The sequence below is a fragment of the Sphaerisporangium melleum genome, assembly GCF_014646695.1.
GTDB lineage: Bacteria > Actinomycetota > Actinomycetes > Streptosporangiales > Streptosporangiaceae > Sphaerisporangium > Sphaerisporangium melleum.
The window spans coordinates 1-49892 of the sequence record NZ_BMNT01000052.1; the positions used below are offsets into that span (position 1 = coordinate 1).

The following is a 49892-nucleotide window of genomic DNA, read 5'->3' on the forward strand; positions in this document are numbered from 1 at the left end:
TGGTGGCGAACATGTCGGTCATCTTGAGCATCATCTTCAGCAGCAGACTCCGCCGGAAGAGCTGGTCGCGCATCCAGATCCCGGCGCGCGAAGCCGGGGCCAGGAAACCGCCGGCGTTGCCGCCGCTGCGCGCGACCTTCGCGTACGGGCTCATCAGTTCCTCGTACCGGCCGAAGGCGGCGTGGTGGTCGCCACCGGCCATCGCCAGCTCACCGGCCAGCACGTACGCGCCGACCACCGCGATGCCGGTGCCGAACCCGCCCAGCGTGTTGCCGGAGACCGCGTCCCCGAGCAGCGCGACGCGACCCTGCGCATACCGACAGGTCCGCACCCGGCTGATCGTGTCGAGGTGCAGGTCCCGTGCCTCCCGCACCCGCGCGAGGATCTCCGGTGTACGCCATCCCATCCCGGCATAGGCGTCGATCACCAGGCGCTTCATCTCCTCGGCGTCGTACCGGTCGTAGGTGAGCTCCGGCGAGGCGAAGACGAAGAACGCGGGCGCCTTGGGGCCGCCGAGCGAGACCATCCGCCCCGGCTCGTTGTACATCAAGCCCGTCCCGTCCCCATCGCCGTCCGGCCCGCCCGGCGGAAGCTCGGCCAGGGCGTAGTAGTACCCGAGGAACTTCACGAAGTCGCGCTCTGGGCCGAAGGCCAGCCGCCGGACGTTGGAGTGGATGCCGTCCGCGCCCACGACCAGGTCGAACGTACGGGGAGCGCCGCGCTCGAACGTCACATGGACGCCGTCCGCCGTGTCGGTCAGCGAGGTGATCGAGTCGCCGAACATGTACGCGCAGCCCGCGGCCACACTCTCGTCGTACAGGATCTCCGACAGGTCGCCCCGCCGGATCTCCACGTCGCCGCCGGTGAACTCACCCGGCAGCACGGTGATCTGCCGGCCGTCCGCGTCGACGATCCGCACGTCGGCGCCGCCGGTCTGCCTGCGCCGCACCTCCGCGAGGATGCCCATCCGCCGCAGCACCGACAGCTGGTCCTCACCCTTGAAGTCGATGGCCTGCCCGCCCGGGCGCGGACCCGGAGCCTTCTCCACGACGGTCACGCCGAACCCGTAGCGACGCAGCCACCACGCCAACGCCGGCCCGCCGACACCCGCACCCGAGATCAGAACGTTCGTGTTCTCCATGCCCCCGACCCTCCCGCCCCCCGCCGACACGGCACCGACACCCCACCGACACTCCCCCACCCCCGTGTCGGCCGACGCCCGCAGCGGGCGGCCGCGCCCCCTTGCGGCCAACCGGCTGGGCATGCGGCCGTGCCCGCGGAGTCCTGGCGGCGGCCGTCATGCAACACCGTCACAGGCTGTCCCAGCTCTGCCAGCAGCCGCTTAGCCAGCTCCTCCGTGAGGCGGCGGCCATGCCGCCTCGGCGCTTGGGGGTCATGCGGTCACCCTGGGGTCAAGGGCAGAGAACTCGGCGGCGGCCTGGGCGTAGGCGGTGCCGGTGGCCACGATGGGCGCGCCGTGGCTCTGGGCGTACAGCTCAAGGCGAGGGAGGCGGGTGGCCAGGACGCTGTGCCCCTGCTCGGTCAGGACCACGGCGACTTCGTTGGTGCTGGCGGCGTTGGTCACGCACCGATTCAGCAATACGCACGCGGCCAGCGGTTCGGCCCGCAAAGGTGTTAACCACCTCGACCACGGCCAGGACGGGCGCCATGCGGTCTACCTTGACGGTGGTCGGCTATCACGACCTCCGATCCAGGTGACCGCTGGCGCAACGGCCGCAGCATGACGACGTGGAGCGCGCGGTCAAGGGGCGGCAGACTTGCCAATTGACAGGACACGGCTGTCATCCACGTGTTCCCGCCGCGTACACGAAAATGCGGCCCCTGACGGGGCCGCCCAGTTGACCGTGATCAACTTCGTGTGGCTCCATGGTAGCCACCATGGAACGCACTTTCCCACCGTTTCAGCCGCAGCCGACGCTCCAGGGATCAACATGAGTGATCCGGAAACAGGGAAGAGCCCTGCGGAGTGAGCGAGGGCTCTCCCAATGTGATAGCCGGTCCGAGGGATCAGACGTCCAGTACGCCGGTCTTGAGGCCGATTAGGAACGTTGACCACTGGGCCGGCGTGAGGACCAGGGCCGGGGCGTCCGGGTTCTTGCTGTCTCTGATCGCGACCAGACTCGGCAGGTTGGATGCGACCTCCACACAGTTGCCGTTGTCCGTGCTGTAGGTGCTCTTGCGCCACTGTGCGTCCCGAAGCTCACCCACTTTGGCTCACCACTTCCTGTATGAGGCGGAGTGACTGTTTGAACGGTAAAGCCTCAGCACGCACCATGTCATACCTGGCGGCGAGCTGAGCGATGGTCTGGCGATCGTTTACGGTCCGCCCGCTCGGCTGGGCGTCCGAGTAGGCGGCGTACGCGGCTCCGTTCCGTTCGGCGATGATGAACCCGCCTGCCAGCCCGCAGTGTTCGTCGGCATCGCAGGGCACGATCTGTATGGTCACGTTGGGCCGGTGGGCGACCTCCAGCAGAAACCGCAGTTGCTCCCGCATGACTTCCGCGCCGCCGATGCGACGTCGAATCACTGCCTCGTCCATGAGGAAGGTGGTCGTCGGAGGCTTGTCCCTGGGAGCCCATCCTCATCCCCGGCCTTCTCCAGTCTGAGGCGTACGCACGCTCAACTACGAAGTACTTCGGCGTCTTCCTCTTCTTCTAGCCACGGTCTCAGGTGCTAGGGCCTGGGTGGCTTGGGGGTGGGGGAGGGCGGCGGCTGCGGCGAAGTGGGTGGCGAAGGCGTGGGGGCCGATCAGGTCGGTGGCGCCGGCGGCGACCCGGGCCACGTCGGCGTCGCCGGCGACCGCCGTGCCGCGTAGCGCCACGCCGATGCCGAGGAGGAAGGCCGCCCGCTCCCCCGCGCCGGTCAGCAGGGCCGCTCCCGCGCAGCCCTCGGCGACGTCGGCGAGGTCGGCCGCCGCCGCTCCCGTCGTGCGGGCCAGGCGCAGCGCCTCGCCGTGGTACCGCTCGGCCTCGGCGCGGTCGCCTTCGGCCTCGGCCAGCCGGCCGAGCGCGGTGTGCACCGCCGTCCTGATGCCGTCGGCGCCGAAGCCGCCGCCCGCGGCCGAGAGGGCCGCGTCGTAGCGTCGCCGGGCCTCGTCGTGGTCCCCGGACCGGCGGGCCAGCTCGCCCAAGCCGAGTTCCACGGACGGGGACCGGCCTGCCGGGCCGGTGACCCGGGCCAGGTCGGCGGCACGGTCCAGGTCGGCGCGAGCCGCGGCGAGGTCGCCCTCACGCATCAGGCCGGCGGCCCTGCGCCACAGTACGTCCACCATCTCGTCCAGGGCGCCGAGCTGCTCGTGCAGGTCGAGTGCCCGCGCCCACAACCGCCTCGCCCGTTCCCACTCGCCGCGCCGGCCGGCGATCAGCCCGAGCCATTCCATCGCCTGGGCCATGCCCCACCGCTCCCCGAGGTCACCGAAAGCGGCCAGCGCCGACGCCAGCCCGCGCTCGGCGCCGGCGGTCTCTCCGTCGATCAGGAGCAGCAGCGACTCGCCGAGCCGGGAGGTGGCCCTGCTCCACGGGTCGGCGCCGAGCATCCGCGCCCGCCGGTCGACGTCCCCGGCGCCGGGCGGCCCGGCGGCCATCCCCCACAGGGCGTTGAGGAAGGGGTAGCGCACCGCTCCGCTCAGCGATCGCATGATCTCCTCGGCGCGCGCCCACCGCTCCGGGGTGGCGTGCGGCACGGTCTGCAGCACGCACAGGACGTACTCCTCCGCAAGCCCGGCGGGCGGCTCGGCGCCGAACCGGTCGAGCAGGCGGAGCGCGAAGGACGTCGCCTGGCCGCGCCGCCCGCTCAGCCACCAGTACGCCGACAGCGCCGCGACCAGCCGCAGCCCGTTCTCGGGTTCGTCTTCGGCGGCGTGACGCAGCGCGGCGCCGAGGTTGGCGTGTTCGGCCGACAGTCGTGCCAGCCAGTCGAGCTGCTCGGCCCGGCGCAGCCCGGGGTCGGCGCGTCGCGCCAGGTCGAGGTAGCAGGCGGCGTGCGCGGACCGCACCCGGCTCTGCTCGCCCGACTCTTCCAGCCGCTGCGCGCAGAACAGCCGGATGGTGTCCAGCATGCGATAACGCCCGCCTTCTGCCTCGACGAGCGACTTGTCGACCAGGTCGGCGAGCAGCTCGGCGGAGCCGCAGACCCGCTCGACGGCAGAAAGAGTGGCGCCGCCGGCGAACACCGAGAACCGGCGGGCGAGCGCCTGCTCCTCGGGCGTGAGCAGGCTCCAGCTCCAGTCCACCACCGCGTGCAGGGTGCGGTGGCGCGCGGCGGCGGTGCGGTCGCCCTTGGACAGCAGGGCGAAACGCCCGTGCTCGGCCAGCCGGGCGGCGATCTCGCCGGCGTCGAACGCGCGCAGCCGCGCGGCCGCCAGCTCGATGGCCAGCGGCAGGCCCTCCAGCGCGACGCAGATCTCGGCGAACTCCGGCCGCATCGTCACGCCGGGCCGCACGGTGGCGGCCCGTTCCAGGAACAGCCGTACGGCGGGATAACCGAGCGCGGCGGCCTCGTCCGTGCCCGGGGGCGGCACCGCGAGCGGCGGCACCGGGACGAGGGTCTCGCCGGTGATGCCGAGCGGCTCGCGGCTGGTGCACAGCACGGCCAGCGACGGGCAGGCGTCGAGCAGCCGGCGGGTGAGCGCGGCGGCGCCCGCGACCAGGTGCTCGCAGTTGTCCAGGATGAGCAGCAGCTCGCGGTCGGCGAGCGCCACGAGCAGCCGCTCTTCCGGGTCGCCGCCGCCGGTCAGAGACGAGTGCAGCCCCGTCTCGCGCAGGCCGAGGGCCGCGAGCACCGCCAGGGCGATCCGGCCGTCGTCGGCGGCGGCCGACAGGTCCACGAAACAGGTCTCCCGCCCCTGGCGGCGGGCGGCCTCGACGGCGAGCCGGGTCTTGCCGGTGCCGCCGGGGCCGGTCAGGGTGACCAGGCGGCGGTCGCGGAGCGCGTCGATGCGGGCCAGCTCGTCCTCGCGTCCGACGAAGCCGGTGAGCGGCGCGGGCAGCCGGGACGGCGCGCGCCGCCGCACCTCGCCTGCGTCGCCGCCGCCGTCACCCTCGCGCAGGAGGGTCAGGTGGAGCGCGGAGAGCTGCGGCGAGGGGTCTGCGCCCAGCTCGTCCGCGAGCAGCCGCCGCGCGTCCGCGAAGACGGCGAGCGCCGCGGCTCGCTGCCCTTCGGCGTGCAGGGCCCGCATGAGCTGGCCGGTCAGGCGCTCGCGCAGCGGGTGGGCGGCCACCAGCCGCCGCAGTTCGGCGGAGGAGGTGCCCGCGGGCAGGGCCAGCTCGGCCTCGGCGAGGTCTTCGCGGGCCGACAGCCGCAGTTCCTCCAGCCGGGACGCCTGCGGCGGGGCGAACGGCGCGTCCGCCACGTCGGCCAGGGCCGGGCCGCGCCACAGCGCGAGCGCCTCGCGCAGCACGGCGGCGGCCTGGTCGTACCGGCCGGCCGCGACCCACTCGCGGCCCTCGCGGGCCAGCAGTTCGAAGCGGTGCGCGTCGACGTCCGAGGGGTCGGCGGCGAGCCGGTAGCCCGCGTCGTGGAACTCGATGGTGCCGGGAGGGAGCACTCTGCGCAGCCGGGACACATGGGCCTGGACGGCGCCCGCCGCGTCGGCGGGCGGCCGGTCGCCGTACTGGCCGTCGATCAGCCGCGCCACGCTGACCGGCCGACCGGCGTCGAGCAGGAGCAGGGCGAGCAGCGCACGCGGCCGGGGACCGGCCACGGGGATCGGCTCCCCCGCCTCCGTACGCACCTCGACCGGCCCGAGGATGCCGAACCGCACCAATCGATCGTATTACCCCGGATCACCCGTCCTCCGCGCCGAACCCGTCCCTTCCGAGCGGACCGGCGGCCCGTTCGGCCATCCCCAGTCGCCCCCGGACACGCCCGCCCGGCGGGACTCCCCCAGTGCCGCCCTGCGCAGGACCGGTCGGCCACGCCACCCGACCGCCCGTACCCGCGCCGTACCGGTCCCGGAGGCACACGGAACCCGGTTCGCCCGGCCCTCGTACCGGCCCCAGCCCACAGCAGGTGCGACCGGCTTGCTCGGGTTCCGATGCCGCCGCACCCCGGTTGACCAGGTGCCGCACGACTTCTGGTCCTGGGTGGTGCTGAAAATTTCATATCGGTCTCGTTCGCTGCGTGGCCAGTTCCGGACATCTCCTGACATGTCCGCCGAGATCCTGGGCTCGCCCGTCCATCTGGGGGCGCGCGAGCCCGGTGGTCGCCCTGAAATTCGCTGTACACCGCGGTGAGCACGCGCTGAATCTGTTAAGCGAGCGGCCCTCACGTACGCGGGCGAGTGTGTGCCGACGGCCGCCCTTCATCCCTTCCAGCTCAAGGAGCGACTCATGGAACTCGGCAGGAATCGAGCAGCGCGCGGCATCGGGGCGGTGGCGGCGGCGACGACGCTGCTCGCGGGCGGGTTGATACTCGGTACCATGACCGCCGCGCGGGCCGCGCCCGCGTGCGAGGTGACCTACACCGTCAACCAGTGGGGCACCGGAGCGGGCGGCTTCCTCGCCATGCTCGACATCCGCAACAGCGAGCCGGTCACCCCCGGCTGGACGCTGAACTTCACCTTCCCGGGATCGCAGAAGGTCACGTCGGGCTTCCTGGCCCAGTGGAGCCAGTCCGGCGCCGACGTCACGGCGAAGAGCAACGCCTGGGGGCCGTCCGGCACCTCGTTCACCATCGGGTTCAACGGCGCCTGGACCGGAAGCAACCCGCCGCCGACGGCCTTCACCCTGAACGGCGTGTCCTGCAAGGTCACTCTGGTGCCGAGCCCGTCGCCGAGCCCGAGCCCCACACCGACGCCCCCGGCACCGCTGCGCATCCTGATCTCGCCGGCCTCGATCACCGTGCGCGAGGGGCGGTCGGCGAGCGTCCAGGTCACCCTCAGCCGGCAGCCTCCGGGCAACGTCACCGTCGGCACCGCGCGGGTGTACGGCGACGCCGACCTCAGCCAGTCCGGGTCGATCACCTTCACCCCGGCCAACTGGAACGTCCCGCAGTTGATCACGGTGACCGCGGCCGAGGACGCCGACACGGAGAACGGCACGGCCACCTTCGACTCGCGCAGCAGCCAGATCAGCGGCAGCAGTGCCGTGCTGTGGCAGGCCACCGAGTCCGACAACGACCTGCCGACTCCGACACCCGCTCCCCCCGCGAAGTGACCGGCCGCGCACTACTCGGCGGCCCGTGACCCGAGTACCGCCGGCGCCCGCGCCCTGACGGGGGTCGGCCGGCCACGGAACCACGGCCATGAGCGTCCGCGGGCACCCTCGGCCAGGCTTTCGCCATGGCGCGGGAGTCCCGCGGGCGCCCTGCCGTGCCGAGCCCGCACGCCCCGGCCGGCTTTCGCCGAGCCGAGGCGTGCCACGGGCACGGTACGCACGCCGCCTGGCCGATGCCCTGCACGCGACGGGCCCACGAGCAGGGCAAGACAGGACGGGCGGCGGGTCAGGCGCGCGGGCCGTCGTACTGCTTGGGCAGCTTGAAGCCGCGTGTGGCGAGCACTCCGCGCAGCCGGTCGGGGTAGTCGGTGATGAGGCCGTCCACCCCGTCGTCGATGAGCTTGTTCATGGTGGGCTCGTCGTCGACGGTCCAGGGGATGATCTTGATACCGAGCGCGTGCGCCTGGTCCACCATGGCCTTGGTGACGTAGGGCCGGTACCCGGGGTCGGTGATCTTCCCGTTCTGCGGGAAGCCGTGGACGGGCGAGAACGCCGAGGCGCCGAACGACTTGATCGCCTTCAGCGGGTCGCCGCCGAAGTCGTCGATGTCGATGCCGCCCAGCCACGGCGAGGCGCCGGGCTGCCCGGTCTGCAGGAAGTCGTAGTTGGTGAGCGCCACCAGCGGCAGGTGCGGCTCCACCTGGCGCATGCGCATGAGCGAGCCCCAGTCGAAGCTCTGGATGGTGACCCGGTTCTTCATGTGCGCGCGGCGGATCTCGTCGGCGGCGACCTGGACGAACTGCTCGCGCGGCGCGGTCTGCTCCGGTGCGCCGGCCTCCACCTTGGTCTCCACGTTCAGCATCACGTCGTTGGCGCGGAAGCGCTTGACCAGGTCGAAGACCTGGCTCAGCAGCGGCATACGCGCGCCGGGCGAGGGACGCTGGCCGGGGAACTCCGGCAGCGGGGTCGAGCCGCAGTCGAGTGACCAGACCTGGGCGAGGGTGAGGTCCTTGATGTACTTGCCGACGTAGGGGTACTCGGGATCGCCGGGGGTGACCGGCCCGGTGTCACGGCACTTGCGGCCGTCCACCTTGCGGTCGTGGGTGACGACGGCCTTGCCGTCCTCGGTGATCTGGAGGTCCAGCTCCAGCGTGCTGACGCCGACGCGCAGGCCGTTGGCGAAGGAGTCCAGCGTGCTCTCCACCACCAGCCCCAGCCCGCCGCGGTGTGCCTGCAGGTCGAAGCTCTTGGGGTGGTGGCCGGAGACCCCGGGGTCGGCCAGCGCCGTACCCGGTGCGGCCACGGCCGCGAGGCCGGCGAGGACGGCGGCAGCGGCGGCCGAGCGAATACCGATCATGGTTGTGTGACTCGTTCCACGCGAGAAGGCGTGCCGGGTCCGATGGGAGCGGCACGGCGGCGGTCAAAACAGCGGCCCGGGGTGCCGCCGCGGAGCGTTCCGCGGGCGGCCTCCTCGGTGCCACTGGTCCAACCTGCCGATCAAGCATGGCCGGTGGGCGAACACCCGACGAAGGATGGAGGATCTTCTGGTTCCGTCGGGTTTCGCCAGTTCTGTCGGGCTTGCCCGGATTCGCCGGAGCGTCAGGCCGCCGGGTTGGCGAGATTCGCCTTGACGTTGCGGGTGACCTCGTCGACGACGATCTCGGTGGTGCCCGCGAGCACGCCGTCCAGCCCGGCCGTGGCGACGGACTCGGCGGTGACCTTCTCCACGTCGAGGTGGGCGGCCATGTCGGTGTCGATGTAGCCGACGTGCAGGCTCGACACCTGGACGCCCTGCGAGGCGAGTTCCCCGCGCAGCGCGTTGGTCATGGCCCACTCGGCGGCCTTGGCGGCGCTGTAGGCGCCGGTCCGCGGAAGGTGCACCCACGAGAGCACCGAGCAGATGTTCAGGATGGCGCCGCCTCCGTTGCTCTCGATGACCGGCGCGAAGGCGCGGACGGCGGAGAGCGTGCCGAAGAAGTGCGTCTCCATCTCCAGGCGGATGTTGGCGAGGTCGCCCGTGAGCAGGCTGCTGCCGGTGGAGATGCCCGCGTTGTTGATCAGGAAGGTCGCGTCGGCGGCGACCTTCGCCGCCTGCTCGACCGAGGCGGGGTCGGTGATGTCCAGCCGCAGCGGCACCGCGCCCGGCACGTCGACCTTCTCGGGGTCACGGGCCGCGGCGTACACCTTGGCGCCGCGCTCGATCAACTGCGTCACGAACGCGCGGCCCAGCCCGCGGTTGCCGCCGGTCACCACGGCCACGGCGTTGTCGAGCCTCATATCGATCATCTCCTTGAACGGTCTGCCGACGTCTTCTGGCTTGGCAACTCCAAGTTAGCAGCTCGCTTGGAAAAAACAAGTAAGAGTAGGATGTGCTCATGAGAAGGACGACTCGCCAAGCGTTGCTCGATGCCGAGTGCGCGATCCAGCGCAGCCTCGACGTCTTCGAGGACCCATGGATGGTCCTGATCCTGCGCGAAGCACTCCTGGGCGCCACCCGCTTCGGTGACTTCCAGGTTAACCTCGGCATCTCCACCGACCTGCTGACCGACCGGCTGGCCTCGCTGGTCGAGGCGGGCGTGCTCGAACGCCGCCCCTACAGCGAGCCGGGCAAGCGATCCCGCTACGGCTACCACCCCACCCAGGCGGGCCGCGATCTGTCCATCGTCCTCGCGGCCCTGCGCCAGTGGGGAGAGGTCCACCGGCCGCGCCAGGGCACTCCGTACGTCGAGTACCGCCACGCCCAGACCGGCGAGCCGCTGTCGGTGTCCTTCGTCGACCCGTCCGGCCGCGCGGTGCCCCGGGAAGAGGTCACCGTCGTGACCCGGCCCCCGAGCTGAATCTTTCACCGCCCTCCTCCTGCACCCGCCCACCCACCACGCCACGTTTCCCGAGGTCCCGGGCCCCGCCTCACCTGCGCGTCCCACCGGTCACACGGTCACGGCCGGACGCGGCGTCCGCCCGCTGTACAGGCCGCGCTAACCCGCCGAATCTGAAACCACTCGCGCACGGGGACGGTCCGCAGGCCGCCCCCGGCAGGACGGTCCCCTCATCGTGGTGGAGTGATCATCGTGAGATTCGGCTGGAACCGATCAGCGCGCGGCATCCTGACAGCGGCGACGACACTCGTGGCCACCCTGCTGGCCGTCGGAATGGGCACCGCGGCCAGGGCCGCCCCGGCGAACCCCGCACCCGTGGTGCCGGTGGACAATCCCTTCGCGGGGGTGAAGGGCTACGTCGACGCCGGCTGGGCCGGGCACGTCGAGACCTCGGCCGCCGCCGTGGGCGGGGCCGACGCCGACCGCATCCGCACGCTGCGGAACGTCCCCACCGCCGTCTGGCTCGACCGCATCGCCGACATCGCGACGTTGACGGACCACCTGGACGCCGCCCTAAAGCAGGGGGCCGGGTACATCACGCTGGTGCTGTACGACCTGCCGGACAAGAACTGCTGGTCGACGGTCTCCGACGCCGAGCTGCACGCGTCCGAGAACGGGCTGCAGCGCTACAAGACCGAGTTCATCGACCCGATCGCCGCCATCGTGGCGCGGCCGGAGTACCAGTCGCTGCGCGTGGCGACCATCATCGAGCCGCGTTCCCTGGCCTACCTGGTCACCGGCCTGAACACCTTCTCGTGCACGATGGCGGCACAGTCGGGCGTCTACATCGCCGGCATCAGGTACGCGCTCGACACGCTCACGACGCTGCCCAACGTCTACACCTACCTGGACGTCGCGCACGCCGGGTGGACCGGCTGGGAGAACACCTTCACGCCGCTCGCCGCCCTGGTGACCGCGACCGTCCAGGGCACGTCGGCCGGGCTGCGCGCCCTGGACGGCATCGCCACCAACGTCGCCGACTACATCCCGACCCTGGAGCCCTTCCTGCCGAACCCGGAGCTGAACGTCGGGGGCGCGCCGGTCAGGTCGGCCCGCTTCTACGAAGGGAACCCGTACTTCGGCGAGCGGGACTACGCCACGGCGATGCGGCAGGCGCTCATCGCCAGGGGCTTCCCGACCTCCCTCGGCGCCGTCATCGACACCTCGCGAAACGGCTGGGGCGGCCCGGACCGGCCGGCCGCGGTGAGCACCTCGGCCGATCTCGACACCTATGTGAACGAGAGCCGTCTCGACCGGCGGCCGCACCGGTTCAGCCCTTGCAACCAGAACGGTGCGGGGCTCGGCGCCCGTCCGGTCGCCGGCCCGCTGCCCGGCGTGGACGCCTACCTGTGGATCAAACCGCCGGGCGAGTCGGACGGGGCGGGCGGGCCGCTGCTGCCTCCGGGCACCGACCGGCTGGTCGATCCGATGTGCGACCCGTCCAGGCCGAACCGCTGGGACCAGAGTGTGCAGACCAACGCGCTGCGCAACGCGCCGGCCGCCGGCGACTGGCACCACGAGCAGTTCCTGATGCTCGTCCGCAACGCCTACCCCCCGCTGTGACCCCGGCCATGGCCCTGGCCCCGGGCGTGCCGGGGCCGCACCGGCCATGACCTCACGGAACGGGCCGGGACGCCGTCACTTCCGGTGCGCCCGGCCCGCCCGCGCGTGAGGGCGCGGGCGGGACCGGGACGTCCTCGCGCTGCCTGCTCCTCACCAGGCGGACGGCGGCGGGGGCGGCACGACGGGGGGACGGTCGTCGCAGGTGATGGTGTTGGGCAGCAGCCAGGGCGCCAGCCAGGGGCCCGCGGTGCCGCCGCCGTCGTTGCCGCCGCGATCGGTCAGCGAGAACTCCGAGCCGGTGGCCGGGAAGCCGAACGCCCCGCAGTTGTTGACCCCGACCGCGCCCACGTTGCGCGCGTCCACGTTCTCGAAGGACGCCGACCCCTTCACCCGGGCGCTGACCACCGAGGTGCCCGTGCCGTCCACCCGGATGTCCTTGAACCGCACGTCGCCGATGGAGTACAGGTCCCGCACCGACCACTCGCTGACCAGCATGATCGCGTTGTAGGTGTTGTCCAGGAAATGGTCCCCTGCCACCTCGATGTCGGCGTCGATGCTGCGCTCCAGGGCGTAGAACCAGATCGCGCCGAGGCCGATGTTCCAGTTCAGCTCGTAGGTGCCCGCGCGGACCGTGGTGTTGTCCGTGATCCGCAGGTACCCGGTGAACGGCTCGGCGCCGAAGCGGGACCCGACCTGGATGGCGCTGCCCTCCCTGATCGGGTCGGCCACCAGGTTGCCGGAGAGGGTGGTGTCGGTGCCGCCGTAGACGGCGATGCCGTTGGCCAGCACCGGCGTCTGCACGGTGTTGCGGGCGAAGGTGTTGCGCGCGTTCGCGACCTTGTCCGACCACATGGCCAGGCCGTCGTCCCCGGTGTTGCGCACGAAGGTGTTCGTGACGACCGAGTCGGTGACCCCGGTGTGGAAGTTCAGCGCGTCCGCGATCTGGTCCACGATGATGGTGTTCCGGACGCGCAGGTTCCGCATCGGCCCGTCGAACCACATGCCGACCTTGGTGTGCCGGATGTGCAGGCCCTCGATCGTGGAGTCGCTCATCGCCCCGCCGACGCCGTTCACCTGGTCGTCGTCGATGCGCCCGCGCACGTCGCCCTCGATGGCGAACCCGGACAGGTGGACGTTCCTGCTGCCACCGGCGGCGGCGTCCTTGCCGTAGAAGCCCACTCCGGTGTGCGTCGAGCCATCGGGGGCGGGGGTCTCCAGCGCCACCTCGCGGCCCTTGATGATCGTGTACCAGTTGCCGGCGCCCTCGATCGTCACGTCGTCCACGACGATGTGCCGGTTGACCTGGTAGGTACCCGGCGGGATGTACACCGTGAGGTTCTTGCGCTTGGCGTAGGCGATGGCCCGGTCGAACGCGGGAGCCGAGTCGCGGCGGCCGGACGGGTCGGCGCCGAACGCCAGCACGTTCGCCGCGACGAGACGTACGTGCGGCGCGCCGACCAGCTCGGAGTCGAGCAGGTCGATGACCGTCCACGCGGCGGCGCCGCGGGCCGGGGCGGTGAGCCGCACCTTGTCGCCCGCACGGTAGGTGCTGCCGAGCAGGAGGCGCTGCTCGTCGTAGAAGTGGCTCGGGCGGAACGGCTTGGCGATCACCGGGGCCGGCGTCGTCGCCGCCGGGACGCAGGAGCACTCGGTGATCCACCAGTCCGGGTGCAGCAGACCGGCGCCGGGGTCGTTGCTGAACGGGTACTGGTTGTACAGCCATGAGTACTGCGAGGTGAGCGTCATGGTCTTCTTGGCGCGGCCGTTGACCGTCACCTCCAGCGGCGCGGTGATGCCGCCGCCGCCCGGCGCGTCGGGGATGCTGTAGCGCACGGTGATCGCGTTCGCCGCGCGCGGCAGGGTGAACTCCACGTACTTCCCGGGCGTGAGCCGGACCGCTCTGCGGCCGGACGCCTCGGCGGGCAGTGTGTACGCCGTGCGGTCGGGGCCGATGACCGTGCCGTCGGTCACGGCGTTCTCGGCCTCCTGCTCGGTGAACGCGACGTCGGCGCCCCGGCCCGCGACCAGCGCCGGGTCGAGCCCGGCCCGGGTCACCACCGGCCCGCCGCCGCCCTTACCGCCGGCTGCCGCGCCGACCGCCGAACCGGTACCGGTGGCGCGGGCCGCGCCGTCGGCGGCGGCCGGGCCGCCGCCGAGCAGGGCACCGAGCACGGCTCCTGCCAGGGCGAGCGCGCCCACCGCCCTTCGCCGCCGTCGTCCCGGCCTCCTCGTCACGGCCTCGGTGCCGCTTCGTGTCATCGCACGCTCGTTTCTCTCGGGGGGTGAGCCCTCAACGCGCCCGAGCGAGCGCTGTGAGGTGAGGTGACCATAGATCCCCACCTCCGAGTCCACAAGAGTCTGCGAATAACTTTCATGACCATGCCGACTTGATGCAAAGATGCTCGTACTTCTTGCGAGCACTTCCGCAGGCACCGACACCGCACCGGTACCGGCGAGATCCCATGGACCCGCTCCGGGGGGGGCACGGCGGTCACGCGTCGCGGTCGCTCCGGGTGTCCTCGGCGGCGATGAGGCCGACCGCCTCGGTCAGGCCGTCGATGCCGGCCACACCCCTGTCGTGCAGGGGGCGCGGGTCCAGGCCCGCGGCGCGCATGGCGTCCGCGAAGTGCTCGATGTCCTTGCGCATCAGCCCCTGCAGGTGCTCGGCGATCTCGGGGGTGAGATCGCCGCCCAGCGCCCGCAGGATGGCACTGCCGCCGCTGCTCGCCCCGATGACGTCCTGGACCGCGCGGACGCCGATCCCGAGCCGGGCGGCCAGGCGCACCAGGTCCACGGCGTTCAGCAGGTTCGACATGGTCATGGCGTTGTTGAGCAGCTTGGCGGTCTGCCCGCCGCCGGCCGGACCCATGTACGCGACCTTGGCGGAGAAGGTGTCGAAGACCGGGGCGCACAGGTCGAACGCCGTCCGGTCGCCACCGCAGATGGTGGTGAGCCTGCGCGCCCTGGCGCCCGGACCGCCCCCGCTGACCGGGGCGTCCAGGTAGCGGACGCCCATCCGGGCCAGGTGCTCGGCGATCCGGCGGTTCTCGCCCGGGTCACCGGTGCCGTGATTCACGATGATCAACCCGGGCCGCAGCGCCTCGGGCACGCCGGGCGTACGCAGAATGTCCCAGATGTCGTTGTCGTCGCGCAGGCAGAGCGCGAGCACGTCCACGGCCGCTGCCAGCTCGGCCGGGGTGGCGTGCACGACGTACGGCACGCCGGCGAGGACGTCCAGGCTCTGCGGACGGCGCGCCCACACGTGCAGCGCGTGCTCGCTCTCGCCGATCGCCTGCGCCATCGGCGCACCCTGGTCGCCAAGGCCGATGAAGCCGACCGTCAGCGTGCGATCCCGAGTGGTGGTGGTCATGTCGTCAGCTCGCTTTCGTCGATCGTGAACACCCGCGCGGACGGCGCCTCACGGCAGGAGGCCCAGGGCGGTGTCCCACAGGCGCTCGGCGTTGGCCGGATCGACCGCGTACCAGGCGACCCCGGAGTAGTCGGGCGTGCGGGTGGTGATGACCGCCGCCTCGTTGCAGTCCTCGAAGTACCGGCCGCCGACCTTGTCCAGCAGCGGCGACGCGGCCAGCAGCACCGACGTCGCGGCCCCCTGGCGCGGCGTCTTCTGCCGCTCCTTCGGCGTCTTCAGGCCGCCCGTGTGCTTCTGCAGGTTGGTGGCGATCGCCCCCGGGTTCAGGGCGTTGGCATAGATGCCCTCACCCGCCCAGCGCCGGGTCGCCTCGACCGCGAGCAGCGCGTTGGCGGTCTTGGACTGGCCGTAGGCGACCAGCGGGTCGTACGGGCGGAAGTCGAAGTGCAGGTCGTCGAAGACCACCGGCGAGAACAGGTTCCCGCTGGAGCTGACCGACACGACGCGGGCGCCGCCCGCGGCGGCCAGCGCGTCGTGCAGGCCGACGGTCAGCGCGAAGTGCCCCATGAAGTTGGTGGCGAACTGCATCTCCCAGCCCTCGCGGGTGCGCTCCAGCGCGGGCAGCGCCATGATTCCCGCGTTGTTCACCAGGATGTGCAGCGGCCCCTCCCAGCCGGCGGCGAACCGCTCGACCGAGCCCTGGTCGGATAGGTCCAGCGGGCGGACCGACACCTTGTCGTTGCCGGTGGTGGCCGTGATGTCGGCGGCGGTCTCCGCGGCGGCCTCGGGCCGGCGGACCGCGAGGGTCACCTCGGCGCCGGCCTTCGCCAGCGCGCGTGCGGTCTCGACGCCGATCCCGGAGTTGGCGCCGGTCACCAGCGCGCGCCGCCCGGTGAGGTCCACCCCTTCGATGACGTCGTCGGTGGTGGACCCGAAGCCGAAGGGGGTCCTGATGGGCTCTGCCATGTGCTCTGGCCTTTCCGGTGGAACGTCGTCCGCGGCCGGACCCGGCCGGCGGACCGCGCCGCCGCGCATCGGCCGGCGGCACGTCGTCCATGGTGGCCAGGACCGCGAGGACCAGCCAGATCCCCACTCACACCGGTACTCCCAGGGTCAGGCTCCGCCCGCCGCCGTGGCCGGGTGGGGCGTCACCAGATCCGGCGGCCGTGGGCGTCGGGCACGCCGGACTTGCGGAAGAAGTAGGTGTTGACCTGGTCGCGCCACTCCCGCGCGCAGCGGAGTTGCTCGTCCAGGAGGTCCGCGACCCGCGCGTGCAGGGCCGGGGGCACCGATCCGGCGCCGGCGAGCCCGGCCCACAGTGCCTGAGCCCGCACGACCTCCTCCACTCCGGCGAAATGGGTGTCGTAGATGTGCTGGATCACGGTCGAGCCGCTGTGCAGCACATGGCCGTACGGGACGTGGTGGAAGAAGAGCAGCACCTCGTCGGGGCACCGCTCGATCGACTCGTACACCTGCGACCAGGGTTCGGGGTACTGCCCCGTGTACCCGGTGCCGGTGGCGCGGGTGCGGTCCACGCCGACGCCGTCGCGGTCGGCGAAGTGGTAAGTGCCCCACGGGGTGTACTCGTACCCGTCCACGTCCGGGCCGTAGTGGTGCCCAGGACGGACCATGAAGCCGACGCCGAGCGGCGCGGTGTACCGCTCGTAGGTGCGCCAGGAGTCGTCCATGATCGCGTGCAGTACGCTCCGCGGCCGATCGGGGCCGCCGGTCATGTCCGGCGGGAATGCCGGGAAGGTGAGGCCGATCCACTCGTCGAGGATCGCGGCCGGGTCCGCGTCCGGCGCCCAGGCGAGGCGGCCGAACGCGTACAGGTTGGCCTGCGCGAGCGGGTGGCCGGTCCAGAAGTCGTCGTCGCCCACGTTGGAGACCCCGACCAGGCCGCCGCCCCCGTACGTCTGCGCCGTGCCATCCAGCTCCGCCACGCCGTTCGACACCGCGCCGTTGGACACCGCGCCGTTGGACACCGCGCCGTTCGCGGCCGCCGCGCCGTGTGCCGCCCGCCCGTGGTGCGCCGCCGCGCCGCCCGCGATCTGGGCCACGGACGGTCCGGCGGGCCCCGAGAGCCGGAAGCCGAGCACCTCGCTCCACATCGGGGCGAGGTAGCACACATGCCGCTGCTGGCCGGTGTACTCCTGGGTCACCTGCAGTTCCACCGCCACCCGGGTGGCGGGCATGGCCGCGATGACCGGCGACACCGGCTCCCGCGGCTGGAAGTCGATCGGGCCGTGCTTCACCTGCAGGATCACGTTGTCGCCGAACAGCCCGTCGAGCGGGGCGAAGTGGTCGTGGGCCGCGCGCGCCCGGTCGGTGGACCGGTCGCGCCAGTCCTGCCGGTGGTCGTACACGAAGGCGCGCCAGTGGACGACCCCGCCGAACGGCGCGAGCGCCTCGGCGAGCATGTTCGCGCCGTCGGCGTGGCTGCGCCCGTACGCGAACGGCCCGGGCCGTCCCTCCGAGTCGGCCTTCACCACATAGCCGCCGAAGTCCGGGATCGTGTCGTACACCCGTTCCGTGGTCTCCGCCCACCAGGTGCGGACGTCCTCGTCGAGCGGGTCGGCGGTGGACGCCCCGCCGAGGGTGACCGGCGCGGCGAAGTCGACCGACAGGTGGACCCGGATGCCGTACGGCCGCAGCTCGCCGGCGATGGCGGCCACGTCGCCGAGCCGGTCGGTGAGCAGGCGGGCCTCGGTGGTGTGCACGTTCACGTTGTTCACCGCGACCGCGTTGATCCCGCACGCGGCCAGCAGCCGTGCGTAGGCCCGCACCCGGCGCAGGTCGTCGCGCAGGGCACCGTCCCGCCAGAAGATCGACCCGCCCGCGTAGCCGCGCTCGACCTGCCCCATCACCGGGTGCACGTCGACGTTGTCCCAGTGGTCCAGCATGCGCAGGCGCAGCGCGGGCCGGTGGTGCTCCACCGCGATCGTGTCCTCGAACGCCGCCTCGCCGAGGCGCACCAGGTGGAACAGGCCGTAGAGCAGGCCGGCCGGCTCGTCGGCGAGCACCACCGTGACGCCGTCGCGGCGGGCGAGCACGAACCCCTCGCCACCGATCTCCGCGCCAAGGCTCCGCACCTCCGCGCGGACCGCCGCCGCGACGGCCGGCAGGGACTCCCCCGCGCCGGCCGCGAGCACGAGGTCGTACGGCCCGCCGTCCGCGCTCGCGAGATCGCCGCCGGGCCGTACGCTCCCGCCGTACCGGGCGCAGGCCTGGGCCAGCTCGTCGCGGACGGTGCCGGCGAGCGGGCCGTCGCCGAGCACGAGCGCGCGGCGCGCGCCGATCGCCCGGAAGGCCTCCGGCGGCAGCCACGCCTGGTGCACGCCGGCCGGTTCGAGAACGGTCACAAGGCTCCTTCGGTCGGGGGACGGTCCTCAGGCCGTGAAGTCCCGGCGGACCTCGGCGATCAGCGGCCGGCTGTTCAGCAGGACCCACGACGCGAACGCCGAGGCCAGCACCGCGAGCGCCGCCTCGGACGCCACCAGGGTGACGCCGGCCGCCACGACCAGCAGGCCGGCGTTGCCCAGCGCGGCGCGCGGAGAGCGGGTGAGGAAGTACGCGGCCAGCCGGGCCACGTCCCGTGCCCGGAAGGTGAACAGGGAGGTGATCACCAGGGCGTTGGCGACCCAGAGGGTCGCCGCGACCCCGATGAGCACCGACAGCACGGCCCACCAGTCCGGGACGCCGGCGACGGCGAAGTTCGCGAGGTTCGCCGCGAGGACGGCCATCCACCCCAGGTACGGCACCCAGAGCTTCACCACCCCGCGCAGGCCGGTCCGGTAGCCGCGCCAGAACGCCGCCGCGGGATGCAGCTCGGTGAGGTCCAGGCTCCGGTGGTGCAGCGCGTACAACGCGGCCGCGAGCGCCGGCCCGACCGGCAGCAGGCAGGCCACGGCGAGCGGGGCGCTGGCGGCGTGCCGGTCGAGCAGGACGAGCCCGGCCAGCCCGGGCAGGGTGGCGGCCAGCAGCAGGAGCTCGACCACCAGCAGGGTGTAGACGAACGCGGAGGCCCGGGAGAGCGGGCCCCGGCCGAACCGCGGCGCGGCGGCCGTGCCGGTCATGCCGGTCGGGTCGGTCATCGGGCGACTCCTGATGGATCGAGGGCGGGCCGCGCTGCGGTCAGCCGTGGGCCTTCTTGTACCGCTCGTAGGCGCCGTTCACCAGGTTGACGTAGGCCGACATGTTCTTCCCGTCCAGCTCGGCGACGTACGCGTCCCACTCGCCGAAGTCGCGCTTGCCGAGGACGAACTTCAGCGAGTTCTGGGCGACGTGGTCCTTCAGCGGGGCCTGCCAGAGCGTCGCCTGCTCGCGCTCCTCGTCGCTGAGCGGGTGCGGCGGCGGCACCTGCACGGGATTGCGGGCGTTCATCACCTTCTGGAATGCGATCTCCTCCTCCGAGAAGGTCGACTGGAGGATCTCGGTGCTGCCGCCGTAGGCGAAGACGCCGTTGGAGAAGCCGAAGTCCTTCTGCAGGTGCTTGGGCGCCTTGGGGTTGAGCCCGACGAAGTCGACGTCATCGGTCAGCTTGAACCTGCCGGACGCGTCCTTGGTGTAGGTCACCCCTTCGACGCCCCACTTGGCGAACAGCTGGCCCTCGTCGGAGTACCAGAGCCAGTCGATGAACTGCATCATGGCCACGAAGTTCTTGCTGTCGCGGGCCTTCTTGGAGATCATGACCCCGTTCTCCAGCCGGGTGTTCCCGTTGCCGTACTTGATCGGGCCGAGCGGCCCGATCGGCACCGGGATCTTGACCAGCTCGGCCTTGGGGTTGGCCTTGGACAGCGGCGGACGGTACTCGTTGACCAGCGTCTGCGCGTTCGAGCTGATCATGAAGGACTTGCCGGACACCAGCTTCTGGATCGCCTGCTCGTCGGATTGGGTGAAGCTCTCCGGGTCGAGCAGCTTCTCCTCGGCCAGCGTGTGGAGGTACTGCAGCATCTGCTTGTACCCCTCCATGGCGCCGGTGAAGGCGAACTTCCCTGCCGTGGCGTCCCACTTCGTGCCATCGCCGTAGCCCCAGCCGCCCGGAGCCCCGTAGGAGGTGCCGATGATGTTGAACAGGTTGGCCCCGGTTTCGAGCTGCCCCCAGCGGTCCGACAGGGGGTAGGAGTCGGGGTACTCCTCCTTCAGCGCCTTCATCACCGTGCGCAGCTCGTCCCAGGTCCCCGGGATCTGCAGCCCGAGCTTGTCCAGGACGTCCTTGCGGACCGCCAGGGAGTAGTCCACCCAGAAGTCCTGGTGCAGGCCGGGGAGCAGGTAGAACCGGCCGTCCTCCTGGCGGAGGGTGTCCAGGTCGGGCTGGAGGTTCCACTTGGCGACCCGGTCCTTGAAGTTCGGCATCAGGTCGATGTAGTCGCTGACCGGGAGGATGGCGCCGGAGGCGACGAACGCGGTCTCCTGGGCGGGATAGGTCTTCGGGATGATCATCGGCGCGTCGCCGGCGCCGATGATCAGGCTGCGCTTCTCCTCGTAGTCGCTGAGCGGCACCACGTTCGGCTGGATCGTGACGCCGGTCCGCTTGGTGAGCTCCGACCAGAACAGCCAGTCGTTCTTGATCGGATAGAACGGGTGGTTGTTGTAGAGCATGGTGAAGGTGAGCGGCGCGGCGGCCTTGAACTGCTTTCCGGGGCCGTAGTCCGGCATCGCCCCGTCCCGGTTCGCCGAGAAGTCGTCGCTCTTCTTCTTGTCGTCGCCACTGCCGCAGGCGGCGAGCGCGGCGAACGCGCCAATGGCGACCAGCGCCTGACGGCGGTTCATCTCGATCATGGAGGTCCTTTCGCAGGCAGAACGGAGGGGTGTGCGAAGATCGCCGGCCGTGGCTTATCCCTTGACCGCGCCGAGCATGACTCCCGAGACGAAGTACCGCTGGACGAAGGGGTAGACCGCCAGGATGGGGAGCACGGTGAGCACCATCGTCACCGACTTGATGTTGGTGGCCACGGTGAGGTCGGCGGCGTCGGCGCCCACGGACGACCCGCTGGTGGCGCCCGCGATGAGGTTGCGCAGGAAGACGGTCACCGGGAACAGGTCGTTCTGGCTCATGTAGAGGAAGGCCGTGAACCACGAGTTCCAGAACGAGACGGCGTAGAACAGCACCATCGTGGCGAGCACCGCCTTGGACAGCGGCAGCACGATCCGCAGCAGGATGCCGTAGGTGCTCAGGCCGTCGATCGCGGCGGCCTCCTCCAGCTCGACCGGCAGCCCCTCGAAGAACGTCTTCATGACCAGCAGGTTGAAGACGCTGATGGCGTTCGGCAGGACGATGGCCCAGATGCTGTCCTTCAGCCCGAGGCTGGTGACCAGCACGTAGTTGGGGATGAGGCCGCCGGAGAAGAACATCGTGAACACGGCGATCCCGATCAGGAGCCTGCGTCCCCTGAGGTGCCTCTTGGACAGCACGTACGCGTAGCAGGTCGTCAGGACCATCGAGATCGCCGTGGCGACGACCGTGTACACCACCGTGTTGCGGTAGTTCGTCCAGAACGTCGCATCGGAGATGACGTACTGGTAGGTGCTGATCGTGAAGCCGCGCGGGAAGATGCTCACCTGCCCCGACCGGATGGCGAACTCGTCGCTGAACGAGCGGGCGACGATGTTCACGAACGGGTACAGGGTCACGATCACCACGCCGGTGAGGATGACGGCGTTGACCCACCGGAACGCCCGGTGGCCCTTGCTCCGGTCCACGGTCACCACAGGCTCGTCCCCACTGAGCGACGGGAGATCAGGTTGGCCGACAGCACCAGCGTCAGCCCGATGACGGCCTCGAACAGGCCGATCGCCGCGGCGTAGCTGAAGTTGTTGGAGACCACGCCCATCCGGTACAGGTACGTGGAGATCACGTCCGCGGTGGGGTAGGTCAGCGGGTTGTAGAGCAGCAGGATCTTCTCGAACCCGACCGCCATGAAGGTGCCGATGTTCAGGATCAGCAGGGTGACCGCGGTGGGCCGGATGCCGGGAAGTGTCACGTGCCAGATCTGCCGCCACCGCCCCGCGCCGTCGATGCGGGCCGCCTCGTACAACTGCTCGTCGATGGTGGTGAGCGCGGCGAGATAGAGGATCGTCCCCCAGCCGACGGTCTGCCACATCTCCGAGGAGACGTAGACGGTCCGGAACCATTCAGGCTGCTGCAGGAATGCCACCGGATCGTCGCCCACGACGCGCAGGATCTGATTGATCGGCCCATCGGCCGACAGCAGCTCCATGACGAGGCCGGCCACGACCACCACCGAGAGGAAGTGCGGCAGGTAGGACACCGACTGGACGAACCGCTTCAGGCGCCGGCTGCGCACCTCGTTGATCAGCAGCGCGAGCACGATCGGCATCGGGAAGCAGAACAGCAGGGTCAGCAGGCCGAGGACCAGGGTGTTGGTGAAGACGTGCCAGAACGTCGGATCGTTCAGGAACATCCGCACGTAGCGCAGGCCCACCCACTCCTCGCCGAGCACGCTGCCGCCCGGCTGGAACTTCCGGAAGGCGATCACGTTCCCGATCATCGGCAGGTACCGGAAGACCAGGAAGAACACCAGCGGCAGGATCGCCAGCGTGTAGAGCTGCCAGTCGCGGCGCACCACCTGACGCAGGGACCGATCGGGCGGGCGCTCGCGCCGGCGCGACTTCGCCTCGCGCGGGCCTTGGGTGCCGGATGACGCGTCGATCGTGCTGGTCGTGCTCATCGTGCCTCCGCTGTCATCCGGCGCGTGCGCGCCGGCGGCCGCTGATGGCCCGGCCCACCCCCACCTCCGGCACCGGTGGGCCCGAAATGTTTCGTCGCTCCTGATTAATATTGCGGAATATATAGGAGCCCGGCAGAGGTACGTCAAGAGGCCGGTCAATGGGCGGCGCGGCCGGTCGTCCCGCCCTTCTCCTCGCCCGCGAACGCAGCTCGGCGGCCATTCGATGATTTCCGGTCGGACACGACGGGAAAAGCCGACGTTCAGCCATTCAATGGATCGTTCCCGAGGCGTCCCGCCATGAAAGTTTCAGCCGCGACGGCCTCCGGCGGCGGCATCGGCGGCATGAACGCCCTGGTGAGAGCGATGGGTGGGCGTCGATGGCATACCAAGATATTGACGTACAGACCGGCGTCGCGTTATAAACGATACGGCGGGCCCGCGGCGGATCCGGCGGCGACCGCATTTCCGCGCGCACTGTTGTTAGCGATAACAATTCAATTGTGCAGGTCATGGGAATCACGCCGTACGGCACCGCCCGAATACGCCGTACGAATACCCGGCCCACCGGCCGCGGCGCGCGCAGATCAGCCGGCGGAAACGGCGTCCCGCGATGCGCGGGCCGCGCTCGGCGACACGCGGAACCAACGGACGGCACACACCCAAGGGCCCCACGCCGAGCCTGCACAGGCCGTGTACGGCTGCAGGAGGGCGCGCAGCCCTATCCCCAGCGGGCGTCCGCTCTCGTACGATGTCCGGGTGGAGGGTTTTCTTCGCTCCGTGTGGCTTGAGCCCAGTCCCCCCAACCCTCCGCACCGGGTCTGGCGAGACTGGGTCCTCGTGGCGGTGCTCGTCTCGCTCGCGCTGGTCGAAGGCATCGTGCGGCCCGATCTCCCGTGGCGGGTCTTCGCGGTGCTCCTCACCATCGCCCTGGTGCCCACCCTGCTGTGGCGCCGCACCCGGCCGCTGCCGATGGTCGCGATCGTCTTCACCGCCACGAACCTCGCCCCGCTGTTCACCGGCGGGGTGTCCGTCGAGACGAACACCTTGGGGTTCGTGCTGATCGTGCTGTACGCGTTGTTCCGCTGGGGCTCGGGCCGCGAGACCGTGACCGGCCTGGCGATCATGCTGGTCGGGCTCGCGATCCCGATCGTCAGCGGCCGCCTCCGGTTCCCCGACGCCATCGGCGCGTTCGCCATCGCATTCGCGGCCAGCGCCCTCGGCGGCGCCTTCCGCTACCGGTCCAGGGCGCGGATGCGCGAGCTCGACCAGGTCAAACTGCTCGAACGCGAACAACTCGCCCGCGAGCTGCATGACAGCGTCGCCCACCACGTCTCGGCGATGGCGATCCGCGCCCAGGCGGGCCTGGCGACCTCGGCGAACCGGCCCGGCGCGGCCACCGAAGCGCTCCAGGTGATCGAGGCCGAGGCGGCGCGTGCCCTGTCCGAGATGAACGCCATGGTCCGCGTGCTGCGCCGCGGCCGTCCCGCGGAGCTGGAGCCGGGCAGGGGCATCGCCGACGTCCGCGAACTCGCCGACCGGCCCCGGGCCGGGCCGTCCGTCGAGGTGGAGATCTCCGGCGACCTGGACGGCATATCGCCTTCGGTCGGGGCCGCGATCTACCGCATCGCCCAGGAGTCGGTCACCAACGCCCGGCGGCACGCGCGCAACGCCACCCGCATCGAGGTCCGCATCGCCGCCGGCGACGCCTCGGTGCGCCTGTGGGTGAGCGACAACGGCGACACCCCCACAGCGCGCCCGGCCGGGACGCCCGGATACGGGCTCGTCGGCATGGCCGAACGCGCCGGCCTGCTCGGCGGCACCTGCGAGGCCGGCCCGACCCCGGGCCAGGGCTGGACCGTGACCGCCGTGCTGCCCCGCTCGGCGGCGGCCTCATGAGCATCCGCGTGCTCGTCGCGGACGACCAGGAGATCGTGCGCACCGGCCTGGCGATGATCCTCGACGCCCAGCCGGGCATCGAGGTCATCGGTCAGGCCGCCGACGGACGGCGGGCGGTCGAGCTGGGGCGGCGCCTGCGGCCCGACGTGTGCCTGTTCGACATCCGCATGCCCGGCCTCGACGGCATCGAGGCCACCCGCTCCCTGGCCGGGCCGTCCGTCGAAGACCCCCTCGCCGTCATCGTCATCACGACCTTCGACCTCGACGAGTACGTCTACGCCGCTCTGCGGGCCGGCGCCCGGGGCTTCCTGCTGAAGAACGCCGGCGCCGACCTGCTCTCCCAGGCCGTCCACGCCGCCGCGAACGGCGACGCGCTCATCGCCCCGAGCGTCACGGCCCGGCTGCTCGGCACCTTCGCCCGCACCGGGCCCGCCGGCCCGCCGGTGCGGCCGTTCGAGGCGCTCACCGACCGCGAGGAGGAGATCCTGGCCACCGTGGCCCGCGGGCGTACCAACAGCGAGATCGCCGAGGAGCTGCACATCTCCCTCAGCACGGTGAAGTCGCACATCGCCAGCCTGATGGCCAAGCTGGGCGCCCGCAACCGCGTCGAGATCGCCATGTGGGCCTACGAGACCAACCGCGTCCGCAACTGAGGCCGCCGCCTGCGCAGGACCCACTCGGCCACCACGATGTTGATCAGCCATCCGGCGCCCATCAGCACGGCCCTGGGGAAGGAGTCCGGCGTGCCGTACAGCACGAACCACGGAAGGTGGGTCAGCAACTGCGTGCCCGCCCCCATCCCGAGCGCGTACCCCCGGACCATCCAGGCCTGGTGCCGGGCGAAGTCCCGCCGCCGGACCGCGGCCAGGCCGAGCAGGATGCACCCGGCCATGGCCGTGCCCACCACGACGCGCATGACCACCAGAACGCCACTGTCGTTCACGGTGGGCGGATAGAACAGCGCCATCCACATCCCGGTGACCGCCGCGAGCAGGCCGCACGGGATCAGCAACCGGCCCGCGGCCCGATGCCACCCGGGCCTGCGGCGGCGGAACCGGGGCGCGAACTGCAACGCGCCCAGAATGCTGTAGATCGTGACGCTGACGATGTGCAGCACCACCGGCAGCGGCGAGGCGAAGTACCGCGCGTTGTCCGCGGTGACCGCCGCGCCGCCGATCAGCTCGTTGAGGCGCATCGCGCCCGCCACCACCGGGACGAGGCTGAGCGCCACCAGCCCGGCCGGCACCCACCATCCCGCCCCGCGTGCGGACCGCCCCGCCGAGGCGGGCGCCCTGCCCTGTCCGTCCACCGCCCGTCCGCCGCGTACCGGCCGCGGGGAGTGCATCGTGCTCTCGTCGCTCATGCCCCGATCGTGACGGGCGCGGCGGGGGTGGCTCATCGCCCTGAAGGCTCGATCCGTACCCGCCGACCGGCCGCGGAACCAGCGTACTTTCGGCCGATGAGCGCGGCGGACGCGGACTCCTACATTGCCCTCATCTGACGAGGAGGAAGCGATGAAGGCGTTCGTCCAGCGTTCGTACGGCTCACCCGAGGTTCTGCGGCTCACCGAGGTCGACGTTCCCGTGCCCGGTGACGACGAGGTGCTCGTCCGGGTGGCCGCCACCTCCGTCAACCCCTACGACTGGCACCACATGCGGGGCGAGCCGTACGCGGCGCGCCTGATGGGCGGCACCATCGGCCCGCGCGCTTCCAAGATCCCGATCCTGGGCGCCGACGTGGCCGGGCAGGTCGAGGCGGTCGGCAAGGACGTCACGTCCTTCCGAACGGGCGACGAGGTGTTCGCGATGGTCAAGGGCGGCGGCTTCGCCGAGTACGTGTGCGTCCGGGAGGCCGAGCTGGCGCCCAAGCCGCGGAACCTGTCGTTCGAGCAGGCGGCCGCGGTGCCGCTGGCGGCCTGCACCGCCCTGATCGCCCTGCGCGACGTGGGACGGGTCAAGGAGGGGCAGCGGGTGCTGGTCAACGGGGCCTCGGGCGGGGTGGGCACGTTCGCCGTGCAGATCGCCCGGGCGTTCGGCGCGGAGGTCACCGGCGTCTGCGGCAGGCGCAACACCGGCCTGGTCCGGTCGATCGGCGCCAAGGAGGTCATCGACTACACCACCGAGGACTTCACGCGGACCGGGCGGCGCCACGACCTCCTGGTGGACATCGCGGGCAGCCGCCCGGGGCGGGCATGCCGGCGAGCGCTGACCCGCGACGGGACGCACGTCGTGGTCGGCGGCCCCGCCGGACGCTGGCTGCAGCCCGTCGGCCACACGCTCTCGGTGCTCGCGATGGGGCCGCTCGTCTCCCAGCGCACGGCCCACGCGGACGTGACCCGCTGCACCGGCAACGGGCGCAACCTGGTGGCGCTGACCTCGTTCATCGAGGACGGGAAGGTCACCCCGGTGATCGACCGGCGCTACCCCTTCGAGGAGATTCCGGCGGCCGTCGAATATGTGGAACAGGGCCACGCCCCCGGCAAGGTCGTCATCACCCTCTGAGCCCTCTCGCCTGCGACCGCCAGGCACCTCCGGCCCGGCTCAAAAGGGCGGCCCGCTATCGACAAGTGATCTCAAGACCCGGCCCGGACGGATGCCGGTCGTGCCGTACACGGCGCGACCGGCATCGGTGTTTTCCGCACTCGAACGCCCCGAAGCCGCACGTCGCGCACGCATGACCCAATGGGCATGCCCGGCGCACATGTTCCGACATTTATCGAATGACCGCCCCTAATGGCCGTCAAACGCTTTTCACAATCCTATTCTTTGCCCTTCCCTTATGCTGCGCGCATGGTAATTCCAGCGACGTCGGGAAGATAGGGCTCGATCACCGATCTCCGGCGCACCAGCACACCCATATCGATATTCCCGGATACGGACGAACCCGCTCGCCCGAGGAGATGTACCGCGAAATCCTCCGGCAATCCGGACAATTCGGGATGTGCATGTCACGGGCGAACGGCCGTGGCACCGCGCTCGAGATCGGACGATCCCCATCCGTCCGCAGCAACGTCAACAGGGAAGTCATGCCAGAATATCGACCGAGCGCCGCGCTGGCCACCGCGATGTGCGCGATGGCCTGCGCCATGGGCGGCACCGCCGCCGCACACGCCGAAAGCGCCGCCCAGCCGAAAAGGCCGCCCATTCATTCGGTGGCCGGCCGTCCGGCGCCGCCCACGATAGACAGGACCGGCGACCAGAGCATCCGATCCGACCAGGTGTGCGGACCGCCGTACGTGACCGGCGACCCCGACCTCGGACCGGTGTTCCTGCCACGTACCGGCTATCTCGGCGCCCTGCTGCATAACTACGTGCCACTGGGCGGCCTCAGCCCTCAGCATTTCCTGATCCGCTACTGGGACTACACCACGAACGACTACCGCTTCCCGCCCAACGCCGGATTCGCCACCTCCGGCAACTATCCCAACGGCAGACTGCTGGTGAAGACGACGTTCCTGCAGATCGGCATGAAAATCGACCGGTTCGGCGGCAACGGGGGCTCCTTCCTGTCGCCGATGGGTGACCTGTTCATCTGGCGCGCGCTGACCCCGCGGAACCTCAACACCAACCCGCAGGATCCCACGCACCTGTGCAACTACCACGCGTTCCAGGTGCTCAAATCGTTCCGCGTCGACGTGGGGCCGGCCGCCCCGGCGTTCCAGCAACCGGGCGGCGGCACCCAATACCACGTGCTCAGCAAGTACATTCCTGAGGCCCCGCAGACGAACCCGGAGGTACCGGTGAGCTGGCTGCTGGAGCACGGATATCTGGCAGAGCTCGCCTCGCCCACCCGCATCTGCGGAATCGCCACGATATCCACCCGTCCCCACCGTGCCGGCCCGCGAGGAACCACCCCGGGTGGAAAACCCTCTCGCGTCCTGACCGCCCGGCACACCGGCCCGGCCGCCGACAGCGCGCATTCCCGGCGGAACGCGAAAGCCTCCCGCAAGGCGAACGTCCCGGCCTTCCGCCTCATGTCCGTCTCGTCACCCGGCCGGACGGAGCGGAATCTCCCCATCTGCCTGCACAACAGTGGAACTCGTCCGAGCTGAACGGCGCCACGCTATGGGGACCGTCCGCCACGAACGGACGGTCACCTAGCCCCTATCGTCGTACGCACCGTGGCGTCCCTCCGCGTTCGAGACGACCGTGCCGGCCCTCGGCCCGCCCGTTCCCGGAGCCGGGTTCCGCCGGTCGTGACGATCGCAGGGCGGATGACGTGATCGGGAAGATCGGAATTGGGTGGTCACAGGTGTGAGAGATGGGACAGATTGGTACTCATGGAACGCCAGTCGATCAGCCATCTCGCCCATCGTGACCACCCCATCGCCGCGCCCGTCTCCGGTGCGCAGGTGACCAGGCTGCTGCGCCGGGCCCGGTTGCCCGAAGGGGCGAGGATCCTGGACATCGGCTGCGGCGAGGCGGCCTGGACGCTGCGGGCGCTCGCGCTCTACGAGGACGCGACCGCCGACGGCGTCGACATCTCCGCCGAGGGCCTCAAGGCGGCCGAGGAGCGCGCGGAGATCCAGGGCGTCTGGGAGCGCATCCGGTTCCACGAGCGGCCCGCCGCGGACTTCCCGGTGGCCGAGCGGTACGACCTGGTGCTCTGCGTCGGGGCGACGCACGCGTTCGGCGGCCTTCGCCCCACCGTCGACCACGTACGGCGCTTCCTGCGGCCGAACGGGCTGGCGCTCATCGGCGAGGGGTTCTGGGAGCGGGAGCCGACGCCCGAGGCGCTCGCCCGGCTGGGGGCCGATCCGGCGGAGTACCTCGACCTGCCGGGCACCGTCGCCGCCGCCGAGGCCGCCGGCTTCGACACGGTCTACGCGTACACCAGCGACCTGGCCGAATGGGACGACTACGAGTGGTCCTGGACCGGGACGCTGCTGCGCTGGGCCAATGAGAACCCCGGCCCGGACGCCGAAGCGGTCCGCGCCACCGCCCTGGAGCACCGCGACATGTGGCTGCACGGCTACCGGGGCGTCCTCGGCTTCGTCACCCTCCTGCTCCAGCGAACCGGCTGACCACCCGGTACGCGACCTCGGCTCGCCGACCACTCATGCGTGATCGTCGCTCAGCCGGCCCTCAGGCTCCCCCGCCGTCCTCACCGGACCTCGCTCAGGAGATGCCGCCGAACCCGAACTCGTTCCCATCCGGATCGCGATAGGTGACCTTGCGCGCGCCGTTGGCGTAGGTCTCCCGTTCCACGGGGTCGAGCCCGCGTTCGGCGATCTGCGCCACCCGCGTCCCGAGGTCGTCGACCATGACCGTGAGCAGCGCGTGGCCGGCCCGCTCCGGCCGCTCCACGATGTAGACGTACCGGTGTTCCGCCACTTCCCACACGGCCTCGGTGTCGTGTGGGAAGAACGCCGGCGGGCGGCCCATGAGCCGCTCGTACCATTTCAGGGCCGTCGCATAGTCCGTGACCGCGATGCCCGCGAACAGATCAAGGGCCATGCCGTGATCGTACGCCGCCGGCCCGGGCCCGCCGGTCCCAGCGCGTCACCGCCCGCCTGGAGGCCGGTCAGTTGGGCTGCCACAGCTCGATCCGGTTGCCCTCAGGGTCGGTGACCCAGCCGAAGCGGCCGACCCCCTCCATGTCCTGGATCTCCTCGGCCACGTCCGCTCCCTTGGCCCGCAGTTGGCCGAGCATCGCGTCCAGGTCACGGACCCGGAAGTTGAGCATCGTCTGCTGGGCGCGGGAGCCGAAGTAGTCGGTCTCGGACTCGAAAGGCGCGAAAACCGTCATCCCGGCTTCCTGTCGCCACAGGCCGTCCTCGTCGGCGCCCACGCCCAGGTGGTCGCGATACCAGGCCCCAAGAGCCGCCGGGTCCGCGGCTCGCAGGAAGTATCCGCCGATGCCAAGTACACGTTCCATGTCGCCATCTTCCAGCACATCGGTCGCTCCTGCCGATATGAACCCATCTGTACCTGCTCGTGATCCGCGTCGGCTGACTAAGATCGTCCTTAGTCCGGTCGCCGCCCTTTGTTCGATCAACCGGACGAGGCCTCCGCGGCGTTCCGCGACTTTGACGGGGTATTCGGCTTGCGCGTCAAGACCGTCAGCTGAGAACGCAAGGGGGATTCATGGCGGTGATCGGGTTCAGGACGAGCGACCTGCCGGTGGCCGATCGGTTCACGGCCTGGTGCGAGATGGCGAACGACGCACTGGTTCCCAACGCCATCCGCAGCGACCACGCGGCGGACTTCCGGGCAGAGGCGCGGCTGCAGAATCTCGGCATGGTCCAGCTCACCGCGCTGAGCTACCCGCCGTTGGAGACGTACCGCCCCGCCAAGCTGATCCGGCGGTCCGATCCCGAGGAACTCCAGCTCATGGTCGCCTGGACGGGCAGCCAGCGGATCGTGCAGAGCGGCCGGGACACGACGGTCGCCCCCGGCGAACTGCTGCTCTACGACACCTCGCGCCCTTGGCAAGGGTGGACGGCCCCGGCGACCACCATGATCCAGGGCGTCATGGTGCAGTTTCCCCGGTCCGTCCTGCCGCTGCCGGAGAAGGGAATCCGTGATCTCATGGTCCGGCCCCTGGCGGGGCGCGAGGGCCTCGGCGCCCTCCTGACCGGTCACCTCAGGCGGATGGCCGCCGACACCGGCGTCTACACGGCGGCGGACGGCCCGCGGCTGGGCTCGATCATCATCGATCTCGTCACCACGTTGTGCGCCCACCACCTGGAACGCGACCGCGCGGTGCCGCCGGAGACACACCGTCGCACTCTCCAGCTGAAAGTGCGCACCTACATCGAGCAGCACCTCGGTGACCCTCACCTGTCACCGGAGAGCATCTCCATCGCCTGCCAGATCTCCGTCCGCCACCTGCATCGGCTCTTCGAAGGCGAGGAGCTGACGTTATCCGCCTGGATCCGGCAGCGCCGCCTCGAGCGCTGCCGGCGCGATCTGGGCGATCCCGCTCTCCTCCATCGCTCCATCCGGGCGCTCGCCGCGCATTGGGGGATCACCGACTCCGCCCGCTTCAGCCGTATGTTCCGCGCCGCCTATGGCGTCTCTCCCAACGAGTACCGCGGACAGGCTCTGCACTTCCGCCGGCCCTCACTCACCTGATGCCGAGCACTCCGGGCACGCATCGCCAATCGGTTGGCACGCACGGTCAATGAGAAACATATTCAGCTGTGCCATCCTCTCGTCAGGGCCTGCACATATTGCTCGAAAGCGGACCAAAGCAGAGAGGAAAGCCTATGAATATCAGGGCGACACTGGCCGGCGCGCTCGCGACCGCGGGCATGGCCGCCGGCTTGCTCTCCATTCCGGCCGCGGCGTCGGCGAATTCCCAGACGGTGCTCTCCAGCCCGTTGCTCCTCAGGTTCCAAGACGGCACCGTCCTCTCCCGGAACGCCGCGGGAACCACGAACTTCACCCCTTCGAGGAACGCGACGACGCTCACGTCCGGCAGCTGGACCGGGTACGTCCAGTACAACGACGGCTCCAAGACCTACTTCTGCGCGGCGCAGACCCGGGATGTCAGCGGCAAGCCGGCCACGACATTGTTCCTATCTGCCCAGAAGGCGTCATGGTGCCTGTAGTCGCACCTCGACAGCGCTGAACCTGCCGCCGCTCTCGCTGTCGTCCGGGCCGCCTGGACGACAGCGATGGTCAGCGTTCGGGGCCGCGGATGCCCTGGAGCACAAGCGTGACGTGCCTGCGCCAGTCATCGGCCCCGGTCATGTTGGCCATGGCGCCACGGGCGATGAGGACGAAGTCACCGGCACGGAAGTCCGCGCGGAGCCGGCCCGCCTCGACGGCCCGCCCCACGATGCGTTCGATGATCGCCGACAGGTCCGTCTTCTCGGCGGCGATGTCCTGCCACCTCGGCTCTTCGGCGCCAAGGACCGCGAAACGGAACGCGGCGTCGCCCTCCGCGGACTCCAGATAGCCGTAGAGCAGCGTCTCGAACGCCACCCAGGGATCCCGGGCCTCGTCGGCGGTGCGGGCGAGGGCGGTCATCGCCTCGAACCTGCGGCCGATGATCGCCGCGAGCAGGGCACGTTTGTCGGCGAAGTGCCGGTAGAGGGTGCCGACTCCCACCCCGGCGCGCTCGGCGATCTCGTCCATCTGCACGGCGTCGCCTCGCTGGGCGAACAGCCGGGCGGCGGCGTCGAGGACGGCCTCGCGGTTGCGCCGGGCGTCGGCACGCAGCGAGCGTTCGGGAGCGGTCATGGTCACCCCACCTTAGTTGACGACGCGCGAACGCCGTCGCTACATTCGGAACCGGAGTTCAGGTTCCGAATAAGGGGGATCAATGATCGTCGTCACCACACCGACAGGACAGATCGGCAGCCGGCTGGTCCGTCGGCTGCTCGACCAGGACGAGAAGGTCCGGGTCATCGTCCGAGACGCCGCACGTCTGGACCACACGGTCCGCCGGCGGGTCGAGAGCATCGAGGGCTCCCACGACGACCCCGTCGTGCTCGACAAGGCACTGACCGGCGCCAAGGCGCTGTTCCTGCTCGTCCCGCCGAACCCCCAGGCGCCGAGCGCCGAGGAGCACTATCTCGACTTCGCCCGGGCGGGCGCCGCTGCCGTCGCCCGCCACGGGGTCGGCCACGTCATCGGGGTCTCCAGCGCCGGGCACGGCTGGCCGGCCCCGGCCGGCGTCCTGTCCGCGGCCTTCGCGATGGACGAGGAACTCGGCAGATCCGGCGCCGCGTACCGGGCGTTGTGCATGCCCTTCTACATGGAGAACCTCCTCGGGCAACTCGATGCCATCCGCGGACACGGCGCGTTCTCCCTGACCTGTGCGGGTGACCTGCCGCTGGCGTTGATCGCGACCCGGGACATCGCCGGCACCGCCGCCAGGCTGCTCACCGACCTGTCCTGGACCGGGCAGGAGAACCTCCCCGTGTTCGGGCCCGACCGGCTGACCCCCGACGGCATGGCCGAAGTGATCGGCCGGGAACTCGGGCGTCCGGTCACCTACCGTCGCATGAGCATGGACGCCTACGCCTCGCTCCTCCGCTCCCGAGGCGCAGGCGACCAGACCGTCAAGGACCTGACCGAGGCGTTCACCGCGCAGGACCACGGCATCTACGACGCCGACTGGGCGACCGCCGAGCCCACACCAACGGACTTCCGCACTTGGTGCAGGGAAGTGCTCAAGCCCGCCGTGGACGCCCGGACGTCCTGACGCCGGCGACGGACCACCCGCGACCTGCTCATCCCGGGTCCGGCACTCACTCCTCGTGAGTAGTGCCGGGCCGGCCGGATGAGTAGCGACTGCTCTACCTGCGCATGCCACCGATTGCCGATGCTGATGAGGCAAGAGTCGGTCCCCGAACGGGAGGAGGCACCGAGATGACGGTGCAGGACATGGCCAAGCAGGTACTGGAGATCTCCGACAGCGAGGGGCGGGAACTGCTGGAGGAGTGGGCGGCCGTGGAGAACGCCACCTTCACGGCCTACGCGAGCAGGTACCTCACCACCACCATGCACCCGTGCAACAAGACGCACTGCTGAGGTAGGTGATGGATCCGCCTGACCGATGACGGGCGTGTGGGCCGGCGGGTTCCCCCGCCGGCCCACACGCGCTTCGCGAATGGAGCCGTTGATGGCGCAAGCCGATGTGCCCCTCCTGTTGAGCAGGCAGACGTTCAAGGCCGCACTGTCCGCACAGTCCTTCGATTTCCAGTCGCTCGTGGGCCGGCCCGCACGATATGACGACGACTGCATGCCGTGCGTCATGATCCTCACGCGTGCCGACGACCGCGAGGCCGACTACATCTCCCTGCGTCTGGCGGCGGCGGGGATACCTCTGCTGAGAATCGACAGCGACCGTTGCGCGGGAACCGAGCTGGTCTGGGACGTCTTCGACGGGGTCGTCCGTCTGGGCGGCGAACGGTTCCGGCCCAAGGTCCACTGGTCGCGGTACTTCTCGGCGAGTTCCATCGACGCTCCGGCGCCGGACGCGATCGCTCACTATGTACAGGAGCAGTGGGGCGCGTGGGCGGAGGGCATGCAGCCGCCCACGGACGTCGTCATGGTCAACCGATCGACCGGACGGTGGCGGCCGAGCCGGACGGCGCAGCTCGCGGCGGCCCGGAGGGCGGGGCTGCGGGTTCCCGCCGGCGTGGTCACCACCTGCCCGGGCCGCGCGCCCGATCTGATCCCCGGATCCGGTGATCTGGTGCTGAAGAGCCTGGGTGAGCATCTGATCGAGGAGACCCCCGGCAACGCGGTCGGGCTGTTCCCCCGGCGCGTGACCCGGGCCGAGCTGACCGGCGACCGGACGGTGGAATCCGCACCGGTGCTGATCCAGGATTTCGTCCCGTCCAGCGCGGAGCTGCGCATTCATTGGGCCGACGGTGCGTTCATCGCCTTTCGGCTGGGCAAGCGGTCCATGGACGTCGAGCGGCTGAACATCTCCGACGTGTCGATCGAGCAGGTCCCGATGCCGCCGGAGCTGACCGGGCCGCTCACCCTGCTCAGCGAGCAGTGGAATCTCCAGCTGGCGGCGTTCGACCTTCTCGAGACACCGGGGGGTCATGTGTTCCTCGAGGTGAATCCCGCGTTCGACTGGTTGTGGCTGGAACACCACCTCGCGGGAAAACCCGTCTCCACGGCCGTGTGCGACTTTCTGATCAACGCCTTCGAGGGGATCTCGTCATGAGGGTGCGCGTCGCCGAGCACGCGGTGCTCTACTGGGACGACGGGAGACTGGTCTGGGACGACTACCTGCATCAGCAGCAGTTCGCCCTGACGGAGGACAGCTCGCGCGTCCTGTGGTGGTTTCGGGAGTGGCGCGAGCTGAGCAGCGTCGAACGGCTCGGCACCCCGCTCGTCCCGATCGCGGAGCGGCTGCTGGAGTCCGGGCTCCTCATCGCCGAGGGCTCAGCCCGGCATGACCGGCAGAACGACTTCAAAAGCCGATGGGGTGTGTGGGGTCCACCCGCTGCTTACTTCCACTTCGCGACCCGCGCGCGGTCCGGCAGCAGGATCCTGACCGCCGGGGAGGACAAGGCCAGAACCCGCGCGAAGGTCGGCGCCTCCCCCGCCCCGCCGCCGTTCAAGCCGACCGCGGGCCGGCCCCTGATCGCGCTCCGCGAGCAGCCCCCCGGCGATGCCGGCTGGCCCCACCCGCGGCTGATCGACGCCCTGTGGAGACGGCGCTCAACGCGGGCCTACCTCGACGAACCCGTTGATCTCGATGACCTGGCGGCCATCCTGACGGTCGCCGGCGGCATCATCGCCTTCCGCGACGACCCGGAATTCGGGCACAACGTCTTCAAGGCCAGCCCCTCGGCGGGGGCACGCGACCCCATCGAGATCTACCTGTACGCGGGCAACGTGGCGGGCGGTCTCGAACCGGCGATGTACCACTTCTCGCCATCGGCCCACGGGGTGACGCGGACGGGGGACGCGCCTTCCCGCGAGAGGCTGGTGTCGGCGCTGGGCGGCCAGTCCTGGCTGGCCACGGCTCCCGTGCTGCTCATCTACACGGCGATGATCGAGCGAAGCCAGTGGCGCTACGAGGCCGCTCGCGCCTACCGGGACATCTCGCTCGGACTCGGCCACGTCAGCCAGACCGTGCTGCTGACCGCGACGGCGATGGGCCTGGGCGGCGTCTTCGCCACGGCCGTCCGCGACGAGGAACTCGAAGCGCTCGTCGGCTGTGACCCCATGTCCGAGATCGTGCTCGGCGTCACCGCGCTCGGCCATCCCCGCGGCACGACACCGTCCATCCCCGACGACACGGCTCCGTGACCGGCGGGCCCCTGGCAAGCCGCAGGAGCAGGACCTCTTCACGTACGCGGAGCCGGCCGTTCTGGGGAGGTTCGCGCATGGACCTGGTCCCGCGGCTGCCGCGATCCGCCGGGGCGACGCTCGTTCCGCACGCCCTGTCCGCGGCGGGCACCGGCATGACCATGATCACCTATCCCCACGATGCGCGCGGGGTCGCCGTAGGAACGGCCGGGCCGGCGGGCGTCGGCGCGCCGGCCGCGTGTGCGCGGCCAGGCTGGTCGGCATCGGCGAGACCATCCCGTTCCCGGCCCTGCGGCCTCTGATCAACGACCTCGCTCCCGAAGCACTACGGGGCCGGTACAACGCCGCGACGTCCCTCGCCTTCACCACCGCCGCGCCGGCCGGGCTGCAGCTCCCGCACGGTCTGGTCGCCCAGCCGACCACCGGATCGATCGCCATCTCCGGCCTGGCCGCGGTCCTCCGGCTGCCGGCGTCGGCGAAGCGGATGGCGCGGACACTCCGCCGGTGAACGCCGTGAGCGCGTCAGTGCCCGCCTGAGTCACGGCGGCGCCACGGCATGTGCGCATGCCACTCCGGCGATTCCGGTAGCGAACGCACGGTCCGTCACGTTCGAGGGCCTCGCCCGCCGTGCCGTGGGCCGCGGTCGTCACAAACGGCTCATCACCGATGTGCGGATTTTCGCACCTTCCTCTCCCCCTGCCGTCGGCTCCCGTCGGACAATCAGGAGGCGTCTCCGACCGGCCCCGCCGACGCGGCCGGCTCCGTACAACGCACCCGATTGTCCAGCGAAAGGAGAAAGCCGCGGTGGCGACGGCTGAGATGGTGCCGAGACGATGGTCCTTAGTGGGACGTGACACGGAACTGAAGGCGTTCGAGGCCGCCCTCGACGAAACCGGTTACCACGGTTTCCTGATCTTCGGAGAGCCCGGCGTCGGCAAAACAAGGCTGGCGGAGGAATGCCTGGCCGTCGCCGCCCAGCGGGGACACGCCGTCGCTCGCGCGGTCGCGACCTGCGCGGCGGCCGAGATCCCCCTCGGTGCGATAGCCCACCTGCTACCGGACGGCGTGGACCTGTCGGATCCCGTCGCGGGTTTCGCAACGGCGGTCCGGCTCATGTCACGGGCCTACAGCGCAACGGCCAACCTCGTCCTGCTCATCGATGACCTGCACCTGCTCGACACCGCCTCCGCCCTGCTGCTGCGCCAGCTCATGGAGACCGGCGCCGTCTTCCTGATGGGCACGGTGCGCTCGGACGCCTCGTCCGAAGAGAGCGTCGCGACGCTCGGGCGGGGCGATGCCGTCCACCACGCCGACCTCGCGCCGTTGACCTGGCGGCAGGTGCACGAGTTGCTCCAGCACGGCCTGGCCGGGCACGTCCACCGCGAGACCGTCGACCGATTACACGCCGCGAGCGGCGGCAATCCGCTCTATCTGCGAGAGCTGGTACGCGGCGCGCTGGCCGAAGGCCGGCTGACGAACGACGGGGAGATCTGGCAGCTGGCCACCACCGAGTTCCTTCCGGTCACCCGCCGCCTCACCGACCTGATCCGCCGCCGGCTCGCGACGGTGGCGCCGTGCAGCCGCCGCCTCCTCGACCTCCTCGCGCTGTGCGGCTCGGTGTCCGTGGCCGACCTGGAAAGCAACCCCGGCACCGACGTCCTGGACGAGCTGGAGCGAGCCGAACTCGTCACCGTCGTACGGGAGGGACGGCGCACGTACGCCCGCCTGGCCCACCCTCTGTACGCGGAGGTGCTGCCCGCCGGCATCCCCGAGGGGCGGCGCCGCGAGATGCTGCGCGAGCTCGCGGACCGGCTGGAACAGACCGGTGCTCGACGCCGGGAGGACGCCATGCGCCTGGCCTCCTACCGGCTCGCCGGCACCGGCACCGCCGACCCTGCCCTCCTCCTGCAGGCCGCCCAGCTCGCCGCGTACGGCGACGACCATGCCCGCGTGCTCGACTTCCTCCAGGCGATCCCCGAGAACGCGCGCACCTTCCCGGCGCTGCTCCTGCTCGGCCGCACGCTGTCGGAACTGGGGCGGCCGCAGGAGGCCGAGGCCATGCTGTGCCGGGCCGACAGGTGGGCCACCACGGAGAGCCGCGCGCTCGCGGTGGCGCTGGCGCGCACCCGCAATCTCATCTGGGCCCGCGGCGTGACCCGCGAGGAGGCCGTCGCCACGAACGACGCGGCGCGCGACCGCGTCACGAGCGCCGCCGGACGGTGGGCGCTGCGCGTGAACGAAGCCAACATGCTCTCCAGCCTGGGCCACCACAGCGAGAGCATCGACCTGCTCGACGGCATGCCTGACGGGGAGCCGCCGGCCGGTGACATCGCGGGCGTGGCGACGTGGACGGCCGCCGCCGCGACGAGGGCCAGTGCGCTCTCCTTTCTCGCCCGCAGCGAGGAAGCGGTGCACTGGGCCGAACGCGCCGTGACCCTGTGCGTGGAGGCGAGGGCGGCGGGCAGAGGCCACGCCCCGCAGGAGGCGGCCGCGCTGTCCGCCCTGGTCCTGGCCCTGACCGAGAGCGGACGCCTGGAGGAGGCACGCGTCACCGCGGAGCGCGCCTACACCGACCCAGGTGCGGCGCCCACCGGGTGGCAGCGTACGCTCCTGGTCTTCCCGCTCGCCCGCAACGCCTTGATGGCCGGCCGTCCCGCCTCGGCGCGCCGGTGGTATGCGGAGATCGTGCGCGACACCCGCCCCCAGGCGGTGATCCTCCGTCCGCTCGCCCTCGCCGGGCTCGCCGCGGCCGCTGCCCTGCAGGGTGACGTACGCGCGGCGAAGGCCGCCCTCGCCGAGCACGCCGGCATGGCGGCGCCGGTGCACGTACCCGAGGAGCGGCTCGGCGAGGCGTGGACGCACGTGGCGCTGGGAGACCAGGAGGCGGCCAGGACGGTGCTCAGGGCGGCTGCCGCCGAGGCCCGCGAGCGAGAGCAGTTCTCCTCCGAGACCATGCTCCTGACGGATCTCGCGCGGCTCGGCGTCGCGGCGGAGGTGGCCGGCCGTCTCGCGGAACTCGCGCGGACCGCGGGGCCCTTCACCGCCGCGCGAGCACGGCTGGCGGCCGCGCTGGCCGCTGGTGACCGGGACGGCCTGACGGCAGTGGCCGCGGACTTCGACCGGATGGGGGCGAACCTGCTCGCGGCGGAGGCGGCGAGCGCGGCAGCCGAGCTGTGGCGCCGTTCCGGCAACCCCCGGCAGGCCACCGCCGCCGCCGCGCGGGCGGCCGCCGGCGCGGCTCTGTGCGAAGGCGCGTGCACGCCCATGCTCCAGGCGGCCGACGCGGCCGTACCGCTCACGGCCAGGGAACGGGAGATCGCGGCCCTGGCCGCCGAGGGGATGTTCAGCAAGGACATCGCGGCCAAGCTGACGATCTCCGTCAGGACCGTGGACAACCACCTGCAGCGCGTCTACGCGAAGCTCGGCGTCACGAACCGCCGCGAACTGACCGGCCGGCTCGGCCACAAGCCAGACTGACCCCGGAGGGGCTCCCGGTGCGCTCACCACCCGATAGCCCGGGAGCATCCCCCGGATGACCAGGAACGACCAGGCGGACATCGTCGACCCCAGAAGATCCACGACACGAGCACCGCCGGATGGTCTCCGTTCAGGAAATGCCTATCCTCCGTCGGCGACGGAGGTAGGGTGTTCTCCGAACGGCGAAGGGGGCTGACCAGGTGGGGTCAAAAGTGCGGCCGCAGAAGGAGGCTGAAGTCCTAGCGGCCGGGATGGCTGTGCTACGAGATCGATTGCCGATCGGATGGGGTATCCAGTCGCTCAGCCGCAGCGCTCGCGCCGCCCGTTTCGACGCGCTCTGGGAAGTGACAGCACCAGACGGGACCTCGGTCGTGCTAGTGGTAGAGGTCAAACGCCTAGTGGAAAGGCGTGATGTCGCCACACTGGTCGAGCAACTCGGCGACCACTCGGAAGCCATTGCAGGTAGTGGTGGGGTCGTGGTGTCCAGGTACCTGTCACCGCCGGTACGTGAGCGACTCTCCGGTGCCGGCCTGTCCTACATAGACGTGACAGGCAACGTACGCGTGAGCGTACCTCGGCCCGGGTTGTATATCGCGGACCGAGGGGCCGACCACGACCCCTGGCGCGGTCCTGGAAGACCGCGCGGAACGTTGAAGGGCGCTCCCGCGGCCAAGGTCGTGCGTGCGCTGCTAGATCACGACAGATCCTGGGCGATTCGCGAGTTGGTCGAAATCGCCGGCGTTTCCACCGGGTCGGCATATCGAGTGATCGAGTTCCTTGAGACCGAAGATCTCGCGACGCGGATCAGTTCGGGCGCAGTCGTCGTACCTGACTGGGTTGCGCTGCTGAGGCGGTGGAGCGAGGACTACGGGTTCGTCCGGAATAGTCGTATAACCCGCTGGATATCCCCGAGAGGGCTGACAAGCCTCGCGCAGAAGGCGGCGGAGAGTGCGGTTCAATACGCCGTAACCGGAACCCTGGCTGCGGCCACATGGGCCCCCTATGCCCCCGCCCGCTCTGCCATGATCTATACATCGGACGCCGAGCGATCAGCGCAGCTCTGGGACCTCCGCCCTGCCGATGCCGGAGCGAATGTGATGTTGGCCGAGCCCGAAGTCGACGTCGTCTTCACGCGCACGCTCGCCGACACCTCCGGTCTCGTCATAGCAGCGCCATCCCAGGTCGCCGTCGATCTGATGACAGGTCCTGGACGCAGTCCCGCAGAAGCCGAAGAACTCATCGAATGGATGACTCGAAATGAATCGTCCTGGCGTAGATAGGGGCGACATCCTCGTCCGCTCCCGCTTCGCGCTCCTTGATGCGCTGAGCGCTTTGGACGCCCATCGCGACGCTGTGATCGTGATCGGTGCGCAGGCCGTCTACCTGCGCACCATGCGCAGCCCTGTAGCACTGGCCGAGACGACCAAGGACAGCGATCTCGCGCTCGATCCGAGGGTGCTGGAAGATGAACCCCTTCTGGAGCGATCCATGAGCCGCGCGGGGTTCTACCGCGACCCCGCCGACGGACAACCTGGCGCATGGCTGAACGCCGAAGGCATCCCTGTCGATCTGATGGTGCCCGAAGCTCTCGCAGGCCCAGGTACGAAGAACACACGAGGAGCTCGAATTCCCCCACACGATCGACGTGCTACCCGACGTGCCAGAGGTCTCGAAGCTGCCGTCATCGACAATTCGGTCATGGACGTCGCGGCACTTGACCCCGACGACGACCGTGCATATCGAGTCAGGGTCGCAGGACCCGCAGCATTGCTGGTGGCAAAGCTCCACAAGATCTCTGAACGTCACATATCCGCTCCACATCGGTTGAACGACAAGGACGCCCATGACATATACCGCATCCTGATCGACGCCGACACCTCCGAACTCGCCGCCGTCTTCAACGTCCTACAGCGCGACTCCATCAGCAGCGAAACCACTAGCGAGGCCATTGAGCACCTGGCCAAGCTGTTCGCACAGGGACCCGATGCTCTCGGGGCGAGGATGGCGGGACGGGCGGAAGAGGGCATCGGCGAACCTGAGACCGTCGCCTTGGCGACCTCTCTCCTCGCCGCCGACCTCGTGCAGGCCCTGCAGCACGATTGAGCAGTCGGAGTGCGTTCATAAGGAGCCCAGCCCACATTCGCGCGGATAGGGCAGCGGTACGTCACAGGTGCCGGCCGAGTAGGTTCCAGTTCTGGCAGAACCAGAGGAGGGTGAGCAGTCCCGCGAGGACGACCACCTGATGGACGCGGGCCAGGACGCCCGCGTGCCGCCAGGCCCGCACGGTGGTGGCGAGCGCGGCGACGGTGAGTGCGAGCACCAGCAACGGCAGCACCAGGAGGAGCTGAACGTTGGCCGGCACGCCGTACAGGATGCTCGTGTCGCCCGCCAGGACCAGCGTGAACAGCACCACGAACACCAGTCCGACCGCGGCGGCGAGCCCGGTCAGGACACGTCCGGCGCGCCAGACCCGCGGAACGGGACGCTTCTTGGCCCGGCGGACCACGGCGGCCACCGGCAGGCCGAGCACGGCGGTCAGGGCGGTGACGGCGAACAGCGAGACGATGACGACGTTGACCGGCGGGGTGTCCCACCAGGGGACGCGTTGGTAGGCGGGGCCGTCCGTGGCCACGTACGCGGCACCACTCCCGCCGGTCACCAGCGCCAGCCGCTGCGTGCCGCCGTCCTGCTGGTACAGCCCGGGCCCCAGCGGGCTCCACGTCCTGCCCCCGAAGGTGAGCTTCCCGTCCTCCACTCGCAGCCGGGTGGAGCCGGTCAGGGCGACCACCCTCTCGATGCTGGTCTCGGCGGACCGGGTGGGCTTGTAGAAGCCCTCGACAGGCCTGACGGAAGCACCGCCGCCCGGCACGCCACGCTTTCCGGGCAGGAAGCGGTCGAAGAAGGCAGGGATGATCTTGGTTAAGGCGTCGGCCCCGCCCAGACCGTTCGTGGAGACGAACAGGCCGAGGGCGGCGTCGGGCACCAGCAGCAACGCGCTCTGGAAGCCCTCCCAGCCGCCGTCGTGCATGATCACGCGATGCCCGTTGAGCGTCAGCTCCTTGAACCCGTGGGCGTACCCGTCGATGCGCGGATCGGCCGCGAACGTCCGCCGGTGCATGAGCCGGGCCGTCGGCTCGTCGAGGATGCGCTGGTCGCCGAAGCGTCCGTCCCGCAGATGGGCGATCATGAAGTGGGCCATGTCGTTCGCGGTGGCGCTGATCGACCCGTCGGGGGCGAGGTTGTCGAAGACGAACGGCTTGCGCCGATACGCCCCGTCCTCGTAGTCGTAGCTGCGCGCCAGGTCCGCGGCCAAGGAGGCGGGCACGGGCTCGGCGGCCGTACTGTGCCGCATCGCGAGCGGGTCGAGGATGTGGTCACGCACGTACTCGTCATACGGCTGCCCGCTCACCCGCGACACGATGTATCCGGCCAGCGCCGCCCCATGGTTCGAGTACGCCGACACCTCGCCGGGCGGGCGCACCCGCGCGGGCATGGTGTCGGCGAGCTGGTCGGCCAAGGGCGGCACGTCGTCCTTGCTCCGCGACCCCACGCCGATCGTGCGGTCCTCGAACCCGGCCGTGTGGTCCATCAGGTCCAGCAGCGTGATCGGCCGGGGGAAGGTCGCGGGGATCCGGAACGCGGTGAGGTAGCGGTTCACGTCCGCCTTCAGGTCCAGCCTGCCCTGCTGAACCTGCTGCATCACCGCGGTCCAGGTGAACAGCTTGGTGATCGAGGCGATCCGCACCATCGAGGTGTCCGGGTCGAAGGGCCTGCGGTTCTCGACGTCCGCCAGTCCGTACCCCTTGCTGAAGAGCGTCCTTCCACCGCCCACCACCGAGACGACCGCGCCCGGCACGTGGTCGGCCGCCATCCCGTCCGCCATCGCGGCGTCGAAGAAGTCCGCCAGAGCACGTTCGTCCGGCATGTCGGTGGCCGCCGCGGCGGGACGCGGCACGAGGATCATCAGCGCCGCGCACACCGCGACGAGCAGCGAACGGAAGACGTACACGGGACGGCTCCTGACCTTGTCGGGGCCATCCACGATGCGGCCGGCGAGGGTGCCGCCACATCGCCATCGCGGCCATAGGCGTCTGCGACGAAAGTCGGGGATCACCCGGCATACGGCATCGACCCTGGTATGAGGTGTCGCGCCACAGCCCTGGCTACGCTGGACCGATGCTGTCGTACCGCGCGGCGCTACGGCGGGTGGCCGCGCTCGGGCCACACGCGACCAGCGCGGCGTCCGTGGCGCTCTGCCTCTTCCTCACCGTCCTGGCGGTCAAGACGCCGTGGGCCCCGCTGCCGCGACCTGTCATCGCCGCCGCCGGGCTGGCAGGCACAGGTGCGGTGTGGTTCCGGAGCCGGTGGCCGGTCGTGGTGGCCGTCGCCGGCGCGGGCGCGTACGTGCTGTCGGGCAATCCGGGGCCGCTGCTGATCAGCCTGTTCTCCGGCGCGGGCACGCGTTTCCTGGCGCTGGCGGCGATCGGCATGGCGGGGTTCCTGGCCCAGCAGTGGGTGGACGGCGGCCGGCCGGGCACGGACGCGCTGATCTCGGCGGCGACCGCCACCGGGATCACGCTGGCGGCCGGGGCGTACGTCGCCACCCGCCGCGAGCTGACCCGATCGCTGCGCGAGCGCGCCGAACGCGCCGAGACCGAGCTGCGTCTGCGCAACGAGCAGGCGCGGTCCGCCGAGCGCGGCCGGATCGCCCGGGAGATGCACGACGTGCTCGCGCACAAGGTGACGCTCATCTCGCTGCACGCCGGCGGCCTGGAGGTGAACGCGAACGCAGGGCCCGAGCGCGTCGAGCGGGAAGCGGCGCTGATCAGGGTCAGTGCGCAGGAGGCGCTCGAAGAACTGCGCAAGATCCTTGGCGTGCTGCGCGCCGAGCCCGACGATGACGACGGCTTTCCCGACCTGCGGCGGCTGGTGGACTCCTGGGTATCGGCCGGCGGGCCCGTCACCCTGCACGGCGATATCGGCACGTGGCCCCCGGAAACGGCCAGGGCCGCGCATCGCCTCGTCCAGGAGGGCCTGACCAATGCGCACAAGCACGCCCGCGGAGCCCCGGTCACGGTCACGGCGACCGGGAGCAGGGAGGACGGCGTCACGATCGCGGTCACCAACGGACGATCGTCCCAGCCGAGTCTGGAGACCGGCGCCGGAGTCGGCCTGGTGGGCCTGGCGGAGCGATTCCGGCTGATCGGCGGAACGGTGCGCGGCGGGCCGGACGATGCGGGAGGCTGGCGTCTTGAGGGCCGGCTGCCGTGGCACGCCGCGGACGCACCCCCGAGGGAATCACATGATCAGGACACTGCTGGTTGACGACGAGTCGCTGATCCGCGCGGGGCTGCGGTTCATCATCGAGTCCGCACCCGACGTGGAGGTCGTAGGCGAGGCCGAGGACGGCGGTCAGGCCGTCGAAGCGGTCCGCCGCCTGGGGCCCGACGTCGTCCTGATGGACGTCAGGATGCCCCGGTACGACGGCCTGGCCGCCACCGGCCCCATCCGCCGGCTCGCCCGGCCACCCGCGGTGATCATCCTCACCACGTTCGACAGCGACGAGCACGTCTTCACCGCCCTGGAGGCGGGAGCCTGCGGGTTCCTGCTCAAGGACACCTCACCGCACGACCTGATCCGGGCGATCCGTCTCGCGCACGGCGGCGACTCGATGCTGTCCCCGCGGGTCACCCGGCGGCTGATCCACCGGCTCACCACCGACCAGCCCATCCGGCGCCGCCGTGACGCGCTCGCCCGGCTGGAGTCCCTGACCGTCCGCGAGCGCGAGGTGCTCACCGAAGTCGGGCTCGGCCACTCCAACACCGAGATCGCAGCCCGCCTGCACATGAGCGAGGCCACCGTCAAAAGCCACATCTCCCACCTGTTCGACAAGCTCGCCGTCACGAACCGCGTACAAGTGGCCATCGCCGCCTACCGCGCCGGCCTGGTCGACTGACCCAGCCCCTGGGCGGCCGGCCTGGCGTCGACGGTGGTCAGGGCGATAGGACAGGACGGGCCCCAGCCGAGCCGCCGGCGGTCCGGTCATGCCCGACCGGCGGAACCGCGCTGATGCCAGTGCGGTGCAAGCGGTGCCGCATGTCGAGGACGCCATGGTCGCGCCAGAGCCAGGTGAGCAGCGCGGGGCGATTCGGCTCACACCCGGTGCCAGCGGGCCTCCGCGAAGCAGTAGACGGCGAACAGTAGCAAGCCGATGGCGATCACCACGAGCAGCCATGGACCGGCCGGGGTGTCGGCAAGCGACTTGAGCGCGCCGTCGATGCCGACCGCCTTGTCAGGGTCGTACGTGAGGGCCGCCTGGCCGATCAGAACGCCGGCGGCGAGAGCGATGACGCCACGGGCGACATAGCCGACCTTGCCGATGTACACCACGAGACCGTGGGCGAGCGGCTCGGCCACGTGCATGTCCCGCATGAACTTCCCGGTCCACCCCTCGTGAACCCAGGACACGCCGAAGCCGATCAAGACGAGCGCTATCAGGGCGACCAGGAACTGCCCACCGGGCAGGTCGAACAACGCCTTGGCGGCATCCTGCGACTGGCTGTCGGTCGAGGACGCGGCCTTGTTCTGGGTGAGCAGGGCCACCATCGAGAACACCAGCGCAGCGTAGACGGCGGCCTTGGCCACGGACTCGACGCGGTAATGAACCTCGGGCCGGCCCCAGATGGCCTCCGAGATGTGCCAGATCGTCAACGCGGCCAGGCCCACGGCCATGACCCACAGCAGGGTGTCACCGAAGGGCGCGTCGCGCACGATATGGATCGCGCTGCTCTTGTCGGCCTCCCCACCTCTGCCGAAGGCGACCTGGAGCGCGATCAGCCCGATGATCGCGTAAAGGACGCCGCGGGCGGCGAATCCGACCTTGGCGAGCTTCCCCAGGACGGGGTGGCGGGCCACTCGCCGGGCCGCACCCTCCAGCCGCCGGCCGGCCTGATTCGCGGTCGTCATCGCGGTTCCTCTCCGATGGCAGGTCAGCCTGGCAGCTGACCCGAACCGGGTCGGTCAAACGTGCGATGTTCGTACCCACTTCCCGCTATATGAACATTTCCAGGTCAATGGCACCGCCTCGCGCTCTCGGCCGATGTCCGACCAGCGTCGAGAGACGGCCTCCTCCCGCTGAGTCGACGCGACGCCGTCCCCTCGGCGCAGCGGCGGTCCCGAGACAGGCGCGAACGCCTGCTACACGGCGAACCACCGGCCGGAGTGGTGGTCCCGGTCGGTTTCCACGACCAGGCGCACGTGATCCACCACTCCAAGCGCCCCGTCCGGGTGCCGCCCGCCAGGTACGCCGCGTCGGGTCTCACACTGACGAATACCGCCACACCGAAGCACTTCTTATAAAGATTCTCATTCACGGTGATATGCGTTCACCATGATCACTGGATCGGGCGCGTCATCCGCCGGATAACCGCCATGACCGTTTCGAGGCGGCCGTTGGGTGAACGGCCGTCCGCAGGAGCGATATCCGAACCCACAAAGATGCGGCCGGTCCTTCGTTGACACCCCTGCGGCAGCCGTCACAATGACGGTGTCGTCGCGAGTGGCGCCCTCTCGACGTGGACCATGTTCCGTGGTTCCGGACCGAGAAGTGGGAGTTCACATGCGCTCAGCATTGTCGCGCGCGTTGATGGCGGCGGTCATCGCCATCGCAGCGGTGCTCGTTCCTGCGGGGCCCGCGTCCGCGGGGGTGTGGCAGCTCACCGACGGGTTCGAGCCATCGACCAATCCGGCGTCCAGATGGACGTTCACCGTGAACGGAGGCTGCGGCGGACCGTCGTTCGGCGGCCCGTCGAGCACGCCGCGTACCGGCAGTGGCTGGGCCAGCATGATGGCCTACACGAAGGGCGACTGGTGCGCGCTCGGGCGGAACATCCACCTCACACCGGTGACCGTCCACCCGGGCGCACGATGCACCGCCGGCGTCTGGACGGAGCTGTGGGGAGAATGGGCCTCGTTCAACCTGGAAGTGATCGACCCCGACACCTGGACCTACATCGCACTTAAGTCGATCACCCAGGACTGGATCCACGGCTGGGAACTCCAGACGGTGAGCTGGACGGCGCAACGCGCCGACGTCGTGCTGCGGTTCGCCGTGGGGCAGCGGGAGCCGTACTGGCACGCCGCCCAGGTCGATCTCGACGACGTCGTGGTGCAGTGCGCCTACTGATCGACAGGACCATCCGCCCCGCCCGGCGCCTCTGAGTGCGGCATCAGCACCGGGGTGCCCGGGCCACAGGATGACGACAGCCGACCCAGGGCGCTTGTCCGGAATCGCGCTGGCGAACGCGGGCACAACCCCGTCGCCGCTCTGCACACGATCCCGCCTCTCACCAGCGCAGCTGTGCACCGTGTGTGAGGCCGCTCCCGGATCGGGCATCGTGACCGTGGTGCGCCATGAAGGCTTCCCTGCTGTGAGGACACATGGAAGACGGCGGGGCTGTCCGCAAGACGAACGGCGACAGCAGGGTGCGTTCCCATAGACCCGGATCGCTTCAGTGTCAGCGATCAGGCTATTGAGCCAGGTCACGACGTGTGCGTGTCGCCTGGGTTCGGTCATCCGCGCCCATGATCCTTCTGTTGATCCCTTCAGCGGGGTTCCGGAGGATGGCGGGCGCGGAGGTCGGTCCTCGTGATCGACATTGCCAAAGGTGGCGCGGGCGGGACGAGTGCGGAAGACTGCCCCGATGGCTGCTGAGTACGCCCAGAGTGACCAGTTCCGTGGTGCCCGCATCCACCTGTGCAATCTTGCCGGTCTGGAGATCCGCGATTGCGAGGTCAGCGGTCTGAAGATCGTCGACTGCTATGGGCGCGACGTCTACCTCGGTGGCGACTTCGAGCGTCTCGTCGTCAACGACGTCGACGTGACCGCCTACGTCGAGGCCGAGCTCGACCGGCGGCACCCTACGCGGGTGCTGGCGCGTGACGCCGCGTCCCCCGACGACTATCGGGCTGCTTGGGATGCCATCGAGACGATGTGGGCGGCGACACTCGACCGCGCCAGGCTGTTGCCCGAGGCCAGGCTGCACGAGCAGGTCAACGGCGAGTGGTCGTTGATCGAGACCCAACGGCATCTGCTGTTCGCCGGCGATGCCTGGCTCGGCAATGCCGTGCTGGAGGAGGAAGCGCCGTACCACCCGCTGGGCTTCCCGCACGGCGGGATGCCGCCCGACGCGACGACGAAGCTCGGTCTCACCCTCGAAGCCGCCCCGACGCTCGACGAAGTGCTCGCGCCGCGGCTCGCTCGCATGGCCACGATGCGGCGTGTCGTCGACGGGCTCACCGAGGCCGCGCTCGATCGGGTATGCGCTCGCAAACCGGCGAACCCATATCCCGACCAGGAGTACGTCGTGCGCCGCTGCCTCAAGGTCGTGCTGAAGGAAGAGGCCGAGCATCACCGTTATGCGGTGCGTGACCTCACCGTGCTCGAGGCCGGTGCCTGAACCGGCGCCGACCCGACCGGACCGGAAATGACCTCAGCCGCGACTTAAGACGCTGGTGTGAAGGCGCGGCTCCGCACCTGGTGCCTGCGCCACGGCGGCGCCCCGTCAGATCTGATCACCCTCGGGGGATATCCCTCCGGTCAGGCCGCGCTCCCGACGGCGACGGCGCGTGCCTCCCCGTCGGGACCGGCCGCCTGGACCACACGCCCGGCGGGGAGGACACCCGTACCACCGATCCGGTAGCGACGAACTGCGTAGGCCGTTCTTCAAGCTGATCCCGGTGGGCGGCCCACCCGCTAGAGAAGTCACTCTGAGCCCTGGCCCCTCAGGTCGGCAGCCTCACACCCGAGGCCGACGAAGTTCTCACGAGATCACGCCTCGCCGGTGGTGAGACCTACAGGGCAGGCAACTCCGGTGCCACCGATGCCGCAGTAGCCGTTGATGGAGGCACTATAGGAGTGGTTGTAGCTTCTCGTCCTCAGATGCGTCACGACCTACGATGCCTCGACTTGAGGTAGTCGTTCACCCACTTCTTGCTGCTACGCCACATGCCATCGTCCCCCTTGACCGCACGGAGTCGTCCCCTGGCAGCGGCCACGCGTAGTGCGTTTTCGGTGACGTCTCGCGTGGTGAGAGCAGGCAGGGGGACAAGCTTGA

The 49892-nt window shown here is 70.4% G+C and carries 42 protein-coding genes and 1 pseudogene; 22 read left to right on the forward strand and 21 right to left on the reverse strand.

The genetic code is table 11. The annotated features are described in order from the left end of the window. The 5 genes and pseudogenes from IEY93_RS33015 to IEY93_RS33035 form a co-directional block, all read right to left on the reverse strand. On the reverse strand, positions 1-1141 hold a 1141-nt coding region (locus IEY93_RS33015; protein WP_189167098.1), incomplete at its 3' end, for an FAD-dependent monooxygenase. Between the two features lie 252 nt (positions 1142-1393). Further along, positions 1394-1585 (reverse strand): hypothetical protein, encoded by a 192-nt coding sequence (locus tag IEY93_RS33020; RefSeq protein ID WP_189167099.1) that lies wholly within the window; start codon positions 1583-1585, stop codon positions 1394-1396. A gap of 443 nt (positions 1586-2028) precedes the next feature. Further along, entirely contained in the window at positions 2029-2229 is a 201-nt protein-coding gene (locus IEY93_RS33025) for a DUF397 domain-containing protein (RefSeq protein WP_189167100.1), read from the reverse strand. Continuing rightward, a pseudogene (locus IEY93_RS33030) lies at positions 2222-2581 on the reverse strand (DUF5753 domain-containing protein); the annotation flags it as partial. The gene IEY93_RS33025 and the pseudogene IEY93_RS33030, both read right to left, overlap by 8 nt. 63 nt (positions 2582-2644) lie before the next feature. Further along, on the reverse strand, positions 2645-5782 hold the full coding sequence (locus IEY93_RS33035) for an AfsR/SARP family transcriptional regulator (protein WP_189167102.1): 3138 nt from the start codon (positions 5780-5782) through the stop codon (positions 2645-2647). A 568-nt stretch (positions 5783-6350) separates the two neighbouring features. Here IEY93_RS33035 and IEY93_RS33040 point away from each other — a divergent pair. After that, positions 6351-7175 (forward strand): cellulose binding domain-containing protein, encoded by an 825-nt coding sequence (locus IEY93_RS33040; protein WP_189167103.1) that lies wholly within the window; start codon positions 6351-6353, stop codon positions 7173-7175. Positions 7176-7461: 286 nt separating this feature from the next. On the opposite strand, the gene IEY93_RS33045 is transcribed toward IEY93_RS33040, so the two are convergent. Continuing rightward, positions 7462-8532, reverse strand: a complete 1071-nt coding sequence (locus IEY93_RS33045; protein ID WP_189167104.1) for a glycerophosphodiester phosphodiesterase family protein — start codon at positions 8530-8532, stop codon at positions 7462-7464. 242 nt (positions 8533-8774) lie between these two features. Further along, positions 8775-9452 carry an SDR family oxidoreductase gene (locus tag IEY93_RS33050; protein WP_189167105.1) on the reverse strand — a complete coding sequence of 226 codons (678 nt, stop codon included), beginning with the start codon at positions 9450-9452 and terminating at the stop codon, positions 8775-8777. Positions 9453-9550: 98 nt separating this feature from the next. Here IEY93_RS33050 and IEY93_RS33055 point away from each other — a divergent pair, with 98 nt between their 5' ends. Further along, entirely contained in the window at positions 9551-10012 is a 462-nt protein-coding gene (locus IEY93_RS33055) for a winged helix-turn-helix transcriptional regulator (RefSeq protein ID WP_189167106.1), read from the forward strand. 222 nt (positions 10013-10234) lie between these two features. Next, positions 10235-11614 (forward strand): glycoside hydrolase family 6 protein, encoded by a 1380-nt coding sequence (locus tag IEY93_RS33060; protein WP_189167107.1) that lies wholly within the window; start codon positions 10235-10237, stop codon positions 11612-11614. Positions 11615-11764: 150 nt separating this feature from the next. Here the strand turns inward: IEY93_RS33060 and IEY93_RS33065 are convergent, their stop codons facing one another. From IEY93_RS33065 to IEY93_RS33100, 8 genes are all read right to left on the reverse strand, one after another. Further along, on the reverse strand, positions 11765-13873 hold the full coding sequence (locus tag IEY93_RS33065) for a glycosyl hydrolase family 28-related protein (RefSeq protein WP_229691676.1): 2109 nt from the start codon (positions 13871-13873) through the stop codon (positions 11765-11767). Positions 13874-14105: 232 nt separating this feature from the next. Continuing rightward, positions 14106-14984 (reverse strand): NAD(P)-dependent oxidoreductase, encoded by an 879-nt coding sequence (locus IEY93_RS33070; protein ID WP_189167108.1) that lies wholly within the window; start codon positions 14982-14984, stop codon positions 14106-14108. A 48-nt stretch (positions 14985-15032) separates the two neighbouring features. Continuing rightward, entirely contained in the window at positions 15033-15950 is a 918-nt protein-coding gene (locus IEY93_RS33075; RefSeq protein ID WP_189167109.1) for an SDR family NAD(P)-dependent oxidoreductase, read from the reverse strand. Between the two features lie 182 nt (positions 15951-16132). Further along, complete coding sequence (locus tag IEY93_RS33080) at positions 16133-18346, reverse strand: alpha-glucuronidase (RefSeq protein ID WP_189167110.1); 2214 nt, start codon at positions 18344-18346, stop codon at positions 16133-16135. 27 nt (positions 18347-18373) lie between these two features. After that, complete coding sequence (locus tag IEY93_RS33085) at positions 18374-19078, reverse strand: DUF624 domain-containing protein (RefSeq protein ID WP_203968214.1); 705 nt, start codon at positions 19076-19078, stop codon at positions 18374-18376. 40 nt (positions 19079-19118) lie between these two features. Continuing rightward, on the reverse strand, positions 19119-20765 hold the full coding sequence (locus IEY93_RS33090; RefSeq protein WP_189167111.1) for an ABC transporter substrate-binding protein: 1647 nt from the start codon (positions 20763-20765) through the stop codon (positions 19119-19121). Between the two features lie 54 nt (positions 20766-20819). Further along, positions 20820-21692: a carbohydrate ABC transporter permease gene (locus IEY93_RS33095; RefSeq protein WP_229691677.1), complete on the reverse strand. Its 873-nt coding sequence runs from the start codon at positions 21690-21692 to the stop codon at positions 20820-20822. Further along, positions 21689-22675 (reverse strand): ABC transporter permease, encoded by a 987-nt coding sequence (locus tag IEY93_RS33100; RefSeq protein WP_189167113.1) that lies wholly within the window; start codon positions 22673-22675, stop codon positions 21689-21691. Before IEY93_RS33100 ends, IEY93_RS33095 begins: the two co-directional genes overlap by 4 nt. A gap of 777 nt (positions 22676-23452) precedes the next feature. On the opposite strand from IEY93_RS33100, the gene IEY93_RS33105 reads away from it, so the two are divergent. After that, positions 23453-24571, forward strand: a complete 1119-nt coding sequence (locus tag IEY93_RS33105) for a sensor histidine kinase (protein WP_444544680.1) — start codon at positions 23453-23455, stop codon at positions 24569-24571. After that, complete coding sequence (locus tag IEY93_RS33110; RefSeq protein ID WP_189167115.1) at positions 24568-25224, forward strand: response regulator; 657 nt, start codon at positions 24568-24570, stop codon at positions 25222-25224. The genes IEY93_RS33105 and IEY93_RS33110 overlap by 4 nt, the downstream gene beginning before the upstream one ends. On the opposite strand, the gene IEY93_RS33115 is transcribed toward IEY93_RS33110, so the two are convergent. Continuing rightward, the gene (locus tag IEY93_RS33115) at positions 25197-25934 is read right to left on the reverse strand and encodes a DUF2306 domain-containing protein (RefSeq protein ID WP_189167116.1); all 738 of its coding nucleotides are present in this window, start codon (positions 25932-25934) and stop codon (positions 25197-25199) included. The genes IEY93_RS33110 and IEY93_RS33115 overlap by 28 nt on opposite strands. Positions 25935-26085: 151 nt before the next feature. Between IEY93_RS33115 and IEY93_RS33120 the strand changes: the two genes are divergently transcribed. The 3 genes from IEY93_RS33120 (at position 26086) to IEY93_RS33130 (ending at position 29594) form a co-directional block, all read left to right on the forward strand. Further along, complete coding sequence (locus IEY93_RS33120) at positions 26086-27072, forward strand: NAD(P)-dependent alcohol dehydrogenase (RefSeq protein ID WP_189167117.1); 987 nt, start codon at positions 26086-26088, stop codon at positions 27070-27072. 398 nt (positions 27073-27470) lie between these two features. Beyond that, a complete protein-coding gene (locus tag IEY93_RS33125; protein ID WP_229691679.1) occupies positions 27471-28622 on the forward strand; it encodes a TNT domain-containing protein in 1152 nt (383 codons plus the stop codon). A 228-nt stretch (positions 28623-28850) separates the two neighbouring features. Then, positions 28851-29594: an SAM-dependent methyltransferase gene (locus IEY93_RS33130; RefSeq protein ID WP_189167119.1), complete on the forward strand. Its 744-nt coding sequence runs from the start codon at positions 28851-28853 to the stop codon at positions 29592-29594. A gap of 94 nt (positions 29595-29688) precedes the next feature. Here the strand turns inward: IEY93_RS33130 and IEY93_RS33135 are convergent, their stop codons facing one another. Then, positions 29689-30027 (reverse strand): VOC family protein, encoded by a 339-nt coding sequence (locus IEY93_RS33135; RefSeq protein WP_189167120.1) that lies wholly within the window; start codon positions 30025-30027, stop codon positions 29689-29691. A gap of 67 nt (positions 30028-30094) precedes the next feature. Beyond that, positions 30095-30448, reverse strand: coding sequence for a VOC family protein (locus IEY93_RS33140; RefSeq protein WP_189167121.1), 354 nt, complete (start codon positions 30446-30448; stop codon positions 30095-30097). Between the two features lie 209 nt (positions 30449-30657). On the opposite strand from IEY93_RS33140, the gene IEY93_RS33145 reads away from it, so the two are divergent. Together IEY93_RS33145 and IEY93_RS33150 are read left to right on the forward strand one after the other, a co-directional pair. Then, the gene (locus IEY93_RS33145; RefSeq protein WP_189167122.1) at positions 30658-31647 is read left to right on the forward strand and encodes an AraC-like ligand-binding domain-containing protein; all 990 of its coding nucleotides are present in this window, start codon (positions 30658-30660) and stop codon (positions 31645-31647) included. A 134-nt stretch (positions 31648-31781) separates the two neighbouring features. After that, positions 31782-32126, forward strand: coding sequence for a hypothetical protein (locus IEY93_RS33150; RefSeq protein WP_189167123.1), 345 nt, complete (start codon positions 31782-31784; stop codon positions 32124-32126). Between the two features lie 70 nt (positions 32127-32196). On the opposite strand, the gene IEY93_RS33155 is transcribed toward IEY93_RS33150, so the two are convergent. Continuing rightward, positions 32197-32760, reverse strand: coding sequence for a TetR/AcrR family transcriptional regulator (locus tag IEY93_RS33155; protein WP_189167124.1), 564 nt, complete (start codon positions 32758-32760; stop codon positions 32197-32199). Positions 32761-32842: 82 nt separating this feature from the next. Here IEY93_RS33155 and IEY93_RS33160 point away from each other — a divergent pair, with 82 nt between their 5' ends. The 8 genes from IEY93_RS33160 to IEY93_RS33195 all read left to right on the forward strand — a co-directional run bounded on the left by IEY93_RS33160 (position 32843) and on the right by IEY93_RS33195 (position 41880). Beyond that, a complete protein-coding gene (locus tag IEY93_RS33160) occupies positions 32843-33727 on the forward strand; it encodes an NmrA family NAD(P)-binding protein (RefSeq protein WP_189167125.1) in 885 nt (294 codons plus the stop codon). A 167-nt stretch (positions 33728-33894) separates the two neighbouring features. Beyond that, positions 33895-34056 carry a hypothetical protein gene (locus IEY93_RS33165; RefSeq protein WP_189167126.1) on the forward strand — a complete coding sequence of 54 codons (162 nt, stop codon included), beginning with the start codon at positions 33895-33897 and terminating at the stop codon, positions 34054-34056. Positions 34057-34147: 91 nt separating this feature from the next. Next, positions 34148-35206: an MvdC/MvdD family ATP grasp protein gene (locus tag IEY93_RS33170; RefSeq protein WP_189167127.1), complete on the forward strand. Its 1059-nt coding sequence runs from the start codon at positions 34148-34150 to the stop codon at positions 35204-35206. Further along, the gene (locus IEY93_RS33175; protein ID WP_189167128.1) at positions 35203-36300 is read left to right on the forward strand and encodes a SagB/ThcOx family dehydrogenase; all 1098 of its coding nucleotides are present in this window, start codon (positions 35203-35205) and stop codon (positions 36298-36300) included. The genes IEY93_RS33170 and IEY93_RS33175 overlap by 4 nt, the downstream gene beginning before the upstream one ends. A 238-nt stretch (positions 36301-36538) precedes the next feature. Continuing rightward, on the forward strand, positions 36539-36808 hold the full coding sequence (locus IEY93_RS33180; protein ID WP_189167129.1) for a hypothetical protein: 270 nt from the start codon (positions 36539-36541) through the stop codon (positions 36806-36808). A gap of 335 nt (positions 36809-37143) precedes the next feature. Beyond that, positions 37144-39777, forward strand: coding sequence for a helix-turn-helix transcriptional regulator (locus tag IEY93_RS33185; protein ID WP_203968211.1), 2634 nt, complete (start codon positions 37144-37146; stop codon positions 39775-39777). 212 nt (positions 39778-39989) lie between these two features. Beyond that, positions 39990-41057: a hypothetical protein gene (locus IEY93_RS33190; protein WP_229691680.1), complete on the forward strand. Its 1068-nt coding sequence runs from the start codon at positions 39990-39992 to the stop codon at positions 41055-41057. After that, positions 41035-41880 carry a hypothetical protein gene (locus tag IEY93_RS33195; protein ID WP_189167130.1) on the forward strand — a complete coding sequence of 282 codons (846 nt, stop codon included), beginning with the start codon at positions 41035-41037 and terminating at the stop codon, positions 41878-41880. Before IEY93_RS33190 ends, IEY93_RS33195 begins: the two co-directional genes overlap by 23 nt. 61 nt (positions 41881-41941) lie before the next feature. On the opposite strand, the gene IEY93_RS33200 is transcribed toward IEY93_RS33195, so the two are convergent. Further along, on the reverse strand, positions 41942-43786 hold the full coding sequence (locus tag IEY93_RS33200) for a serine hydrolase domain-containing protein (RefSeq protein WP_189167131.1): 1845 nt from the start codon (positions 43784-43786) through the stop codon (positions 41942-41944). Between the two features lie 167 nt (positions 43787-43953). Here IEY93_RS33200 and IEY93_RS33205 point away from each other — a divergent pair, with 167 nt between their 5' ends. Both IEY93_RS33205 and IEY93_RS33210 read left to right on the forward strand, forming a co-directional pair. Next, on the forward strand, positions 43954-45102 hold the full coding sequence (locus tag IEY93_RS33205) for a sensor histidine kinase (RefSeq protein ID WP_189167132.1): 1149 nt from the start codon (positions 43954-43956) through the stop codon (positions 45100-45102). Beyond that, on the forward strand, positions 45080-45733 hold the full coding sequence (locus IEY93_RS33210; protein WP_189167133.1) for a response regulator transcription factor: 654 nt from the start codon (positions 45080-45082) through the stop codon (positions 45731-45733). The genes IEY93_RS33205 and IEY93_RS33210 overlap by 23 nt, the downstream gene beginning before the upstream one ends. A gap of 197 nt (positions 45734-45930) precedes the next feature. Here the strand turns inward: IEY93_RS33210 and IEY93_RS33215 are convergent, their stop codons facing one another. Further along, the gene (locus IEY93_RS33215; RefSeq protein WP_189167134.1) at positions 45931-46743 is read right to left on the reverse strand and encodes a DUF1206 domain-containing protein; all 813 of its coding nucleotides are present in this window, start codon (positions 46741-46743) and stop codon (positions 45931-45933) included. Positions 46744-47395: 652 nt separating this feature from the next. Between IEY93_RS33215 and IEY93_RS33220 the strand changes: the two genes are divergently transcribed. Beyond that, positions 47396-47962, forward strand: coding sequence for a hypothetical protein (locus tag IEY93_RS33220; RefSeq protein WP_189167135.1), 567 nt, complete (start codon positions 47396-47398; stop codon positions 47960-47962). Between the two features lie 517 nt (positions 47963-48479). Then, the gene (locus IEY93_RS33225; protein WP_189167136.1) at positions 48480-49235 is read left to right on the forward strand and encodes a DinB family protein; all 756 of its coding nucleotides are present in this window, start codon (positions 48480-48482) and stop codon (positions 49233-49235) included. Positions 49236-49892 lie beyond the last annotated feature (657 nt).

Bases quoted from the DNA above. Each gene is read 5' to 3' on its own strand.
- IEY93_RS33040 (WP_189167103.1), top strand. From the start codon at position 6,351: ATGGAACTCGGCAGGAATCGAGCAGCGCGCGGCATCGGGGCGGTGGCG.
- IEY93_RS33045 (WP_189167104.1), bottom strand. From the start codon at position 8,532: ATGATCGGTATTCGCTCGGCCGCCGCTGCCGCCGTCCTCGCCGGCCTC.
- IEY93_RS33050 (WP_189167105.1), bottom strand. From the start codon at position 9,452: ATGAGGCTCGACAACGCCGTGGCCGTGGTGACCGGCGGCAACCGCGGG.
- IEY93_RS33055 (WP_189167106.1), top strand. From the start codon at position 9,551: ATGAGAAGGACGACTCGCCAAGCGTTGCTCGATGCCGAGTGCGCGATC.
- IEY93_RS33065 (WP_229691676.1), bottom strand. From the start codon at position 13,873: ATGACACGAAGCGGCACCGAGGCCGTGACGAGGAGGCCGGGACGACGG.
- IEY93_RS33070 (WP_189167108.1), bottom strand. From the start codon at position 14,984: ATGACCACCACCACTCGGGATCGCACGCTGACGGTCGGCTTCATCGGC.
- IEY93_RS33075 (WP_189167109.1), bottom strand. From the start codon at position 15,950: ATGGCAGAGCCCATCAGGACCCCCTTCGGCTTCGGGTCCACCACCGAC.
- IEY93_RS33085 (WP_203968214.1), bottom strand. From the start codon at position 19,078: ATGACCGACCCGACCGGCATGACCGGCACGGCCGCCGCGCCGCGGTTC.
- IEY93_RS33090 (WP_189167111.1), bottom strand. From the start codon at position 20,765: ATGATCGAGATGAACCGCCGTCAGGCGCTGGTCGCCATTGGCGCGTTC.
- IEY93_RS33100 (WP_189167113.1), bottom strand. From the start codon at position 22,675: ATGAGCACGACCAGCACGATCGACGCGTCATCCGGCACCCAAGGCCCG.
- IEY93_RS33110 (WP_189167115.1), top strand. From the start codon at position 24,568: ATGAGCATCCGCGTGCTCGTCGCGGACGACCAGGAGATCGTGCGCACC.
- IEY93_RS33115 (WP_189167116.1), bottom strand. From the start codon at position 25,934: ATGAGCGACGAGAGCACGATGCACTCCCCGCGGCCGGTACGCGGCGGA.
- IEY93_RS33120 (WP_189167117.1), top strand. From the start codon at position 26,086: ATGAAGGCGTTCGTCCAGCGTTCGTACGGCTCACCCGAGGTTCTGCGG.
- IEY93_RS33125 (WP_229691679.1), top strand. From the start codon at position 27,471: ATGTACCGCGAAATCCTCCGGCAATCCGGACAATTCGGGATGTGCATG.
- IEY93_RS33130 (WP_189167119.1), top strand. From the start codon at position 28,851: ATGGAACGCCAGTCGATCAGCCATCTCGCCCATCGTGACCACCCCATC.
- IEY93_RS33135 (WP_189167120.1), bottom strand. From the start codon at position 30,027: ATGGCCCTTGATCTGTTCGCGGGCATCGCGGTCACGGACTATGCGACG.
- IEY93_RS33140 (WP_189167121.1), bottom strand. From the start codon at position 30,448: ATGGAACGTGTACTTGGCATCGGCGGATACTTCCTGCGAGCCGCGGAC.
- IEY93_RS33145 (WP_189167122.1), top strand. From the start codon at position 30,658: ATGGCGGTGATCGGGTTCAGGACGAGCGACCTGCCGGTGGCCGATCGG.
- IEY93_RS33150 (WP_189167123.1), top strand. From the start codon at position 31,782: ATGAATATCAGGGCGACACTGGCCGGCGCGCTCGCGACCGCGGGCATG.
- IEY93_RS33155 (WP_189167124.1), bottom strand. From the start codon at position 32,760: ATGACCGCTCCCGAACGCTCGCTGCGTGCCGACGCCCGGCGCAACCGC.
- IEY93_RS33160 (WP_189167125.1), top strand. From the start codon at position 32,843: ATGATCGTCGTCACCACACCGACAGGACAGATCGGCAGCCGGCTGGTC.
- IEY93_RS33165 (WP_189167126.1), top strand. From the start codon at position 33,895: ATGACGGTGCAGGACATGGCCAAGCAGGTACTGGAGATCTCCGACAGC.
- IEY93_RS33170 (WP_189167127.1), top strand. From the start codon at position 34,148: ATGGCGCAAGCCGATGTGCCCCTCCTGTTGAGCAGGCAGACGTTCAAG.
- IEY93_RS33175 (WP_189167128.1), top strand. From the start codon at position 35,203: ATGAGGGTGCGCGTCGCCGAGCACGCGGTGCTCTACTGGGACGACGGG.
- IEY93_RS33195 (WP_189167130.1), top strand. From the start codon at position 41,035: ATGAATCGTCCTGGCGTAGATAGGGGCGACATCCTCGTCCGCTCCCGC.
- IEY93_RS33205 (WP_189167132.1), top strand. From the start codon at position 43,954: ATGCTGTCGTACCGCGCGGCGCTACGGCGGGTGGCCGCGCTCGGGCCA.
- IEY93_RS33210 (WP_189167133.1), top strand. From the start codon at position 45,080: ATGATCAGGACACTGCTGGTTGACGACGAGTCGCTGATCCGCGCGGGG.
- IEY93_RS33215 (WP_189167134.1), bottom strand. From the start codon at position 46,743: ATGACGACCGCGAATCAGGCCGGCCGGCGGCTGGAGGGTGCGGCCCGG.
- IEY93_RS33220 (WP_189167135.1), top strand. From the start codon at position 47,396: ATGCGCTCAGCATTGTCGCGCGCGTTGATGGCGGCGGTCATCGCCATC.
- IEY93_RS33225 (WP_189167136.1), top strand. From the start codon at position 48,480: ATGGCTGCTGAGTACGCCCAGAGTGACCAGTTCCGTGGTGCCCGCATC.